Raw genomic sequence first — 45,037 nt, 5'->3', positions numbered from 1 at the left:
CACGCTGGCGGTGCGACGATCGAACCGCACCGGCAGCAGCGGCACGATCTTCTCATATTCCGGGTAGATGCCTTGCAATTCCAGCGTGTCGATCTGCCGCTCGCTACGCCCCGCGACGAAGACCCCGTCGCACATGAACACCGCCTTATACCCCGCCGCGATGGCGCGGGCATAGGTGCCGCGATCGGTCTGCCGCACCGATTCGGGTGACTGCGCGACGGCCGTCGCGGGTATCGTCAGTAGCAACAGTGACAGGAACAGGTGGAGGCGGTCAGTCGTCGGTCGGTGAGGCATGGCGGCGTTCATCCCACCATGCGAGCCGTTCGGCAACGCGCTTCTCATATCCACGATCGGTCGGGGCGTAGAAGCGCTGTGGCGGCAGGTCGTCAGGCCAGTAATTTGCGTCGGAAAAGCCGTCCCGCGCGTCATGGTCATATTGATAATCGGCGCCATAGCCGATCTGCTTCATCAATTTGGTCGGCGCGTTGAGGATGTTGGCGGGCGGCATCAGCGACCCCGTCTCCCGCGCGCTGCGCCATGCCTTCTTCTGCGCCATATACGCGGCGTTCGATTTGGGCGCGGTCGCCAGATACAGACACGCCTGGACGATCGCCAATTCTCCTTCGGGCGAACCCAGGAAGTCGTAAGTGTCCTTCGCGGCGACGCACTGGACCAGCGCCTGCGGATCGGCGAGGCCGATATCCTCCACCGCCGCGCGCGTCAGGCGGCGGAGCACGTATAGCGGCTCCTCTCCGGCGGTCAGCATCCGGGCGAGATAATAGAGCGCCGCCTGCGGGTCGGACCCGCGGATCGATTTGTGCAGCGCGCTGATCAGATTGTAATGCCCCTCGCGATCCTTGTCATAGACCGCGACGCGGCGCTGCAGGAACGACGACAGGCCAGAGGGGTCGAGCGGTTCGGGCAGATCGACGGGATAGAGCGTTTCGACCTGATTGAGCAGGAAGCGCCCGTCGCCATCGGCAAAAGCGACCAGCGCGTCACGCGCCGCATCGGTCAACGGCAAGGGCCGGTCCAGCTCCCGCTCGGCGCGGGCGATCAACTTTTCCAGCGCGACCCGATCGAGCCGATGGAGGATCAGCACCTGTGCACGGCTGAGCAGCGCGGCGTTCAGTTCGAACGACGGATTTTCGGTGGTGGCGCCTACCAGGGTGACGGTGCCATCCTCGACATAGGGCAGGAAACCGTCCTGCTGCGCGCGATTGAAGCGATGGATTTCGTCGACGAACAATAGCGTGCGTTGCCCCAGCCGCGCGTGATCACGCGCCTCGGCGAACACTTTCTTCAGGTCGGCGACGCCCGAGAAGACCGCCGAGATCGGCGCGAAGCGCAACCCGACCGCCGCCGCCAACAGCCGCGCGATAGTGGTCTTGCCGGTGCCCGGCGGGCCCCAGAGGATCATCGACGACAGCCGCCCCACCGCGACCATCCGCCCGATCGCACCGTCCGGCCCGGTGACATGTTCCTGACCGACGACGTCGGCAAGGGTCGTCGGGCGCAAGCGATCCGCGAGCGGCGCGTCGGCGGGCGGGGATGCGGGGGCTGCGGGTTCGAACCCGGCGAACAGATCGGCCATGCAGCCACCATAAAGGCCCCCTGCGCACCCGTCATGTCATCACCGGGAAAATTATCTAGACTGCTCTAGATATATCTTGACTCATCGGCGCTAAGATATATCTAGAGCGCATCATGAGACAGGAAAAAGAGAGTGTGATGTTTCGATTTTCACACGGTGAGAGCGGTCGGCACGGCCACGGGCGCCACTTCGGTGGCTATGGCGGCAAGCGTCACGGCCCGGAAATGGACGTCGAGCGCTTCTTCCATTGGATCGAGCGGTTGAGCGACGGCGAGGCCCGCCGCGGCGGCGGTCGCAGCCGGCGGATGTTCGATGGCAGCGAGCTACGGCTCGTGCTGCTACAACTGATCGCGGACGAGCCGCGCCACGGCTATGAACTGATCAAGGCGATCGAGGATCTGACCGCCGGCAGCTACGCCCCCAGCCCGGGCGTGGTCTATCCCGCACTGGCGATGCTGGCCGAAATGGGCCTGATCGAGGAACAGGCCAGCGACGGCGCGCGCAAGCGCTTCGCGGCAACCGAGGACGGGCGCACGCATCTGGCCGAGCAGGCCGAATTGGTCGCGACGCTGATCGCGCGGCTGGAGGGGCTGGGGGCGCATCGCGCGCGCCACGATGCGGGGCCGCTGCGGCGTTCGATGGGCAATCTGCGACACGCGGTGCAGAACCGGATGGCGCGCGGCGGTGTTTCCGACGATCTGCTGCACGATATCGCCGCGCTGATCGACGAAGTCGCGCAAAAGGTGGAGCGGATGAAGTGAGCACCTCGATCGCCCGCGTGCCGACGCTTTCGGCCAGCCGCTACCTCCAGCAACTCGCCAAGCACTGGAGCCACAAGATGGAGGTCAGCTTTTCGCCGGAGGAGGGGCGCATCGCCTTTCCCAACGGATCGGTACTGACGATGCGTGCCGACAGCGCGACGCTGGATGTGATGCTGGTCGTGCCGGAGAGCGAGGATATGGGGCGGATGCGGGAGGTGGTTGCCAGCCACCTGGACCGTTTCGCCTTTCGCGAAGCACCGTTGACGTTCGACTGGCAGGAGCAGGCGGGGGCGTGATGTCGGGCGGAGCGGGGGTTCCATGTGAACCGCCGCCGGTCCCGCTCGGCGTCAGGCTGGCGAAACGACCTTTCGCCCTAGCCCCGCCGTGCCGCCAGCACCTCACGATACGTCGTCAATACCGCCTCGTTCGCGCTGTCCCAGCGGAATGCCTGTGCGTGCTCGTGCGCGGCCTGGCCCATCCGCAGGCGCAGCGCGGGATCGTCGATCAGTCGCGCGATGGCGGCGGCATATTCGGGAACGCTCTGTGGGGGGATCAGGAAGCCGGTGCGGCCTTCTTCCAGCAGATCGACCGCGCCGGTCGCGCGCGCGGCGACGACCGGTACGCCCGCCGCCATCGCCTCCGATGTCACCTGGCCCCAGGTTTCGGTGACGCTCGGGTTGAACAGCATGTCCATCGAGGCGACCGCGCGGCCCAGCTCGTCGCCGGTCTGGAACCCGGCGAAAGCGGCATTCGGCACACGCTCCGCGAACCATTCCTGCGCGGGGCCTTTCCCGACGATCAGCGCGCGGTGGCGCACGCCGCGCCGCTGTAACTCGCCCAGCACGTCGGCGAAGACGCCAAGCCCTTTCTCCAGCACCAGCCGGCCAAGGAAGCCGATCGCGACCTCGTCATCGGCAATGCCCAGCGAGCGCCGCCATTCAAGGCTTCGCGCGCCGGGATGAAAACGCCGGTGATTGACGCCGCGTCCCCATAAGGAAATCGGCGTCTTCACGCCCAAACCCCGGATCACCTCGGCCATCGACGGCGTCGGCACCAGCACGCGATCGGCGCGATTGTAGAAGCGCCGCAGGATCGCCTTGATCGCGGGTTGCACCATCGCCAGCCCGTAATATTCGAAATAGGTTTCGAAGCGGGTATGCACCGTCGCCACCACCGGCACCTTGTGCCGTCGCGCCCAGGTGACCGCCGCGTGGCCGAGGAACTCCGGCGCGGAGACGTGAACGACGTCGGGCGCGAATGCGGCCAGATCGCGACGCGGCCTGCGCGGCAATCCGCGCCCCAGATGATATTCGCCACGCCCCGGGAACGGGATCGCAGGCACGTCCACCACCGTGCCGCGCGCCTCGAACGCCGGAGTGGCGGTGGTCGGCGAATAGACCCGTACCGTCACGCCGCGATCGAGCAGATGGCCGACCAGCAGGTTCTGCGCCTGATTGGCGCCGTCGCGGACGTAATTGTAATTGCCGCTGAAGAAGGCGACACGAAGCGGGTCGGTGTGGTTCATGTCTCCGGCGCTACGACGGATATGGGGCAAAATCGCGACGGTCAGCCAGCGACTTCGTCCTGGCGTCGGATACGGCGGATGCGTGGTTCGCGGTTGAGCATCGCCTCCCGTCGGATCGTTTCGCGCAGCTCGTCGCGCTTATCGTGGATAGAGGCGATCACCGGCCCCATCGCCACCCCCAGATCGACCAGCACCGCCTCGGAGAGTTGCAGGGAGCTTTCGAGCGTTTCGGGCACCGCATCGGTGACGCCGGCCTTGTAGAGTTCGGCGGCATGCACCGCGTCGCGTGCGCGCGCGATGATCGGCAGATCGGGAAAGGCGGCACGCAGCCGCTTCGCCAGCCGGACAGTCAGAACCGGATCGTCCATCGTCAGGATCAGTGCGCTGGCCTGCGCCAGGTCCAGCCGGTCGATCAGTTCGGCGCGTGCGACATCACCGAAGATCACCGGATGGCCGGCGGCGCGCGCGACGGCAACCGCGTCGATATCCGCCTCGACCGCGACATAGGGTTGCTGGTGACGCGCCAGCATATCCGCCACCAACCGCCCGACGCGGCCGAAGCCGAACACGATCGCGCGTCTGCCCTCGGCGGGGTCGGGGGCGTCGGGCACGGGCGCCCGTCGCTCGATCCGGCGAGAGGCGGCGCTTCCCAGCTTCGCCAGCAGCGGCGTGATCGTCAGCCCGATCGCGGTGACGGTCTGCCAGAAGGCGGTGGTCGTCGGCTGGATCAGTTGCGCCTGTGCCGCGGTGGCGAGCACGATCAGCGTCGTTTCCGACGGACTGCCCATCAGCAACCCGGTCTCCGCCGCGACACCGGGGCGGGCGTGCGCGACGCGCAGCAGCAGATAGGTGACGATCGCCTTCACCGCGACCACCCCCAGCACCGCCGCGAGCAGCGACGGCCAATTGGCAAGGATCGAGGCGAGATCGACACTCATCCCGACGGTGATCAGGAACACGCCCAGTGCGAGGCCCTTGAAGGGCGCGGTCATCACCTCGACCTCGCTGTGATACTCGGTCTCCGCGATCAGCAACCCGGCGAGCAGCGCGCCGACGATCGGCGACAGCCCCGCCGCTGTGGTGGCGACGCTGGCGACGATGACGACCAGCAGTGACGCGGCGAGGAACAGTTCCGGGCTCTTGGTTCGGGCCGCCTGGGCGAACAGACGTGGCAGCACCAGCCGCCCGCCGACATACATCGCCAGCACGGTCAGCGCGCCGCGCAGCGCGACTCCCGCGATCCCGACCCACCCGTCGCCCGACGCGGTCGGCGCCATCGCACCCAGCGCGAAGATGATCGGGACGAGCGCAAGATCCTCGAACAGCAGCATCGCGAAAGCGCCTCGCCCCACCGGGCTGGCGGTGCCGACGAGCGGCAGCACCAGCGCGGTGGAGGACAATGCCAGCGCCAGCCCCAACCCCGCCGATCCGCTCCAACTCTGCCCGAGCCAGTGGAGTGCGATACCGATCAGCAGCGCCGATCCGAGCAATTCCGCCGCGCCGGTGCCGAATACCAGTCGCCGCAGCGACCACAGTCGCTTGAACGACAGTTCCAGTCCGATCGAGAACAGCAGCATGACGATGCCGAATTCGGCGAAGGGGGCGATCGCCTCGGGGTCGGAGATGGTGACGTAATAGAGCCAGGGTGCCTGGGGGACGAGCGATCCCAGGCCGGCAGGGCCGACGAGCGCGCCGACCAGGATGAAACCGATCACCGGGCTGATCCGGAAACGGGCGAAAGCGGGGATCACCAGCCCCGCCGCGCCCAGGATCACCAGCGCGTCCGAGAAGCCTTCATTGTCCAGTCCGATCGCCATGGCGCAACTGTAGCCACCGACGGCGGCGAGTCGACCCTTCGTCAGTCGCTTCGCACTCGCGTTTGCGTGGAGATGGGGTGGAGAGGCGTCCTATCCCGTCGCCAGCCATGTCGACAGCGCGGCACGGGCGCGATCGGTATACATCTTCTTGCGATCGGGCTTCTTCGTCCGGCCGGGGATCGGCGGGAACAAGCCGAAGTTGACGTTCATCGGCTGATAGGTGGCCGCCTCGGCCGCGCCGGTGATATGCGTCAGCAGCGCGCCCAGCGCGGTTTCCACCGGCGGCGGCGCCAGCGCCTCGCCGCGCCATTCGGCCGCGGCGAAACGCCCCGCGATCAATCCGATCGCGGCGCTTTCGATATAGCCCTCGCAGCCGGTGATCTGGCCGGCGAACCGGATATTCGGCCGCGAACGGAGCCGGAGCGTCGGGTCCAGCAACTCCGGCGAGCGCAGGAAGGTGTTGCGATGCAATCCGCCCAGCCGCGCGAATTCGGCCTTTTCCAGCCCGGGGATGGTGCGGAACAGGCGTACCTGCTCGGCATGCTTCAGCTTGGTCTGAAAGCCGACGATGTTCCACAACGTGCCATGGGCGTTGTCCTGCCGGAGCTGCACCGCGGCATAGGGCCAGCGACCGGTGCGCGGATCGTCGAGCCCGACGCCTTTCATCGGGCCGAAACGCAGCGTCTCGGGACCACGCTCCGCCATCACCTCGATCGGCATACAGCCTTCGAAATAGGGGACATTCTCCCACTCGCGAAATTCCGTCTTCTCACCGGCGACCAGCCCGGCGACGAAGGCGTGATATTGCTCCTTGTCGAGCGGGCAGTTGATATAATCCGTTCCCATCTCGGGTGAGGACAGCGCCTGGTTGTCTTCGGCCTGCCCGGTGGTCGGACGGCTCGATGTCCCCTTGTTCCAGCGTGACTGGAACCACGCGATATCCATGTCGATCGTGTCGCGATGCACGATCGGCGCGATCGCGTCGAAGAAGGCGAGGGCGTCCTTGCCCGTTTCCTGCGCGATACTCTCCGATAGTGACGGCGCGGTCAGCGGCCCCGTGGCGATGATCGCGGGTGTATCGGGCAGCGAATCGATGCGTTCGCGCACCACCGAGATGTTCGGATGCGTCGTGATCGCCGCGTCGACGCCAGCGGAGAAGCCCTCGCGATCGACCGCCAGCGCGGAACCGGCGGGGACGCGGTGACGGTCCCCCTCGCGCAGGATCAGCGAACCCAGCGCGCGCATTTCCTGATGCAGCAGCCCGACCGCGTTATTCTCCGCATCGTCGGAGCGGAAGCTGTTGGAGCAGACCAGCTCAGCGAGATGGTCGGTATGATGCGCGGGGGTGTTGTCTCCGCTGCCGCGCATCTCGGACAGGCGGACGCGCAGGCCCGCCTCGGCCAGCTGCCACGCCGCCTCGGACCCGGCCAAACCGCCGCCGATCACATGAATGTCATAAACCATGCGCTGCGCGATAGCGGCTACCGGCGCCGTTGTCAGGGTTGTCATGCGGCAGGGGCGGTCGCACCTTGGCGTAATGACGATCTATACCATCGGTTACGAAGCCACGACGATGGCGGAGTTTCTCGCCGCACTGACCAAGGCGGGGGTGCGTCGCGTGATCGACGTCCGCGCGCTGCCGCTGTCGCGGCGGCCGGGCTTCTCCAAATCCTCGCTGGCGGCGTCGTTGCGCGAGGCGGGGATCGATTACGTCCATCTGAAGGCGCTGGGCACGCCCAAGCGCGGCCGGGATGCGGCCAAGAAGGGTGACGTTGCGACCCTGACCGAGGTCTATGACGCGCAACTTGCGTTGCCCGAGGCACAGGCGCAGGCGGCCCGGATGCTGTCGCTGGCGGAGGAGATGCCGAGCGCGCTGCTGTGTTTCGAGCGTGATCCCTGCCACTGCCATCGCACGTTGCTGCTGCGCGCGGTGGGGGAGGGGCGCGCGGTGGTGGATCTGTATGCCTGAGGTGCGCGACCGCCTCTTCTAGACGCGGTCAGCCCGATACCGGGAGCTTCACCGTGCCATCGGCATCGCGCCGGAGGGGGCCGAACGCCACCGCGGTTTCCAGCAGCATCGGCGCGTAGAGATGGGGGAACGACTGGCCGCCGCGCGATTCCTCCCATCTCACCGCGTCGCCGTGCGCGGCGAGGTCGACCGCCACGACATGAAGATCGTCCTGCCCCGCAAAATGCTTGTCGACCGTCTCGGTCAACTGCGCGGCGGTCGACAGATGGATATAGCCATCCGCCAGATCCACCGGCGCCCCGTCGAACCGACCGTCCCGTTCCAGCGCGGCGAATTGCCCCCCGGTCAGCACCTTATAGGCGGTCAGCGGCTTCTCGGTCATTCGCCATCCTCCGGTCCGGCGGCGGCGTCGTCGCCGATCGTCGCGCCGGTATCGGGATCAAGCGCCACGCCGGCGGCAAGTTCCTCGGCGATCATCGCCTCGGCGGCGTCTTCGGCCTCGGGCTCCTCATCGATGCGCGCGGCCGACACGACATGTTCGTCCTGCGCGACGTTGAACAGCCGCACCCCCGCCGAGCCGCGCCCGATCACGCGCAGCGACGCGAGCGGCATGCGGATCATCTTCGCCTGATCGGTCACCAGCATCAATTGCTCCGCCTTGCTGGCGGGGAAGCTGGCGACGACGGGGCCGTTGCGCGCGATATTGTCGATATTGGTGATGCCCTGTCCGCCGCGCCCGGTGCGGCGATATTCATAGGCCGACGACAATTTGCCATAGCCGTTGGCGCAGACGGTCAGCACGAATTGCTCGCGGGCGCGCAACTCCTCGAAACGAAGCTGATCCATGATGCGCGGCGAGCGATCGATATCCTCCGCCTTCCACGGCGCGTGGCGCAGGTAATCGTCGCGCTCCTCCTGATCGGTGATGCCGGCGCGGTGCAGCACCGACAGCGAGATCACTTCGTCGTCGCCCTTCAAGGCGATACCGCGCACGCCGGTCGAGTTGCGACTTTGAAACTCGCGGACCTCGTCCCCGGCGAAGCGGATCGCCTTGCCGCTACGCGTCGCGAGCAGCACGTCATCGCCCTCGTCCAGCAGCGCGACCCCGATCAGCCGGTCATCCGCGTCATCGCCCTCGAACTTCATCGCGATCTTGCCGTTCGACGGCACGTTGGTGAACGCATCCATGCTGTTGCGCCGCACCGATCCCCGCGCGGTGGCGAACATCACGTGCAGCTTGCCCCATTCCGTTTCGTCCTCGGGCAGCGGCAGGACGGTGGAGATCGTCTCGCCCTGTTCGAGCGGCAACAGATTGATCATCGGGCGCCCGCGCGTCGCCGGGCCGCCCTCGGGCAGGCGCCACACCTTCATGCGATAGACGCGGCCCAGCGTGGAGAAGAACAGCACCGGCGTATGCGTCGAGGTGACGAACAGCTTGGTGACGACATCCTCATCCTTGGTCGCCATCGCGCTGCGCCCCTTGCCGCCGCGCGCCTGTGCGCGGAAGGCGTCGAGCGGTGTCCGCTTGATATAGCCGGCCATGGTGACGGTAACGACCATCTCCTCGCGTTCGATCAGGTCCTCGTCGTCGATACCGTCGGCGGCAGCGGCGATCTCGGTGCGGCGCGGGGTAGCGAATTGCTCGCGCGCGTCGCGAAACTCCTGGCGCATTTCCGCATACAGTTTCACGCGGTCGGACAGGATCGCGAGCAGTTCGGCGATCGAATCCGCCAGCGTCTTCAGCTCGTCGCCGATCTCGTCGCGGCCCAGCGCCGTAAGGCGGTGAAGCCGCAGGTCGAGGATCGCGCGCACCTGCGTCTCGCTCAGGCGATAGGTGTCGCCGGCGTGATCGGTCTCCAGCGCCTCGACCAGCCGGAGGTAGGGTGCGATTTCAGCGACCGGCCATTCGCGCGCCAGCAGCTTCGCGCGCGCCTCCGCCGGGCTGGCGGACCCGCGGATGATGCGGACCACCTCGTCGAGGTTCGTCACCGCGATGACGAGGCCGAGCAGAATATGGGCGCGTTCGCGCGCCTTGTTCAGCTCGAACTTCGATCGCCGCGTGATCACCTGCTCGCGGAAGGTGACGAACGCGCTGATGATGTCGCGCAGGTTCAGCAACTCCGGGCGGCCGCCACGGATCGCCAGCATATTGGCGGGGAAGCTGCCCTGCGCCGGCGTGTGCCGCCACAATTGGTTCAGCACCACCTCCGGCGTCGCGTCGCGCTTCAGCTCGATGACGATGCGCACGCCTTCGCGGTTCGATTCGTCGCGGATGTCGCTGACGCCCTCGATCCGCTTGTCCTTCGCCGCCTCGGCGATCTTTTCCACCAGCGCGTTCTTGCCCTGCTGGAACGGAATTTCCGTCAGCACGATCGAGGTGCGGTCGCCGCGCCCGGTTTCGACCTTGTGACGCGAGCGCACGATGATCGAACCACGCCCGGTCTCATAGGCCGAGCGCGCCCCCGCGCGGCCGAGGATGATCGCGCCGGTCGGGAAATCCGGCCCGGGCACGATCTCCATCAGTTCTTCGGTGGTGATCGCGCCATTGTCGAGATAGGCGAGACAGGCATCGATCACCTCGCCCAGATTGTGCGGCGGGATGTTGGTGGCCATGCCGACCGCGATGCCGCCCGCGCCATTGACCAGCAGGTTCGGGAAACGGGCCGGCAGCACCTGCGGCTCGCGCTCGGATCCGTCGTAATTCGGCTGGAAATCGACCGTATCCTTGTCGAGATCCTCCAGCAGGAAATTCGCCGCCTTGGCCAGCCGCGCCTCGGTATAGCGCATCGCGGCGGGCGGGTCGGGGTCCATCGAGCCGAAATTGCCCTGGCCGTCGATCAGCGGCACCCGCATCGACCAGTCCTGCGTCATACGCGCCAGCGCGTCGTAGATCGCGGTATCGCCGTGGGGGTGATATTTACCGATCACGTCACCGACGATGCGTGCGGACTTGCGATAGGGCCGGTTGTAAAGGAAGCCGCTCTCGTTCGCGGAGAACAGGATGCGCCGGTGCACCGGCTTCAGGCCGTCGCGCACATCGGGGAGGGCGCGCGCCACGATCACGCTCATCGCGTAATCGAGGTAGCTGGTCTTCATCTCCTCGACGATGGAGATCGGGGCGATATCGGAAGGGTCCGCCAGGGCGGTTTCGTCGCTCAACGCTTCGCTTTCATGTGTGTGGTTGACCATGCACTAGCGGCTCGACACGCCGCTTACTACCCCCGCGCGCAGGCGTGCGCGAGGGCGGGGCGCCGGCGCATGCCGCTTGGCGCGCCCCGGATCGGGCCGTGGGGGAGAGGGGGGATGTTACGCGGGCACCTCCGCGCCGTCCCAGGCGAAATGCCGGCCGCTGTCGGTCGGCTTCAATCCGTCGAGCACGTCGAGCAATTGTACCGCGGCGCGATCGGGCTGGAACAGGTCGCGACCTGACTGACGAAACGGCGCGGACAGCCGCGTTGCCACGGTGCCGGGGTGCAATGCGACGACGAGCCCACGGTCGTTGCGGCGCTTGTCCTCGATCGCCAGCGTCCTGATCAGCTGATTGAGCGCGGCCTTCGACGCGCGATAGCCGTACCAGCCCCCGAGCCGGTTGTCGCCGATGCTGCCGACCCGCGCCGACAGCACCGCGAACACCGACCGTCCGGTACGCGGCATGATCGGCAGGAAGTGCTTGGCGACCAGCGCGGGGCCGATCGCATTGATCGCGTAATTGCGCGCCAGCCACGCCGCATCCAGCTCGCGCAGCGACTTTTCCGGCCCATATTCGCCCTCATGCAGCACGCCGGTGGCGACGATGACCAGCTCCGGCGAGCCCGCGCGCGTGGCGGCGGCGGCAATGGTCGCCTCCTCGGTCACGTCCAGTTCGGGGCGCGACAGGCGAAGCACCTCGGTGCCTTCCTCCTCCAGCGCGTCGGCCAGCGCCTTGCCGATCCCGCCGGAAGCGCCAATCACCGCAGCGCGCGTCATGCCGCCCTCCGGAAGGTCCAGCGATCGTCCCCGCTGGCATCGGCGTCGAAGCCATAGCCGTCGCTGTCGAACGCACGCATGTCATCGGTGGCGGCCACATGATGCTCCACCAGCCAGCGTGCCATCATGCCGCGCGCCTTCTTGGCGTGAAAGCTGATGAAGCGCCCGTCGGCCTCACGGAAATCGACCGCCACGACGCGCACCGACGCGGGCAGCCGCCCCTCGACCGCGTCCCAATATTCCTGGCTGGCGAGGTTCAGCACGGTGCCGGAGCCTTCCTTCGCAAGATCCTCCGCCAGCGCGTCGGCGATCCGGTCCCCCCACCAGTCGGTCAGCCGCGTGCGGCGCGGCGCCCAGCGTGTGCCCATCTCCAGGCGATAGGGGCGCATGCCATCGAGCGGGCGCAGCAGCCCGTACAGCCCCGATAACAGCCGCAGGTGATCCTGCGCGAACCGAACCGCCGCGTCGTCCAGCGTGGCCGCGTCCAGCCCGGTATAGACGTCGCCGTCGAACGTGTAGAGCGCCGGGCGTTCCGCCGCCGTGGCGAAATCGCGGAAGCGATCGGCGTTCAGTTTCGCCAGCGCGGGGGAGATCTTCATCAGTTCCGACAGGCGCTTCTGCGTCAGGTGTGAGGCCGCCTTGGCCAGCGTCGCGGCCTCGTCGGCGAAGCGTGCGGGTGTGGGCGGATGGGGCGGTGGCGTGGTGAGGTCCAGCGTCTTCGCGGGCGAAAGTACGGCGATCATGCGCGCCCCGTATCGTTGCGGCGGGGCGGGTTCAATCCGCGCGTTCAAACGACATTCAGGCCGGCGACGTCATTCGTTCCGCCAGCTTCCTTGAACCGCTGGTCGCGCGGCACTAGAGCAACGCCCAAGCGTTACGCCTGACGATTTTTCTGGAGAGACGTGTCGATGAAGAGCTTTTCCCATGCCCTGATGGCCGTGCTGCTGGCCGGCAGCGCCGGTGCGATGATCGCGCAGCCCGCCGCCGCCGCGAAGAAGGATGAGAAGGCGCAGGCCGGCCCGGCGCTGAAGCTCAGCAACGAGGTGCGTGGTCCCGCCGCGCAGGCGCAGACCGCGCTGCAGGCGAAGGATGTCGCCACCGCGACGCCGCTGGTCGCCGCGGTCGAAGCCGCCGCCAAGACCGATGACGAGCGCTATATCGCCGCCGCGCTGCGCCTTAACCTGGAGGCGATCCGCCTCGATAGCGGTGGTTCGTCCGATTCGCTGGTCGCGCCGCTCGACGCGCTGATCGCGAACCCGAAGACGCCGCAGGCCGACAAGGCGCGTTACGTCTATCAGCGTGGCGTGATCGCGGCGAACAAGAAGGACAATGCCGGCGCGGCGACCTATTTCGAGCAGGCGCGCTCGCTGGGCTATAACGATCCCAATCTGCCGCTGCAGATCGTCAAGCTGAAGATGGACGGCGGCGACGTTGCGGGCGGTTCGGCCGAGCTGGCCAAGATGGTCGATGCGCAGACCGCCGCCGGCCAGAAGCCTAGCGAGGACATCTATCGCTACGCGATCGCCAAGACCAACCAGAAGAAGATGGGCGCCGAAACGGTGGCGTGGATCCGCCGCTACCTCGCCGCTTATCCGACGATGAAGAACTGGCGCGACATGGTCGTGTTCTGGGGCATCCAGCCGCAGTCGGTGGCTACGCTCGACAAGGCGCAGAAGGTCGACATGTATCGACTGCTGCGCACCGGCAAGGCGCTGGCCGACCAGTATGATTACGAAATCTACGCGCAATGGGCCTTCGACATGGGCCTGCCGTGGGAGACCAAGACGCTCGTCAACGAGGGCAAGGCGGCGGGCAAGATCCCCGCGGGCAGCGCCAATGCGACAGGCCTGCTGACCGCCGCCAACACCTCGATCAATAACGAGGGATCGCTAGCGACGCTGGAAACCCGCTCCAAGGCCGCGGCGAACGGCAAGCTGGCGGCGAGCACCGGCGATGCGTATCTCGGCTCCGATCAATATGCGAAGGCGATCGATCTGTATCGTGTCGCGCTGCAAAAGGGCGGTGTCGACGCCGATGCGGTCAACACCCGCCTCGGGATCGCGCTGGCCCGTTCAGGCGACAAGGAAGGCGCGCGTACCGCGTTCCAGCAGGTCAAGGGGCAGCCGCGCGCGGATATCGCCGCGTGGTGGATCGATTTCCTCGATCACCCGCCGGTCGCATAACGCGACGCCAGGCATGGCAACACGAAAGGGCGGTCCCACGGGGCCGCCCTTTTTCGTTGGATTTGCGAAGGGTTCAGACGATCGGCACGCCCGGCTGTGCCTTCGACGTTCGCACCGTGAAGGACGATTTCACGCTTGCGACGTTCGGTGCCGGGGTCAGCTTGGTGGTCAGGATTCGCTGAAAACTTTCCAGGTCGGCGGCGACGATCTTCAGCACGAAGTCGATCTCGCCATTCAGCATATGGCATTCCCGCACTTCGGGTATCGCGGCGACATGCTGTTCGAAGGCTTCCAGGTCATGCTCCGCCTGGCTGCGCAGGCTCACCATCGCAAAGACGGTAATCGGAAATCCCAGTTGCGCTGCATCGCATTGTGCGTGATAGCCGCGAATGACGCCGGCCTGCTCCAGCGCGCGGACGCGACGCAGGCAGGGCGGGGCGGTAAGGCCGACGCGGTCCGCCAGCTCGACGTTCGTCATACGACCGTCCTGCTGCAACAGCGACAGGATTTCCCGGTCGATCCGGTCCAATGTCATCACGCCTCACTCTTTAGTCGTCACGCATTTTCGCAATAGCTTTATATCACGCCACTACAAGAAAATTGCGCTGAAACGCAATTGTGCCAAGCTGTGACATGAGGTCGTTAATACCCGTTAACTGCTTGTCGTACTTTTCCCGGCTCGTGCGTATGACACCCGTAGCAGCGCGGCTCGCCGTGCGCCGCCTTAGCAAAGGGAAGTCATTTCGTGCGGTTCGACGACAGCCTGAAGACCGTGTTGGCCGCCGACGTCACGACGACGTTCGGCGCGCGGGCGGCCTTTCGTCAGCTGGTCGACCTGATCGGCCGCGGCCGCGCGCCGGCCGATCCGGCCCTGCTCGACCGCGTCCGCTCGTTGGCGAAGGCCGTGCCGGTCGAGATGCGCGCGGGGACCGCGCGGGGCCTTGCGCTCGCCGATCCCCCTCTTGAGCTGGTGGCGCTGTTCGCGTCCGATGCGCCAGACGTGGCGTCGGCGATGCTGCGCGCCGCGCGACTCGATCCGGAAGATTGGGAAGCGCTGCTGCCACGGCTGACCCCGCATGGGCGCAGCGTGCTACGCCAGCGGCGCGATCTGCCGCCGACGGTGAGTCGCGCGCTGGAGACGTTCGGCAGCGCCGATTTCGCCCTGTCGCACGATACGCCCGATCAGGTCGCACCGCCGCAGGCGTTCGTCGCGGCGGAATCGGATCCCGTTATCACCGTCGCGGAGCGGCCGGTCGTTCGGGCGCCCGCCGCCGCGGCATCGAACGACGACGGCAGCGAACGGTTCGAGATCGCCGATCTGGTGCATCGGATCGAGGCTTTTCAGCGCGAGCGTGCCAGTAACGGTGCGCGTGTCGAGGACCCGGCGCCCGTCCACGCCTTTCGCTTCGAAACCGATATGGCGGGCACGATCCGCTGGGTCGATACCGCGCCGCGTGGCGCGATCATCGGCCTGTCGCTGAGCCACGAAGCGAGCGGCGGGGTGGCATTGCACGTCGACGGTGTGGCGGCGGGGGCATTCCGCAAGCGCGCGACCTTCGCGGATGCCCGGTTGATCGTGCCGGGTGAGTCCATGGTCGGCGGCGACTGGCGGATCTCCGGCACCCCGGTGTTCGATAGCGCGACGGGCAGCTTCATCGGTTTTCGCGGCCGCGCCCGCCGACCGCGCGTGGAGGAGATGGCGGTGCGCACCGCGCCGCCCGTCGCGCGGCGTGGTGCCGGCGCCGAAGGCATGCGGCGGTTGGTGCATGAATTGCGGACGCCGACGAATGCAATCGCGGGCTTCTCCGAACTGATCGAGCAGGAATTGCTCGGCCCGGTCGCGCCGGTCTATCGTGACCGTGCGGCGTCGATCCGGCGGCACGTCACTGGTCTGATCGGCGCGATCGAGGATATCGACCTTGCCGCGCGGATCGAGGGTGACGCGCTCGACCTGCGGCCCGACACGGTCGCGGTATCACCGTTGCTGGCGCGGGTTGCGCATGATCTGGCGCCGCTGGCGGGCATGCGAGGCGGTGGTCTGGCGCTGCCGCCGGCAAGCGAGGCAGCGTGGCGGGTCGATCCGCACGCGGCGGAGCGGCTGGTGGCGCGGCTGTCGGCCACGCTGCTGGCGGCGGTACGGCCGGGCGAAATGCTCGACGTCGCGATCGAGCCGGCGGCGGATCAGTTCGCGCTGTCGATAGCGCGGCCCGCCGCGCTGCTGGGACGTGACGAAGCGGCCTTGTTGACGCTCGACGATGAAGAGGCGAGCGATGACGAAGGATCGCCGCTGCTCGGCGCCGGTTTCGCGTTGCGGTTGGCCCGCAACCTCGCTGCGGAGCTTGGCGGGCGGCTCGTTTTCGGCGCGGAGCGCTTGACACTCTCCTTGCCGGCGGCGTTGAACGAGAAGATGGAGCAGGCCTCGACCTTCGCGCCGTGAACGGACCGGACGCGATCGTCGCGCACCGGCTGCGGTTCGCCACACCGTCCGCCGCGCGTGTCCGCTGGCCCGCGGATTTCGGCCGGCGCTTCCTCGTCACCGTCGATGTCGAGGAGGAATTTGATTGGGCACGTCCGTTCTCCGGTGCGGCGCGTAGTGTCGCGGCGGTCGCCGCATTGCCCGACTGGCATCGCCGGATGCGGGAATGGGGCGTCGCGCCCGTCTATCTGGTCGATCATCCCGTCGCCGCCGATCCCACGGCCGCGGCGCTGCTTCGCCCATTGCTACGCGACGGCAGTGAAGCGGGCGCGCAATTGCATCCCTGGGTCAACCCCCCGCATCTTGAGGTGCCGTCGGAGGCCGCGTCCTTCGCGGGCAACCTGCCGCCGGCGCTGGAGGCGGCAAAGCTCGACCAATTGGTCGCCACCGTCACCGCCGCGTTCGGACAGTCGCCGCGTGTCTATCGTGCGGGGCGTTACGGGATCGGTCCGCGCACGATGGCGCTGCTGGCGGAGCGCGGGTTCCGGATCGATGCGTCGATGCGCGCGCGCTTCGACTATCGCGAGGCAGGCGGTTGCGATTTCGGCGCGGTCGACGGCGACGCCTTCGTGTTGCCCGGGAGCATGATTGAACTGCCGTTGACGACGCTGTTCACTGGCGCGGCGCGGGCGGCTGGCGGCAGGCTCTATCCGATCGCCGCGCGGATCCCGCCTGCCGCGGGCGTGCTGCATCGCACCGGCGTGTTGACGCGCGTGCCGCTGACGCCGGAGGGCACGCCCGCGCCGCTTGCCCGCGCCGCGATCCGGGGTGCCGCGGAGCGTGGCATGCCGCTGCTTCAGCTCAGCTTTCATTCGCCGTCGCTGGTGCCAGGCTACACGCCCTATGTTCGCGATGATGACGATCTGCGGCGCTTCAATGGCTGGTGGGATCACGTGCTGGGGGCGCTGCGGCACGCCGGCTATCAGCCGGTGACGCTCGACGAGGTGATCGCTGCGGCTTGCCAGAGCGCGACGCTTGCCGCTACGAACGGCGGCGCAGCGGGGGGCCTGTAGCTCAATGGTTAGAGCTGGCCGCTCATAACGGCTAGGTTGCGGGTTCGAGTCCTGCCGGGCCCACCGCTGCGGTTTTCCATAACCTCCATATCTTCCCATCGAGCGGCCCTTTCAGCAAGACGGCGCTCGATTTTTCTTACCGTCAGTTATCGCGACGCGGCGCACGTTGGCGCGACGACTGGGGGTATCGCGGGGGGTAGCGGTTCGGAAAGTGGGGGTATCGACCGCCGTCCGATGATCGGAGGCGCGCGCCGTGGCTAATCCGATTCCTAAGGGCTGGCAGCCGATCGAGACTGCGCCGAAGGATGGCAGCTTCGTGCTGCTGTTCTATCCGCGTGCTGAGCCGCCGGTGTCGATCGGCTATTGGGATGACGCATTCGGCATCGCAAAGATTGCAGGTTGGATGATGATGGAGTTCGACTCGGCTTTTTCCGCCGTCACGCCAACCCACTGGATGCCTCTCCCTCCCGCCCCGGAGGTGTCCCATGTCGGGTAACTCTCCCCTCGAACAAGAGGCGCCCCAGGATGCGGGCGCGTGCCTGACGGCACCGGGCTCTCATGCTTCGCACGAAGCCCCCAAGGGTCTTCGCCCTTCGGGTTTCGATCCCTCGCGCTACCACGCCCAGCAGCGCTTGTGGCTGCAAGGCATGCAGCACTACCAGCGCAGCGGCTGGGTTATTGTGCATAAGGTCGGACGCAAATGGGTCAGCTTGCGTTGGGAAGAAGGCAACTATGACGCGGGGCGCGTCGAACTTGGCGCGACTGTGCTTGATGCTGGGGGATACGCATCGAACGAGAAACTTTACGCTAGCCCAGAGGCGTATGAGGCAGAGCGCAACCTTGACCTGTCATGGCGCGCGCTACTTACCGCCATCAACAATAGCTATAGCCGCCCGAAGCACCTAACCGCCGCAAAGATTGCAAAGATCGCTGCCATCTTCCGCGATAGCGATGGAAGCGGCGAAGCCGGCGAGACCGGCACGGGCTCGACCGAAGGCGACAGCGCGGGCCGGCAGGCATCGACCGACCAATCGGGTGCCGCATGACCTCCTCTGATACGAACTCGTCTCCCCAGGAGCATCCCATGACCGACGCAACCCCGCTCGCGTCTGAGCAGATTACGGAGCATCGCCGCTTCATCGCGGCCGCTCGCGATTTCTACGATGCTGGACCGGACAAGTTCAGCCCCGGCTACGAGCAATACGGCGATCTGCTCCACGCGGCAGAAGCCCTATCCGCCACCCCCGCACATAGCGATCAGGACGCATCGCAGGCGCAGGGGGAGGTACATCCTTCGAAGGCGATGGCGCCGTTGCAAGGCGACAACCTGCGTATGGCTGCCGCCCTCAAAGCTGTTCGTGGCGCAATGCTCAACGGTGGCGACGGTGCGACTGGCGACTTCGGCTGGAACATCACAGCGCTGAACAAGGCCCGCAAGCTGGTCAGGGATGCCCTCGAAAGTAAAGAGCCATATTTCGCCCCCGGTGCGAGGGCGCAGGATGGGGTCGATCATTTGCCTGACGCCGGGAAGATGATGCCGACGCCGACTATCCCGGCGGGCATGGTGGCTGTGCCTCGGGTGGCGACGCCAGAAATGCGTGCAGCGGGTGCCGAATACGCATGGCAGTCCGAAAATGATGTCGCGGAATGCTACCGTATCATGATCGCCGCCGCACCCAAGCAAGCAGAACAGCAGGGGGCGGGAAAGTGGGAGGGGCCGCCATACGAATACGGCATCACATGGGGACCTGACGGCGGTCAGGACGGTGCAGCATGAGGTGCGGGGCTTACGAGCGCGCATCCATGCGCAATCTCCTAGAAGATAAATGCCGTGCTCTCGCGCTGGACGCCGAACACCTTGCCGAATTGCGTGAAGCAGCGGGGCTGATAGCTAAACCCGCCGCCCTGAACGCCCCCACAGGTGCGGTCGAGAAGGAGTGCGGGGCATGAGCGGCAACCCGATCCGAGTGGCTACGGCTGCGATCAGCAGGCGCATCTTTGCCGGTCGGCCGACGAAAGATGGCCTCGGTTTCAAGGAGCCGCGCTACGACGTGACGAGCGATGTGTATCGCGCGATCCGAGATTCCATCGGTGTCGGCCATGAAATCGAAGTCGGGTTGCCGGGGGCAGCGGCTGAGTTTCGCATTGCGGTCCTGCCACCGTCCACCACCCCCTCGCAGGGGCTGGACGCGGCTACGGTCGAGCGGTGCGCGATCCGGGATTATCTTACGGCGTGCGCGGCTGCGGCTGACACGCAAGCGGAGCGGTTTGCAGGACATGACGCCAGCATTGTCGCAGCATGTCGCGCCGAAGCAAAAGCCTATCGCAACGCGGCGCGCATGATTGAGGCGCAGGATCACGCATCCCGTCGCGAGCAGATCACCGCCGCCCTCGCCACCGATCCGCACCAGCACGGCGCGGGCAACGGGGAGACGGCATCGTGATCTGGATCATCATCTGCATGACGTTGGTCATGCTGCCCCCGCGCTTCGACCCCGCGATCCGCATCAAAGAACGGCAGATCAAGCAGGGCTGGCATCCAGAATGCATCCGTGCGGGCAACGGGGAGAAGCATGGTGGATAAGCTGCAATCTCGCGAGCAGATGCTTGCGGGGCTCGGCACCCGCGCGACTGGCGAACCGGTGGAAAGGCCTGCGTGGCAGGAAGCCTTAGACGCGCAGGAGGCTGAGTGTCGCCAGTTGCGTGCCGCTCTTATTGCGATAGGGCGCATGATCCACGGCGTGCGGTTGGCGGATGACGTGTCATCCGGCTTCCTAGCCGCGCTGCCTGATGAGATGGCGCACTATCACCTGTCCACCCCCACAGAAGAGGCGCGGGAGCGGATCAAGGTTCTCGAAGAGGCGCGACCGTTCAGCGAATGGCACGAGGATCTCGGTGACGTGCTGTGGTGGAAGCTGCCACTCGCCGGAGCGCCGTATTGCGGATCGCCGCTTGATCTGGGGCGCGGCATGAAGGTGACGGTGCAGATCGGCTTCGAGGAACACGAGATGCCGATCGCCCACACTGGTGGCTGGCCGTTTACCGAGGAAGATGAGCCCGACCTGTGGTGGACGCCGCTGCCCTCGCCGACGTTCTCCCACACCGCCCTCGGCAACAAGGAGACGGATCGTCATGGGTGAGAGCATCGCGGAGGTGGCGGCGATCCCCGGCGTCCTCACCAAGTCCCAGCATTCCGCGTGGATCTGGACCGTCCTTGCCGTTGCTGCGACCGGCCCTCAACGCAACGCCTTCCTACAGGGCTACAACCGTCAAGCCATCCCGCCGCACGCATCTGCTCGGATGCGCGAATACTACGCCAGGGGCATCGCGGTTTCGGTTCACCTTATCTCGCAAGGAGCAGACTATGACCGCTGAGACGTTCGCAACGCTCTGGTATTATGCCGGGAGCGAGGATGCAGAAAGCTGGTACGGACGCAAGGCCACTCGTGAAGAAGCTATCGAAGCCGGTGCAGCCGAGTATCCGGACGAGCCGTTCTGGGTTTCCGCCGGCACGCCAATGAAGCACGACCTGCACGTGTTTGAAGACGATCTCGATAGCGTCATCTCCACGTTTCAGAACCGCAACGAGGAACTGTTCGGCGAGGATGGGCAGGGCGATCCAGAAACGGAATGGACGGATACTCAGTGCCGCGATCTTGCTGCCCGGCTCAACGCCACGTTCGCAGAGTGGGCGCGCGAGAACCGTTTCGACCGGGCCTACATGCTGGACCTGAAGCATGGCGAGCGCATCGAACCGGCCAAGGCCACCGACCATGACCGCTGACGCTGGGGAGATCGTGCGCTTGGCTGAGCTTTGCGAAGCCGGGCAGGTGCCGAGCCGTGACCTCGATGCGCTGATCGCGCCGTTGCAGGGCTTGCAGGTCGTTGATGAGGGGCACCCGCTCGGACGGGTATGCTACGATCAGAACAGGCAGAGCATCATGCTGCCCCGCTACACCGCCTCTATCGACGCCGCCATGACGCTGGTGCCGGAGGGAATGTGGGCGGAGGGGGCGCTAGGATCGCATGCCGACCAGTGGTCGTCGCTGGAGATACATGCCCCCTGCACCTACGACCCGATCGGGCAAGCAACGGCGGCCACTCCCGCGCTTGCTCTCACCGCCGCCGCTCTCCGCGCCCGCGCTCAACACGATCATGAGGTGGGGTGATGGCTGGAACCTACGCACGCAGCACCGACGTCAGCAGCGGCCGTTCGCGAGATGAGATCGAGCGGACGCTTGAGCGATACGGCGCGGACCAGTTCCTATACGGCTGGCAGGAAGACGCCGCGGTCGTCGGCTTTCGGATAGGCGGGCGTCATATCCGTTTAATCCTCCCGTTGCCGGCGAAGACCGAGCGCCGCTTCACGCACCATAGCCGCGGTGCCCGCGCGCCTGACGCGGCCCAGAAGGAATGGGAGCAGGCGGTGCGCCAGAAATGGCGGGCGCTGGCGCTGGTCATCAAGGCCAAGCTGGAGGCGGTTGAGAGCGGCATCGCAGTGTTCGAGGACGAGTTCATGGCGTACATCGTGCTCCCCGGCGGCGAGGAAACGGTCGGCGACTTCATGCGCCCGCAGATCGCCGAGGCTTACCGGATAGGTGCGGCACCGAACATGCTCCCGATGCTGCCAGCGCCGAACCGCCCCGCATGACCCCTTCTCCTACTTCTCCACCCCATCGCCACCTTCCATCGAGAGAAGAGCAATGACTCACACCGGCTCGGTTACACCATGCCCGAAGCGGCTGGAACGGCAGGAGGATTACGTTTGACCTATGCCAGTGCGAAGATATCGCAGGCTTCGGCCTAGCTCGTAAAATCGAGCCGCATCAACTGCGAGGGAAACGGCACCGCCAGCGCCAGCGCGTCCGGCTCGTCCGCAGTCAGCCAGCGTTCCTCGTCGCCCTGGTGCAGTAACACCGGCATTGCCTTCGGATGGATCGGCGCGACGAGCGGGTTGGGTTCGGTCGTGAGGAAGGCGAATACCGGCCCGGTATCGGTCGGTCGCCACACGCCCGCGAAGCTGGTGATCGGCTGGCTGGGCACGTCGAACCAGTGGAGCGGCAGCTTGCCATCCTCGCCGCGCGTCTGCGCGTATTCGCTGAACGCGGTGAACGGCACCAGGCACCGGCGGGACGGCTGCCGGAGCGCCGAGCGCCAGAACGGCGACGTATAGTTGCGGACATTGGTGATCCGCTTCTCCAGCAACACTGGGCGGCCGGTCGCCTTGTCGATGCGCTTGCCCGGCACCTGATGCGGGAAGCCCCAGCGCATCGTGTCGAGGACCCTCGCGCCGCTATCATCATGGCGGACGACGAATGCCGAGCGATCCGGGAACAACTCCGGCGGGGGCGCCTCCTGATCTGGCGCGAAGGGCATCGCGACGCCATAGCGCTGCGCCAGTTCCGCCTGCGCGGCGGTCATGCGGAAACGGTTGCACATACCCAGATTGAGCCACAGGCGAACGGCGAGGGCAATGCCGATCGGTGATCCTACTGTGCCACCTGCGCGCGCACCGGCACCGATCATATTACGGAACATTAACGGAACAAAAGGACTCGCAACTGGGCGTTAATTCCGTCAGATCAGGGGCATGGACGCCCGTCAGACCATCGCCCGAGTCGCGCAAGAGAAGGGGGAGAGCCTTTCCGCCCTGTCGCGCAAGATCGGCCGCAACGTGGCTTATCTCCAGCAGTTCATCGAACGCGGAACGCCGCGACGCCTGCCGGAGGAGGATCGCCGCAACCTCGCGATCGCGCTCAACATCGATGAGCGTCAGCTGGGCGCGCGCGATCCGTGGAGCCCGCCGGCATGAGGCAGGTCAATCGTGACGAGCTGATTTACATGATCGCAAGCGCGATACGCCGGTGGCCGTCGTCGCTGCTGCGCGACCTCAAGGATCAGCGTCAGGAGGTGAAGGATCGCGCCCGGGTGACCGCCGCGGCCTCGATCGTCGACCGATCGCTCAACCGCTTCGAGGTGCTGTGCGAAACGCCGTTGCCGCCCGACATGGGCGAGGCGACATTCACGAGGCCGGTTCAGCGGATGATGGGGGACCAGGTCGGGAGTGACATCACGTATGAGACGAGGGACAGCGTATAATGGAGCAGCGGCACCAGTGGGTTGGGTCGCCGTACAAGCCTAAGGACGACGAGGCTGCCTAAGCGCCCATTTTGTCCAAGTAGGCCCTCGCCTCCTCTCGTGCCTCATCGTAGTGCCCCGCATCCAGCATAGGGAGGATGCGCTCAAGCAGGCGCCTTTGCAGTTCTAGAGCTGTTACGGGTGGCATGCTGTCGTCTAGTTGCACCGCAGGCGTACCAAACCGCTTCTGAGCGGTGAGCAACGCCGCTTTCATCCCCGGAATGGCCCTCTCCGCCGCCTGATCGGTGCCGCGTAAAACCGCGATGCGCGCATCATCCCTCGCCTTGTAGAGCGCCGAGATCGCCTTCTGGGTCTCCCCGGCTTCATCAATGGCCTGCCGCTTCTCATGCGTAATCACGGGAGCAGGAGGGCCTGCCACCTGGGCAGCCGCAGGAGCTGAAACTCGTTCTGCTAACTTCCCGCGAAGCCGGGCAGATTCGGCCTGCTCACTCGTGATGTCCTGGAGAAGGCGAGCCAGCCGCGCGGCGTACATTTGGTTAACAAACCACCAGATGAACGCACCAACCGCGATTATGAGCGTGAGGAACGGGACGGGCGCATTCCACGCCGTCACGAACTGTTCGTGGATAGATGCAGCGATTGGCCCCCATGACATGCCCGTTTGATACGGCGTCGCCGGCGTAGTTTGCAAACCACATGATAATGCCGGCACCAACCGTTGGTTCGGCCGCCGCCGCTGATCATCCCAGCATCGACACGAGCACCACCTCTTCCAGCACCTGCCCGGTCGACGTGCTTGCATAAGCGTCGACGCGCTGGACCGGGTCGGCGTCTGCGGTGCCGCCGCTGAGGGTGAACAGCACCTTCGTGCCCTCGATGCGCTGGGCCGCCACCGTCATGTCGCCGCGCACCGACACCGTCGGCGCGTCGACCAGCTGTTCACCGGCGGCGAGCGCGGGCGAGAAGTCGATCGAGGCGTGGCGGACCTCGTGCGGGTATTTGCCGGGGAATGTCAGCATCTGCGTTCGTCCGTTGCTGGAAAGGTGAAAGTCGCGGCGTTCGGCGGTGACGTTAAATGGGCGGGCCTCGGTGACGCCCGCCCAGCCCGGGCCGGGGATGCGATCCGCATCATCGCCGACGATTGTCGCAGTCGCGGTGACCGTGATCGCTCGAACCGCCGCCACCGCGCTTGCGGCGATCGCTACCCGGACTTCGGCATAGGCCGAGGGAATCGGCGCCAAGGCCGCGCCAGCCGCGCCGATCGGGACGGCAATATCACCGCCGGCGGAGGCGCGCGCCATTGCCGCGCCGCTCGCGGCGCCGGTCGCCATCGCGACGGCGTCCGCGTAGGGTAGGGGCACCCTCACGGTCGCGCTGGCGCCGGTGGGGATCGACACCACCGATGCATCCCCGCTGCCGGTGACCATGGGTGCTGTCGCCGCCCCGCCGACGGCCACAACCGCGCCGCCGGTGCTGGTCGCCGATGGCCCCGGCACCGCGCTGCTCCCCGTTGCCTGGGTGGCCGTGCCCGCCGTGCCAATCCCCAAAGTGATCGGGGCACCGGCATTGGCGTCCGCCCGCGCGGGTGCCGTGCTCGATCCGTTGGCGCTGGGGTTGGGCACCTGCACCGCCGCCGACGCATTCGCGGGCGTCTGCATCGCGCCGGCAGATCCGTTGGCCTGCACGATCGGCGCTGTCGCGCTGCCCGATGCCGCGCCACCGGCCTTGCTGGTGCCGGCGCCGGCCGCTTTCGCCGTGGTGGTGATCGCCGTCGCGCCAGAGGCAGCTTTCGCGGCAGAGGAGGCGGTGGGCAATGCCACTCTGCCGGCGTTCGCCGAGCCGGCCGCGCTGACCTTCGTCACCGCCGCGCCCGTCCCGCGCACCAAAGGGGTGGTGACGGCCGCGACGGCAGCAAGCGCCATGATCGCGGCGGTGGTGACCATGACCGACGGCGCCACCACGCTGGCATTCGCGGTCAATTCGGCCGGCGCCGATCCGTCGTCTACCATCGGCAGGCCTTGGCCGCCGTTCGCGGTGGGCCGATAGGGATTGTCGGATGGCGGGCTGCGCTTCGTCTTGTATTGGGCGACCCATGCTTCGAGGAGTTGCCGCTCGTCCTGTGTCGGCGGGCGCTTGCCGATCACGACGTAGAAGGTATGGCCGATGACGCCGTAGAAATCTTCCTGCGCGCCCGCGATGCCGAAGCGATCCAGCGTGGTGGCCAGCGTGACGGGATAGGTCCCTGCGGCGACGCCATCGACGAACAGCGACGACGCCGAGGAGGCGTGCTGCACCTCGATATAATGTGCGGTGCTGTTGTCGGTTGCGACCTGGCTGGTGACGCGCGCATTGTCATAATAGAAGCGCACGCCCGGATCATAGGGGCTGTCGAGGCAGTAGATATTCGCGGTGCCGTCGCCGCGATAGCCGCCGATCAAGCCGTCCTGCGGCACGACGGCGAATCCCAGATAGCGATCCGCGTTGCCGCTGGGAAAGCCGGTCAGGTCATCGACGATGATGCCGTTCTTGTCGAACCCCGAGGAATAGGCGCTCTGCACCCCGTTGAAGCTGCCGACGGTGCGGCGCCCGCCGGCATTGGCGGTCGTCGCTGCGCGGCCCTGCCAATTGTCGAGGATCTGCGCGATGCCGCCATTGCCATCGAGCGTGATCCGCTCGTTGCGCGCGAAATCGTACTCGAGGAATTTGAAGTCCGCCGGCAGGTCGGACGGGTTCCACTCGCGCAAGGCCATCGCCGACGCTCTAGGCGTTCAGGGTGTAGGCGTTGATGGTGACGACCTGGCTGATGGCCACGTTGCTGTTGTCGATCGTCATCTCGACCGGGCCGACATACGCCCAGGTGACGGTGCCGTCGGTAATGCCGGTGCCGGTGCCGGTCGGGCCGCCCGACGATGCCGACGTCCCCGCCGCCGTCGCGCGATAGACGTTCCCGCCATTGTGCACCTGCTGGGCGACGACATAGGCCTTCGATGCCGCCCATGGTTCGGAAACCGGCCCCTGCGCGTGGCAGGTGGCGCCGTCGTTGGAGAGGATGCGGTAATGGCCGATATAGCCGCCGGCGACACCGGTCGCGCTCCAGGTGCCGGCCTTCGCGACGGACGCCGCGGACGGCGTGCCGAACGGGCTCGACGGCAATGTGCCGGTGGCCAGCTGCGTGCCGGAAGCGGCATTGGCGGGGTCGGCGGGCGCCAGGCCGCTGCGCATCTCGATCTTCGGGGAGGCGCCGATCGCGGCGATGATGCCGGACAGGACGCCGTTGCGGGCCGCGATGGAATATTGGGTCATGAGGTGCTGCTCCGTTCAGGATATGACGATAGAGAAGATCACCGCCCAGGCGAGGGCGGAGAGAAGGAGGGCGTAGGCGCAGCCGCGCGGCCCGGAGCGGGGGTCAACAGGGTCGCTCACGCCCGTCCCGCCGGATAGGTGAAGTGATCCACCTCACCGTTGATCCACGCCAGATACGCATAGGCGTTCATCATGTCCGCGAACGTCGGGGATAGCCGCTTCTGCTTCGCCCGCGCCGCGCCGTCGCCCATGTCGACCCGCACCGACCATTTGTCGCCGTGCAGATCGTCCTGAGCGACATAGGCCTCACCCCCCTCGGGAACCTTGGGGGGCTTGCTGCCGAACAGGCTCATTTCGACAGCAGTTTTTCGGCTTCGGCCAGCACCAGCTTCTGTGCCTGGTTGAAAGCCGCCTGCGCCAGCGCCGTTGCAAGGCTGGTGCTGATCGTCGTGCCCTTGGCCGCGATCCACAGATCCTTGGCGTGGTCGGCGAGCGTGAACAGGCTGGCGCGCTCGCTCGCGAGGCTTGCGCTGAACTGCGCCAGCTCGTCCCCGAACTCAGGCAGGTACTTGGCGACGAACGCCTGTGCCGCGTCGAGGTTCTTGGCCGTGAACAGCTTCTTGAAGAAGCGGCCGATGGTGGTGAAAATGCTCATGCGTTTGATCCCTTGATGACGGACACGCTGTCAGGCGCGGCGCTGGCGACGGTGACGAGCACCTTCTTTTGCTGGTCCGAGCGGTAGGAGGCGTAGGCGGCGGGTCCGACGATCACCGCCGCGTTGACGAGGACTTCCAGCAGGTCGCCGCTGATCCAGCCCTTGGCGACGAGATAGCCGCCGATCGCGGTCAGCGCGTAGCGGATGGCGACACCCAGTTGCGCGGCAGTCTGGTCGGGGTTGACGACAATCGGCGTGGTATCGGGGTCGGTCATGCTTTTGCTCCCTGGAGGCAAAGGTCGCGCTCGGCAGTTCGGCGTCGGGTCAGTCCGGCGACAGGGCGGCCACCGGCGCGGTTCCACATCAGGAAGGCGTCGCACGCACCTTTCCGGTCGCCGGCATCGAAGCGGCGATCGACGGTGGATTTGCAGTAGGCGGGGACGCCGATGTTATAGGCGAGGCTGGTTGCCGCTGCCCATTCCCGATCGCACCCCTTGAGCGAGGGCGTGCATTTGGCAACCCCCTGCGCGAACCCCGCCAATCGCTTGTCGAGCTTGAGATTGCACCCCTCTGGCGTCTCCTTCGGGCTGGCGGCCGTCACGCCCAGCGTCTCGCCATGGCATTGGGTCCAAACACCCACAATGTCGCGATAGGGGGTGAGATACTGCTTGCTCCCGCTCTCCCAATTGATCACGAACGGGGTGAGGATCGCGGCAGCGGCGGTGCCGATGACGGCGGCGAGCGCGCCAACGGGCTTGTTGCGCTGCGGGGTGGGCGCAGCTGATCGTTTATCGGTCATTCTGCTGGTCCTGTCTGTTGGATCGCCGCCGCGTGGATCGTGGCTTTCTCGATCGCCTCGGACTGCATCTGGCGTTCGCGCATCTCCTTGACGGCTGCGATCGCCTGAGCGGCCTTCTCGGGACTGGTTTCGAACATCAGGAACAGGGCATTGAAGCACTGGTCCATGTTGTTGAGCCGGTGCCGGTCCAAAGCGCGTTCCGCTTCATGGCGGGTACGCTCGCGCTCCAGCCGGGCCTCCAGCGCCTCTACTCTGGCGCGCATGGCTTCCATTTCTTCGGCTCGCTCGTTGAGAAGGTTCGCTTCGCGTTCGTTCTTGAGCCGGACCATCAGCGGTTTCAGGCGGAAGTATCCGGCGATGAGCATCGCGAAGACGCCCCAGCCCCAGGGCGCGCGCTCGAAGCTGCTGGTCAGCGCCTTGACGAGGGCGTCAAACACGCGGGCCTCGCCCATAGGCGCGCGCCAGTGAGATGGCGTAGCAGCCGATTCCCGCCGCCAGGACGCAGAGCCCCTGCCAGATCAGGACAATCACGCTTTGGCCTCCAGCGCGGCGAGGCGTGTCGCCAAGTCTGAAACCAGGCCGCGCAGCTCCACGACCTGTGCATGGCTCTCTTGGAGCGCCTTGATCGTCGGGGCGATGAGCTCAGCGTATCCTATCGAGAGAACATCATCTCCGCCGGTAACGGAATGATCCTGATACCCGCCGAAATCGATACCGGTGCGAGCGATAACGTCGCGCACCTCCTGAGCGATAAGACCGTGGTGAAACCGCTTCCGCTTCTTCTTCCCCGTGGGCTTGCCGTCATCATAATCGACCCGGAAGTCGAGGCGATAGTCGACCGGCCGTAGCGCGTTGATGAAGTCCAGCCCGAGAACCGTGTCACGGATGTCAGCCTTGTCGCGCGCGTCGGAGCGCTGCTGCACCGACACCCACGCATACGGCACCGCGTTCGGGTTGCCGAACTGGATCTGATCGTTATTCGTGACCTGCGCACCCGCGCCTACGCCCGTGCAGTTGTTGTAGGTGGTCAGTTCGCTGAGAGCCGCGGCTCCCAGAGCGGTGTTGCCGATCCCAGACAACATGTTGACCAATGCGTTGCGGCCAAGCGCGCTGTTGTTTGTCCCGCTATTGGCCGAACCAATCGCGAACGCTCCGATCGCCGCGTTACCATCACCGGATTTCAGGTTCTTGAGCACCTCCTGCCCAAGGCCGCTGTTCTCGATGCTGTTCGTTGCAGACATCAATCCGAGCGGGGCGACAATGACGTTCGACGTCCCGGTCTTACTGCCATTCATCGCGGCATGACCGATGGCGATGTTGGATCCCGAGGTTGCTCCCTCGAGCGCCGCCCAGCCAAGCGCGATGTTATTGTTTCCGGCGTTGACGGTCAGGGTGTAGGCGCCGACGCCGATGTTGAAGTTGCCGGAAGCCGATTCTTGGCTGTGCGCACCAATCGCGACATTCCAGCGGGAGGCGGGGTGCTGGCGAAGCGCATAGAGGCCGAGAGCGGCGTTTTCGACACCGCCGCGGCTCATCTGCAACGCGCTATCGCCAACAGCGATCGAGCCGTCACCGTCGGAGCTATAGCTACCAATTTCCGTAGGCGAGACCATCGATCGAGCGCCGGTGGGGTCGCCGATCTCGTTTGATAGGGCGCGTGCGCCGATCGCGATATTATAGCGAGTATGCTCCGCCGCTGCGAGCGCGTCGGGGCCCCAGGCAATGTTGTTGTGGCCGCCGACGATCTTCGTCAAAGCTCGAAGTCCGGCCGCTTCGTTCCCCGATGGTGAGTAGCCGGACGGCGCAACGGCAAGTGGCGTGAGATCCCGATTTTTCTGTGTGACTGACCCCGATCCAGTGAAGGCGGCGCCGAGGCCTGACACCACACGCTCGGGGAGGATGACCGTGTTCGATCCGTTGTCGATCAGGGCCCCGGGGCAGAATTCGAAAGTGATATTTCGAAAGCTTGACCAGTCGACGTTTGCGCCGATCGTCCAGGCGCCACGGGGGAAGATCAGCCGAGCTGGCGTTGATGGGTCAAGCGCGGCTACCGCGCGGATCGTGGCGGCGATGGCGTCGGTACTGCCATAGGCATAGTCGGCGACCGAGACGACTTCCTGCAGCTTTTCTTCAACCGGTCGCGAGCCCGTTGCGCTTTTGGCGGTGAATCCCAGCAGCGCGGAACCTCCGCCGGCTGCAAGGTCTGTACGAAGCGCGGCATCAGCGCCCGTGCCCGATGCGCGCACGGGACGATTGTAGGCGTCAAGGGCGAGGAACGGGCCGCCGCTCGCCGGTATAACGCCGCCACCGACTCCGGGAGCGAAGCGAACCGTGTTTGCCAGTTGGGCCTCGGCGACCTCCACGCCGACGACCCGGGCGATCCGCACGTCGTCAACGACATCGAGGATGTGAAGCGTCATTGCGTGGCTCCGGCGCGGATGGTGAAGCTGCCCGCGATCCAGCGTCGCTTGCCAACGGAGGAAAGGGTGACGTGAAGATCCCAGGCGAGAACGATGTCACCGCCAGCCGGCGAACTCTTGGCGATCGCCCGGAGCGTTGCCTCGGCGATCATCATGCGGATCGTCGATGTCGCCACCATCGTCGCGGGGTCAGTCGCGATCTCGATCGCCAGCCCTTGGGTGCCGGCCGGCGCGTTCTGCAGATCGATGAGGGGGGGGCCGGGGGCGTCACGATACACCCGTACCTGAGCGCGACACGTGGCGCCGGTGAGGTCAATGCCGGGCGGGAACTGGAACCCGTCGCTGAACGGCGTCCAGCGGTCCGCGATAAGATCGACAGTCCACGGGGTCATGCGCCGTCATTAGGGCCGCCGCCCCCTCAGGATTACGGCGGATACTATTGCAGATTCGCCTTCGCGTTGTGGCTCAAGACGCCGTTCGAGACGTAGGTATGGGCATCGGTGATCGTGATTTGCGCGACCGGCGCGACGCCATCGAAGGTCCCGAGCGTGTCGAAGCGCATCCATCCGCCGCCAAGCCAGACGCGGTGGCCCGCGGTCGCCCGCATCCGTGTGATGCCAATGTCCGCTTTCAGCACCGGTTCGGCCTTGATCGAAATCGCCGCGACCGGGTAGGCGCCCCATTCCATCGTTACTTCGTGCTGCGTCCAGACCCGATCGCCCACATTGAGATCGCCAGCCATCTTCTGCGTGCCCGGTCCCGTACCATCGGTATTCGCGAGCAGGATCAGCGTGTCCGTTGTCGGGCAATAACCGCCGCCGCTACCGCCCGTGCCCGTTCCGCCTCCGCTACTTCCTCCGCCGGCGGTGATGACGAAACTGTCCTCATTCGAAAAGTTCAGGAGCCGGGGATTATCAGTCCACGTGTCGAACGCGGCGACCCGCACGTAATAGGTGCCCGCCGATAGGCCGTAGATATAGTGGGGGCTTGCCCCGTTATTCGTCGCGAGGAATCCCTCGGTTAGGGGATCGAACCCAGATTTTGACGAATAGGCAACGATGTAGCCGGCGAGGTCCGGCACGCCGCTGAGAAGATCGAAGCTGACGGCGGCGGTCGTCGCGTCATCCGGCGTGGCGACACCAGTCACCGTCGGTGGGGGCGGGTTTGTCAACAGCGCGCTGGTCGCGACCGTTCCGGCGCCCGCTGCATTTACGCCCGCCACATCGATCGTATAGGCCCGGCGGATACCATCGGCCGCCGCCTGGGCTTGAGTATAGGAAACCTGCCGTGTGGTGGTGACAATTGTCCGCACGAGTACCGCCGGTATCGTCAGTCGCAGGTCGCTGCCGTCTGCACGAAATTGCATCTGATCCACTTTTGCGCCGTTCGTCACCCCGGCACCGCCGGGGTAGAACTTGCGCGCGGTGGTGGTTTCCACGGTGCGGAAAGACGCAAAGGTGCCCTCGTTCGTGAGGATGTAATAGGTGACGGTCGTTCCCTTGTAACCAATCGCGAAGACCTGGTTATTGCGGTTGGGAATACCGTTGATTGAGGTGAATTCGGCCTGGACTGACCCGCCTTCCCAGATCCTCCACTGGGTGTCGTTCTTCTGGATGGAGAAATCGAGGAACGTGTAATCGCTCGGGCCTCCGACATATTCCCGTCCATCGGATAGCCCCACGAAGATGCCGCCGGTGACCATACGGAAGATAAACAGGCATTCGCCGACGATCCCGCTGGATCCGTAGAAGTTCCCGGTCCAGCCATCACTCGAGGCGACCCGCGTCGCGTTTCCAGCGTCAAACGTGTAGCTGGCCGCCGGCCCCGCTTGGTAGAGCGCTGGCTGGTATGTGTATTGAGCGAACACGCGCCAGCGATAGGAACTGGCCCGCGCGACGCGATCCGTCGCGAGAGTGAGCGTGTCGGACCAGCTAATCACGGCCACGTTCGCTGCCGCGTCCGGCGGGGTCGCGTCGGTGCGGGTCACCACGGACTGCGCCACACTGTATGGCGATACCCGACCGTCACCTGTTTGGTACGCGACCTGAACTTCCACGGTCGCGCCGGTTGGCACAAAACCCGTCTGGATCGTTACCGAGGCTGAGCTGTCGATATCGCTATACCGCGCCTCGTTCCAAGTGACAGCGCCGAGCACCCGCCACCGGGCAAACCACGTGACGTCATCCCGATCTAACCCGGATGCCACGATGACAACCCGCACGCCGGTTCCATCATCTGAGACCGCGGTGAAATCCGGGGTGGCGCTAACGATCACCGGCGGTGACAGCGGAGACGCAGCAACGCTGTTACCGACCGGCGCGGGGGTGCCCTCCTCGGTCGCCGGGTTCCAGGCGTCGACATTCGGGTCGGCTTCGACCCATTCGATCGTAACACCGCCGGTCGTCAGGTTGCGGGTCAGCTTGATCACCTCGACCGCGCCGGCGAAGAACGTCGTTCCCGCATCGGTCAGGTCGATATGAATGTAACGATGCCCGCGAATGCGCCGGCCGGCAGCGTTCGTCGTCAATTGCCCTCGACGCCGCGCCATCGCCCGAGCCATCTTCCGCTTTGCGAGGCGTCGGTTCTGCGAGAAGCTGGGCGACTGGATTTCAAGCGTATCGCTAAGCGTCTTGCCACGCCGCGCGATGTCGTCGGCATCCTCCCATGCGTCGGTGTCGACCGCGTTGAAGTCGTGGTTCGCGGAGATGTACGTGACCGCGATCTGGTTGACCGCATTTTCCTCATCAACGCCGTCCTGCAACGAGTAGGAGATGATCTCGTCCGGCCCAAGTGATTCAGTTGGCGGATAATATCGGCCTGAGTAGACGACGAGCGCGCCATCCGCGCGCGGCGCCATCCAGCCGTCAAAGCACGACAGGAGGTTGGAGATGACGTCTTTGTGCGCGTCGGTGTGCTTGTGCACCACGCAGCCCCGGTAACGAGCCTCTGATGCGCCATTCCCTTCCCATGTCACCGATGAGCCGGCAGGGTGATTGTTGGCGACAGGGGACGAGAGCGCGAGCGTGAAGGAGCCGCCATTGTCGGTGATGCCCGAGACGGTCCGCGTCTCCGACAGGTCGGTATTGCCGGTCGCCGAGATTGCTACCTGAATGCCGGCCGCCAGTCCGTTCGCTGTCGTCACCGTGATAGAGCTAGAGCCCGCGGTCACGTCTGCCGCCAGCACCGCCTGGACCCCGCGCAATGGCATCGGGCTATCGCAGTCGTTTGCCGCGGCGGTCCAATAGTCGAGCGTAGGGGCGAAATGCGTCGCCCAATCCTTATTGTCGCGGACGAGCAGATAATGCGCGAGGTGGAGCAGCGCATTCTCCGACCACTTCCATGTCAACGGATCGCTGACGCTCTGCGCGGGGTCGCGCCAATCGAATACGGGCTGCAGTCGCATCGTGAGGCTCAGCGGTGAGGCGTTAGGGCCCCCGTTGGGGTAGACCATCTGGAACCCTTCGGCCTTCACCGGCTTCGAGATCACGTAACCGGTGACGACGCCGTCGCCGCGATGATCCGTCGTCCAATGATCCGGCACCGCCGCGATGACCTTGGCGAAGGCGATGTTGGTCGCCGGGCCCAGCGTGGTGCCGACCTGCACGATGTCACTGAACTCGCCATATTCGTTGTCCGGCCCTCGCTGGACGAAGCCGTTCGGCAGCACCGTTATCTTCTTGTCGGCGAGATAGTGCTGCTCGATCGCGTCGACGCGGCCGTCGTGGAATGCTCCGACATCAACCGCAGAGCCGTCCGAGGCGGTGACGTAGAGGGAATACGTGGTATGTAGTCGCTGTCGGCCATAGCCGCTTACACGCGGCGGTGTAGGCGATTTGATCGCCGTCTCGGTCTGCTCGGGCTTGGGAGCGCCCGGACTGCCGCCTGCAAGGTATGTAAGGCCCGCAAGCGACAGGCCCACCAGCAGGCTGCTGGAAATGCCGATCGCCCCCGCCACGCCCGAAATGCCCGCGCCGATCGTAAAGCCGCCCGCAACGGCAACACCGACGCCGGCAGTTGTCACGACCAGAGCTGCGACGGCCGCGATCGTCAGTACCGTGGAGATCGCTTTCACGGCCGCCAGGCCTTCTGGATGGTAACCCAGTCCTCGGCCAGGAAATGGACACCGCGTGTCGCGCGCACCGCGATCCGCTCGCCAGTCCAGATGCCGCCGGCGATCAGCGGGCCCATCTCGAAGACAAGGATGTCGCCGCGTTCGAGGAAAAGATCGATGGATGGCAGGGCGTTGCCGATACCCTCATCCCAAAGGCGAAGGAGCCCGCCGGGTCCGTCCTGGGCTTTCATGCAGTCATCAGGCTCGATGGTATCCCGCCAGGCGGCGGCGAAGTCGCGATGGCCCAGCGCGATGCACCAGTCCGCCGGCATGGTGGAGCAGTTCCACGGCGCGGCGTTCGCGCATTCGCGTTGGAGGAATTCGGCTAGCGCCCTCATCCGTTCGGCCCGAACCGGCGCGACGTGCCGCGCGAGATACCGGCGATATGGTCGAAGAACCTGTCGGTCGGCGAGCGCCGCCGCTGATCCGCGTCGGTCCAGAATGCTATTGGAGCGCGTGAGCGATCGGTGTCGGCGGTCCCGATCGACAGCGTGATCGTGCGGGTCCGGCCGTCCTCAGTCTGATCGCTGCTGGTCGTCACGCTATCGGCCCGCAGGACGCATTCGTATTCGACGTTCACCAGCTGCCATTCGTCGTCGAAATCGAAGCGCACGAGGTGGACCTTGGCACCCTTGACGCTTTCGGCATCCTCCAGCGCCAGCCGCTGCGATTCTGCGCTGACGCCCGACACCGTAATCGACAGGCGATCCGCCGTGCCGTTGACGAGCTGCTGAAAGTCGGGCGCTGACAGGAGCTCGCCGCCGCCCAGGTACGTCGCCGGCTCCGCTTCGACGATGTCAGCAGGAATGTGGAGGTTGCCGACGCCGTTCCAGACGCGCGCTGGCGGATCGCAATCAATCCGAATGCCGTAGCTCTCCCTCATGCTGGCTGCCGCATGTCCTCGACGAGGACAAGGGAGCAGGAGGTAAACCGCCCGATGTTCGTCGGCGCGCTCGGGGCAGCCCCCGGCGGCACGTGCATGCGGCAGCGCGGACTATAGAATTCAATCGGAGTGGCCGCGGCGACTGCCTCCCGGATCGGCGGACGGAATTTTGCCGTCACGCCATCCCACGCAATGATCCGGTACGCGCGCCAACCCCACGTTGGATGGTTGATCGCGAACGTCTGACCGGCCTGCACCTGGCTGGGATCAGTCGTGATGATGGCGATGCTGGTTGCACGAAGCGATGCCGCTCCGCTGGTGAACCGATCTGCGGACGTCGGGAGGGCGTCTGGGGCCGTATCATCACGATGATGGGGGCGCTGCCAATTGGTCGGCTGGAAGAAGGTGTCGCAGATCGCGACATCAATCGCGACTGCGCCGCCATCCATTCCCTCGATCAGCGCACGCCAAGCGAGCCCGTCGGCCACAGAGCGCGTGCTGCCATTGGTGAAATCGCCTCGCCAGTAGCCGCCGCCGTCTGACTCGATCGTCGCGCTGATGCCGGACAGCGCCGTGCCGCCATCGGTAACCTGACCGACACGGCGGAAGTCGACGTCGCGAAAGTTGAAGCGGCAAAGGTGGACGAGGTCCGGCACGGGCGAGGGTGTAGGCCGGCGGGGGTGGGGGCATTACGGCGGATGGATTGACGAGCGGAGCGGCGCGGACGTACCCCGGCCGGGCGCCTCGTCGTTCAAGGGAGTTGCTCAATGCTAAGTTTGTTTATGGCGATAGCCGCCGCAGATGAGCCCCAATGGCGGCCTTCCGATCAGGTCATCCAGTCCTCGTTCGAGCCCGATGCTATGGTGGCCTGCATTCAGGGGCGGATGCGGAAATACGGAAAGCTGAAGCTCGATCGTAAGGGCCCGGAAGCGAGTGAGCTCGTCTTTACACTTGCCCCTTTGGGGTTGCCCACGCTTGCGAAAGGACGAATTTTGTTCTCCGTTGCCGCATCGGAAGGAGGTAGCCGAACTACGCTAAGCTATACGCATCCAATGGACGCGAAGAGCGTCACGAAGCAGGCCGCGTGGCTGTCCAAGAGCTGCACCTCCGCGGCAGTCATCTAACTGCCCAGGGTCTGCACTCGCGAAACTCGCTGGGGTGACGCTTCCACTGCCGACCGCCCCGCCGTCGCCGCCGCACGGTTCGCGTGCGCATTCGCCGCCTGCAGGATCTGCTCTGCAAAGCCGGCCGGCGTGACCGAATTGCGACCGTCCACGGAAATATACTGTGTCACCTGCGCGCTTCCGCCGCTGGCCAGGGCGGGGATAGCGCCGGTGGGATAGACGCGCCCCGACGCCGATGGGGCGAAGATCGGGGGACGCCGATTGCGGCGCGATCTGCAGCGCGTTGCGCCACCGCCGAGAGGCGAGCGGCGCGCTGTGCCTCCGCAATCTCCGCGTCTGCCTTTTCCTTTGCCGCAGCTCTCGCCGCTCGCACCTCCCGTTCGTCCTGCGCGATCGCGGCATCCGCTCGCGCCCTCCGGGTCCTCGTTACGCGCGCTGTAGTCTGTTCCTCCGCCTGCGCGACATCGTCCGCCGACTTGCGGTGCCGGTTAGCATATTGCTCTACCTGTTGCGGCGAGAATTGCCCGACGCGATCGGGGCGGGTGCGCGTGAAGCGTTCGTGCGCGTCAGACGCCAGATTGAAATCACGAACGTAGTTGCCGAGCCGGGCCTCCAGCTGCGCGACGATCGAATCGACAACCTCGGCCATCAGTGCACTGTCCTTACCAGCCCGCGCGCTGCGAGCCGCTGTTGCCGCCGAGCGACCATGTCGGCATCAGGAGCCTCGACCGGGCGGCCGGCGCCCTCTGGGTCATGCCGCTCCGACCACACGGCGACGAGTGCCTGATATTCCCACCATGACAGCCGTTTGAACTCGCTTGGCGGGATACCCATCATCGCCGCGTTCGTCAGGGCTCCGGCGTAGTCGAATCGCTGGTCGGGATTGCCGGCTCGCCCGCCGGCTCGACGTTTGGGTCGGGGTCGTATCCTTCGACCAGTGCGTAGAGAATGCCCGCTGCGAGTGCCCAGAGCGCGCGCAAAGCGACGCGGTCGGTGCGGCTCAACACATACCGTTCGACGAGCTCATTGGCACGGATGGACGATATCGCGACGTCGGCGCCATCAACGACGCCCTGAGCCCCGCCGATCAACGCCTGGCGGACGATCTCGCGCAATTCGGCAAACCGATACTCTGCCTGTTCGGGAAGGACATCCGCCTCACCCAGCCCATATCGTCCCGCCAGCACGCGCCCATAGATGCGGCCGATCCCGGCATCGCACTTTTTCTCGAGCTCGGCGATCTGCGCCGGCCCGAGGAAGAAGCGGTATTCGCCATCGGCGAATTTGAGATCGACCCACGTCTGCATGGGCTTACGATGCCTTCACATTGAGTCCGAACTTCGTCGTCTTGGGGCTGTTCGGCGCTGTGGCCAGCGTCTCGACGATGGTGATCGTCTTGTTGCCCGCCGCCGAGAAGGTGCCGGTGATCGTGTTGTTGGTGACGGTGAGAGCCGTGCTGTCGCTGCTGGTCGCGGTGAGCGTCGAGCCCGCCGTCTTGCCCGCGACCGTGCCGCTCCACGATGCGCCCTGCGTGGCGGTGGTCGGCGTGACGGACAGCGGATCGAGCACGATCTGGGGTGCCGCCGGATACCACAGCACCTGGCCGTCGGAGACAAAAGTCAGCTGGATCGTGACGTTCGAGCCATCAGCCGCCCCGTACTGGGTGTTGGAGCAAACGAAGTTGCCCTCGTAATAGCCGCCGTCGACCGCATCCTCGGCGTCCTCGCCCATGATGAAGCGATACTTCTTGCTCTTCCCGCCCAGGTTGCGCAGCAGGTCTGCCTGATCTCGATTGAAGAGGCCGGTGCCGCTGATATCGAACTGCTCGCCGGTGACGTTCACGACGCGGAACGGCACGCCGCTCGGATCCTGGCAATCGCGCAGGAATTCATCGTTCGTATTGAACTGATGCGTCAGATTGCGGGTCGTCAGGCCGCAGAGGATCGTAGGGACGGTATCGCCGGAACCGACGAAGACGGCGACATCGAAATACTGACCCTTTACGGTCTTCGGCACGGACATGGGGCGCACTCCTCCGGGGCGTTTCGGAGGGGATTACCGGGCGCAACAGCGGTGGATTACGGCGGATGGATCAGCCGGTGACGTCGGCGGAGAAGCTGGTGACCGCATGCCAGACGTCAGCCTCGGCGGGGTCCTGCAGCTGGTTCGTCCCAGTCCAGACAATCGAGGCGGTATAGCCGTCCAGGCGCAACACCCGATCGTCCAGCGCGCTGGCGATCGCGGCCGCGATGATGTGGGACTGATCCTCCGCGGGCCTGAGGACGCGCCCACTGGCGTCGTTCAGCGGCTTCGTGAAGCTGTGGATCGTGAAGCGGATCGTGGCGCTGTCGAGCCCCGACGCGCGGAGCGGCACCGCGATTGGCGCCCCGTACCGCGTGAAGGGGAAGGTGCGCCCGACCGGCACGGTCCCGCGATATTGCGACGATGCCGGCACCAGGACGGTCACGGCGGGGGAAGCGGCAAGCGTGCGCATCACCGCGTCACGTACCGGCATCGTGAAGTCCTGTGCCATCAACGCAGCGCCTTGCGAAAGCGATCGACAAGCCGGTGGAACACCGCCGCGCGCTGTCGCTCCACCGCGGGGCGCATGAAGGGGCGTTCGGCGATCCGCGTCGTCCCGAGCTCCATGTAGAGCGCGTGTTCGCTATCGGCGATCACCGACGTCTCGATCTTGCCCGGGGTCTCGATCAGCTCGCCGACATGAATGCTCTGATCGAGATCGTGCGTGTCGGCGTTGGGCGGCTGACCGGGCAGCGACGGGACGTGGCCCGCGCCGCTGATCGCCCCGTCGCGGATGGAGAAGGCGGCGTCCTCCGCGATATCCTTCGCACCATCCTCGAGCGCCGACCCCAGCGCCAGGATCAGCAGGTCAGGGTGCATCTTCGCCAAGCGCCTGGCGTGGTCGTCATGGACCTTGATCATGCCGGTCGCGCCTTCACGCGCCAGCCGATCGCGGCAGGATCGCGCGTGACGGATGCCACCATCCATGCGCCGGCGCGGGGGCCGCCTGTGATCTCGACCGTCGTGTCGGTGTTGACGGTCGCTGTGGTGTCAATGACCAGCAGAGAGACGTCGCCGTCGGTATAGCCCTCGTTCGACCGCATGAAGTCGGTCGCGTCATTGACCTGCACCTTGCACGCGATCCGCGTCGGCGCGCCACCGGGCTGGAACATGCCATCGGAATCATAGCCGCCGCCAGCGCCGGGCACGACCACGAAGCCGGCATAATAGGGCGCGCCGAAGGCCGCCGACACGCGCGCCGCGATCGAGGCGAAGCCCGCCGCGAGCATCAGCAGCCGAACAGGCGCGCGGGGTAGGGCATGGGACCTGCGAATCCGTTGAAACCGTCGCAAAGGCAGGCGGTCCCGGGTGCGGTGACGCGCACGCCGCCCTTGTTACGGCTTAGCAACGCGAGATATTCCTGTCCCGGCTTTGTCGAGGCGAAGCCGCCAGCCGCGACGGTCGCGATGACCTCGGCGGCGAACGAAACCGAGAAGCGGTCGGACTTGAAGTCGGTGACGCCCGCCGCGAGCAGCGCGGCGATGTCGGCATCGCCGGCCCCCGATGAGCCGGCGCCGATCAGGTGATGCGCGGCGACGGCGCATTTCGCGGGATCCCGGTCCGCCTCGATCGGCCAACTTTCGTCGACGAAGCGGTCGGCATCATTCAGCCAATAGGTGACCGTGCCATCCGGCACCGCGATAAAGGCGGGATAGCGCCGCCGAAACGTCGTCAGATCGACCATGCCGGCGGTCCTATGCCCGCCCTTTCGCCGGCATTACGGCGGATGATCAGGGTCATGGCTTCTCAACGAAAAGGGCCGCCGCCCGAAAGCAGCGGCCCCGCAATGTCACGCGCGCACGGTTCAGGCCGCGGCGCGCTTCTTCTCGATCGCGTCGACGATCTGGCCATTGGTGGCGCCGTCCTCGACGGTGACCCCTTCGGCGGCCGCGATCGCCAGCAGGTCGGCCTTGTTCTTGCCAGTCAGCGAGGGAGGCTCGGCGGGATTGCTACCACCGGGGTTGCCGTCGCCGTCCTGGTCGAGCTTGGCCAGACGCGCGCGGAGGTCCGCGATCTCGGCTTCCAGCGCGGCATTGCGGGCATGGATGTCCGTGTCGTCGGTGCCCCCTTCCGATGCGCGCTCTGCGGCGTGATCGCCGAAGCCGAAGTATCCGGCCTTCTTCGCCGACGCCTGATCGCTGTCGGAAAGCTCGCCTTCCCACGTCTCGCCGCGCTCCAGCATGATGAGCGCGTCACCGTTGTAGAAGCCGCGCGGCCCCTGCGAGGTGTTGGTGATCTTCATCGTCGCCTCCTCAGATGCCGTCGCGGTAGGTGATTGCCTTGGGCAGGCGGATCTCGGTGCCGCCGACGTTCATGATGCCGCCAACCTCGTAGGTCATAGACGATTTCTGGAACGCGGGCAGGAACTCATGATCGCCGGGCAGGTGGAAGCGCACGACCTCCTGCGATGCGTCATAGGCCACCATTCGGTCGGTACCCGACGCGCCCGCGCCCGCGAGTTCGCGGATCGGGCGGAACTCGATGTTCTCGCCGCCATCGCGGTTGCCGCGAATGTAGGCGAGGATCGTCGACCCCGTGTCCGACATGCGGGTCTGCTCGATGTAACGCAGCTTCGCGGTGGGCAGCGCCACGACGGTTGCGGTCTGCGTTTCCTTCGTTTGCGTCTCCACTGCGTTCACCGCCGACCAGATGTCGGCGCTGATCTGGTCGGGCGTCTTGGTCGACCAGGTGGTGGTGGAGCCGCTGCCCGTCGCGGCGACGTTCGCGGTCGGCACGTTGGGATCGTTGACGAAGCCGGTCCAGTTCTTCTCCGAAGTTGTCGCACCGGGCGTGCGGCCCGTCATGGCGATGGACCGCTTGAAGAACTGCGCCGCCTTGCGCGCCGCATCCGCCTTGTCCGCCGATAGCGAGCGTCCCAGCTTCGCGGCGCGCTGCAGCTCCTGCGTCGACCACTCGTAGCCGATGCCGGCAAGGTGGAACCCGCGGCTGTTCTGCTCCATCAACGTGGAGGCGTAGGGCATGTCGAACCCCTTGCCGGACAGGAACTCGGCCCGACCGGCCTGATCCATGCTGTAGAAGACGGTGCCCACGTCCCAATGATCGCCCTCGGTAATGACCGGGAGCAGACCGGTGAGGTCCGCCTGGGGATACTTGCGCATGTAGACCTGCGTCTCGATGCGAAAGAGCTGCGGCGTCAGGAAGGCGCGGCCGACCTGCGCGTCGACGTAGAACTCCGCAGCGCGATCCCCGAACGTCGCCGCGATCGCGGCGTCGTATGCGGCCCAGCGCTGGAACGCGAGATCGCGCTGGTGCGCATCGGCGGCCATAAACGACGCGACGTCATGGAACATCCCGCCAGTGGCATCGGTGAAGCTGATGAACATGATGATGATGCCCCTTAACGCTTGGCGATCTTGACGAGCCCGCCGCTCGCCGCCGTGGTGTCGAAGACCCAGCCCGCCAGGAGCGTGTTGTTCGACGACGAGTTGGTGAAGGCACCCGCGCTCGTGACGTAGACCAGGTCGCGCTTGGTGACGCTTGCCGCCGCCAGCACCCAAATCACACCGAGCGTCATGATCGGTACGTTGGCGTTCTGCGGAAACACGTCCGGGGTGCCCCCGACGATCGGCGCCAGCGCCTCATGGGCGATGGAGATGCCGAGGAATGCAGCCGCGTTGCCGGTGGCCGAGCAGCTATGCTCGTCCGTGCCCTCGAACACCGCTTTGCCGAAGCCGATACCGCCGGCGTCCTTGATCGTGCGGCTGATGCGGTTGCTCGTCTCGCCATTGGCGACCATGCCGGGATAGCCGACGGGCAGCGTGTCGAGGTAAGTGTCCTGGTAGATCGCCATGGCGCCGTTCTCCCGTTAGGCCGACATGCGCGCGGCATCGCGCACGGCAGCGATCGAGACGGCACCGGCCGGGCCGCTCATGATGGCGTCGCGCAGGGTGTCGCGCGGCGCGGCGTCGGTCTTCGCGTCCTTGGCGACGACCGCAAACGCGGCGCTGACCTGCTCGGCGGTGAAATCCTTGGCGGCATCGCCGACCTTTGCGTCGACCACCGCTTTCATAATCGCGGGTTCGTCCATCGCATCCGTAACGGTAATGCCAAGCGCCTTCGCCTTTGCCACCGTGCGGGCATAGCCCGCCGCGGCGTCGCGCAGCTGCTGAGGGGTGAGGGCGGTGTCGATTACCTTCTTCTCGAGCGCAACCTTCTCCGCGGTCAGCGTGGCGACCTTGCCCTCGGCGTCGGCCAGCTTGTTGCGGGTCTCGTTGCGCTCGCCTTCCAGCTTGCGGATGGTGCTCTCGGCCGTCTCGGCGTCTGCGATGTCGACGGTGAGCCCGTCGAGCAGGATCTTCTTCACGGGCTTCTCCTTGAGTGAATCGAGGATGGGGGTGGGCGCGACGTCGCAGCGCGCGGCGTCGGTCAGGATGCGACAGTCCGAGCCCGCGCGACCGCGATCGACGAGGGCGACGTGATTGCCGCGGATGTCCGTCTGGCGGACAGGGCAGATCTCGCCGTTGGGTCCGCGGAAGTCGCCGAACTCGAGCCGAGCGGAATAGCCGTTGCTCAACTCAACCTTGCCGCTGTCGATCTTGCGGATCGTGGCGGCGTCGAGGAACGCCAGATCGAAGCCGACATATTCGCCGTCCTGCACCGCGCCCATAATCACGCCACGGCTGTGATCGCGCCAGTTGGCGGCGGTCACGTCGACGGTGGGGTGATCGTCAGTGATCGGCTTGGCGATGAAGCTGGCGAGCGAGGCGCGATCGAACACGCTTTCGGCGTCGCGCAGGACATTCACGACCGGCTGGTCGCGAAGGCTGTGGGCGTTGCTAGGGTCCACCTCCCGCCCGGAATACTGGTACACGCCGGTCCGCGCCGATCGCGCGCGCACCTTCAGGTAGCCCTCGTTTCGGCTACGGGTCGATGCGTCGAGCGTGAGGCGGTCCTGGAACAGCACAGGCTGCTGATACGCTGCGTGCGGGCGACGGATTACGGCGGATGATCCCCAACACGGCGCGGTTGACCCCGTGCCGGCCAGAGAGGACGATTGTGTCCCCGGCTATGCCTATACAGGGAGCGAACCGTGACTAGGTCGTGAACCCATAACGCGATTCCCGTAACGGGAGGGACGCGGGGTTTAGAAGCTTTTGTAGCGGACCTTAATGCCGGCAGTTTGCGCCCATTGGGCAATGCATCCGATTGGCTTCTGTGGCCGACGGCGATCGCTGCTCAGGATAAGGCCGGAGAAATCCTCTTCGATCAACACGCCGTCGCCTGCGGGACCGGAACCGTCGACATTGAATACGAGCCCGCACCGCTTGTAGGCTTGCTGGAAATCGGCCCACCACGCGGGGTGAGGAGAAGCAGCGAGGGCGGCTAATAGTAGCAGCATCGTTCCATCTTCGCGGCAACGTGGACCGCCCGCAAGTAGGCGAACGCTGATCGGCAGCTTCCATATCGTGCCGAACTCTGATTCAGCGTTGCCATGAGCCGATATGATCTGACTGACTTCGAGTGGCGCGTGATCGAGCCGCTCCTGCCCAACAAACCGCGAGGTGTGCCCCGGGTAGATGACCGCCGGGTGCTGAACGGCATCTTCTGGGTGCTTCGTTCCGGTGCACCGTGGCGCGACCTGCCCGAGCGTTACGGCCCGCGCACCACCTGCTACAACCGCTTCGTGCGATGGCGGAAAGCGGGCGTTTGGGACCGGCTGATGGACGCCATCACCGCTGCGCACGACGGCGCTATCCAGATAATCGACAGCACCTCCGTTCGTGCCCACCAGCAGGCCGAGACGGCAAAAAAGGGGGTGCAGATCACTGTCTTGGTCGATCACGCGGCGGGCTCACGACCAAGATCCACGTCGTCGTCGACGCGCAGGGTCTCCCGATCCGGCTCGGTCTGACCGCCGGGCAGACGCACGACGGCCAGATCGCTGACGCGCTACTCAACCGCCTCGGCCCACACACCATCGTGCTGGCCGACAAGGCTTACGACGCCGATCGCATCCGCGAGCTGATCCAGGACCAGGGCGCCACGCCCAACATCCCGCCCAAGAGCAACCGGCGCTGGAAACCCTGCTTCAGCAAGCGCCTATATCGCGAACGCAACCTAATCGAGCGGTTCTTCTCCAAGCTGAAGCACTTCCGTCGCGTCGCCACCCGCTACGACAAGCTCGCCGCCAACTTCCTCGCCATGATCCAACTCGCCTCAATGCGGCTGTGGCTGCGCGCTTATGAGTCATCGTGTAATTTGTGGCTGCTTCCCCGGGCCGGCTGAGTGGCGCACCT

56 protein-coding genes, 1 tRNA gene and 1 pseudogene are annotated in these 45,037 nt (G+C 65.8%); 20 read left to right on the top strand and 38 right to left on the bottom strand.

Going from position 1 to position 45,037, the window contains the following annotated elements:
- Both ACFDSW_RS00730 and ACFDSW_RS00725 read right to left on the bottom strand, forming a co-directional pair.
- Positions 1-294 (bottom strand): annotated as a pseudogene (locus tag ACFDSW_RS00730) (hypothetical protein); the annotation flags it as partial.
- A complete protein-coding gene (locus ACFDSW_RS00725) occupies positions 272-1,594 on the bottom strand; it encodes a replication-associated recombination protein A (RefSeq protein ID WP_375248352.1) in 1,323 nt (440 codons plus the stop codon). The pseudogene ACFDSW_RS00730 and the gene ACFDSW_RS00725, both read right to left, overlap by 23 nt.
- Positions 1,595-1,731: 137 nt before the next feature.
- On the opposite strand from ACFDSW_RS00725, the gene ACFDSW_RS00720 reads away from it, so the two are divergent.
- Together ACFDSW_RS00720 and ACFDSW_RS00715 are read left to right on the top strand one after the other, a co-directional pair.
- Positions 1,732-2,355 carry a PadR family transcriptional regulator gene (locus ACFDSW_RS00720; RefSeq protein ID WP_375248351.1) on the top strand — a complete coding sequence of 208 codons (624 nt, stop codon included), beginning with the start codon at positions 1,732-1,734 and terminating at the stop codon, positions 2,353-2,355.
- Positions 2,352-2,651, top strand: a complete 300-nt coding sequence (locus ACFDSW_RS00715) for a DUF2218 domain-containing protein (RefSeq protein WP_375248350.1) — start codon at positions 2,352-2,354, stop codon at positions 2,649-2,651. Before ACFDSW_RS00720 ends, ACFDSW_RS00715 begins: the two co-directional genes overlap by 4 nt.
- 77 nt (positions 2,652-2,728) lie before the next feature.
- Here ACFDSW_RS00715 and ACFDSW_RS00710 read toward each other — a convergent pair whose 3' ends face one another.
- The 3 genes from ACFDSW_RS00710 to trmFO all read right to left on the bottom strand — a co-directional run bounded on the left by ACFDSW_RS00710 (position 2,729) and on the right by trmFO (position 7,161).
- Positions 2,729-3,880: a glycosyltransferase family 4 protein gene (locus ACFDSW_RS00710; RefSeq protein ID WP_375248349.1), complete on the bottom strand. Its 1,152-nt coding sequence runs from the start codon at positions 3,878-3,880 to the stop codon at positions 2,729-2,731.
- A gap of 41 nt (positions 3,881-3,921) precedes the next feature.
- Positions 3,922-5,697, bottom strand: coding sequence for a cation:proton antiporter (locus ACFDSW_RS00705; protein WP_375248348.1), 1,776 nt, complete (start codon positions 5,695-5,697; stop codon positions 3,922-3,924).
- A 90-nt stretch (positions 5,698-5,787) separates the two neighbouring features.
- The gene (gene trmFO, locus ACFDSW_RS00700; RefSeq protein ID WP_375248347.1) at positions 5,788-7,161 is read right to left on the bottom strand and encodes a methylenetetrahydrofolate--tRNA-(uracil(54)-C(5))-methyltransferase (FADH(2)-oxidizing) TrmFO; all 1,374 of its coding nucleotides are present in this window, start codon (positions 7,159-7,161) and stop codon (positions 5,788-5,790) included.
- Positions 7,162-7,234: 73 nt separating this feature from the next.
- On the opposite strand from trmFO, the gene ACFDSW_RS00695 reads away from it, so the two are divergent.
- Positions 7,235-7,666, top strand: coding sequence for a DUF488 family protein (locus ACFDSW_RS00695; RefSeq protein ID WP_375248346.1), 432 nt, complete (start codon positions 7,235-7,237; stop codon positions 7,664-7,666).
- 28 nt (positions 7,667-7,694) lie between these two features.
- Here the strand turns inward: ACFDSW_RS00695 and ACFDSW_RS00690 are convergent, their stop codons facing one another.
- The 4 genes from ACFDSW_RS00690 to yaaA form a co-directional block, all read right to left on the bottom strand.
- Positions 7,695-8,048, bottom strand: a complete 354-nt coding sequence (locus ACFDSW_RS00690) for a DUF952 domain-containing protein (protein ID WP_375248345.1) — start codon at positions 8,046-8,048, stop codon at positions 7,695-7,697.
- A complete protein-coding gene (gyrA, locus tag ACFDSW_RS00685; protein ID WP_375248344.1) occupies positions 8,045-10,825 on the bottom strand; it encodes a DNA gyrase subunit A in 2,781 nt (926 codons plus the stop codon). Before gyrA ends, ACFDSW_RS00690 begins: the two co-directional genes overlap by 4 nt.
- A gap of 147 nt (positions 10,826-10,972) precedes the next feature.
- Positions 10,973-11,632 (bottom strand): SDR family NAD(P)-dependent oxidoreductase, encoded by a 660-nt coding sequence (locus tag ACFDSW_RS00680; protein WP_375248343.1) that lies wholly within the window; start codon positions 11,630-11,632, stop codon positions 10,973-10,975.
- Positions 11,629-12,375 (bottom strand): peroxide stress protein YaaA, encoded by a 747-nt coding sequence (yaaA, locus tag ACFDSW_RS00675; RefSeq protein WP_375248342.1) that lies wholly within the window; start codon positions 12,373-12,375, stop codon positions 11,629-11,631. Before yaaA ends, ACFDSW_RS00680 begins: the two co-directional genes overlap by 4 nt.
- 165 nt (positions 12,376-12,540) lie before the next feature.
- Here yaaA and ACFDSW_RS00670 point away from each other — a divergent pair, with 165 nt between their 5' ends.
- On the top strand, positions 12,541-13,815 hold the full coding sequence (locus ACFDSW_RS00670) for a tol-pal system YbgF family protein (protein ID WP_375248341.1): 1,275 nt from the start codon (positions 12,541-12,543) through the stop codon (positions 13,813-13,815).
- A 73-nt stretch (positions 13,816-13,888) separates the two neighbouring features.
- Here ACFDSW_RS00670 and ACFDSW_RS00665 read toward each other — a convergent pair whose 3' ends face one another.
- Entirely contained in the window at positions 13,889-14,350 is a 462-nt protein-coding gene (locus tag ACFDSW_RS00665) for an Lrp/AsnC family transcriptional regulator (RefSeq protein ID WP_375248359.1), read from the bottom strand.
- A gap of 210 nt (positions 14,351-14,560) precedes the next feature.
- Between ACFDSW_RS00665 and ACFDSW_RS00660 the strand changes: the two genes are divergently transcribed.
- The 13 genes from ACFDSW_RS00660 (at position 14,561) to ACFDSW_RS00600 (ending at position 21,955) form a co-directional block, all read left to right on the top strand.
- On the top strand, positions 14,561-16,252 hold the full coding sequence (locus tag ACFDSW_RS00660) for a sensor histidine kinase (protein WP_375248340.1): 1,692 nt from the start codon (positions 14,561-14,563) through the stop codon (positions 16,250-16,252).
- Positions 16,249-17,304, top strand: a complete 1,056-nt coding sequence (locus ACFDSW_RS00655) for a WalW protein (RefSeq protein ID WP_375248339.1) — start codon at positions 16,249-16,251, stop codon at positions 17,302-17,304. Before ACFDSW_RS00660 ends, ACFDSW_RS00655 begins: the two co-directional genes overlap by 4 nt.
- A tRNA-Ile gene (locus ACFDSW_RS00650) sits at positions 17,295-17,367 on the top strand. Before ACFDSW_RS00655 ends, ACFDSW_RS00650 begins: the two co-directional genes overlap by 10 nt.
- 190 nt (positions 17,368-17,557) lie before the next feature.
- Positions 17,558-17,800, top strand: coding sequence for a DUF551 domain-containing protein (locus ACFDSW_RS00645; protein WP_375248338.1), 243 nt, complete (start codon positions 17,558-17,560; stop codon positions 17,798-17,800).
- Positions 17,790-18,350, top strand: coding sequence for a hypothetical protein (locus tag ACFDSW_RS00640; protein ID WP_375248337.1), 561 nt, complete (start codon positions 17,790-17,792; stop codon positions 18,348-18,350). The genes ACFDSW_RS00645 and ACFDSW_RS00640 overlap by 11 nt, the downstream gene beginning before the upstream one ends.
- Positions 18,351-18,388: 38 nt before the next feature.
- Positions 18,389-19,081, top strand: coding sequence for a hypothetical protein (locus tag ACFDSW_RS00635; RefSeq protein ID WP_375248336.1), 693 nt, complete (start codon positions 18,389-18,391; stop codon positions 19,079-19,081).
- A 169-nt stretch (positions 19,082-19,250) separates the two neighbouring features.
- Complete coding sequence (locus tag ACFDSW_RS00630; RefSeq protein ID WP_375248335.1) at positions 19,251-19,748, top strand: hypothetical protein; 498 nt, start codon at positions 19,251-19,253, stop codon at positions 19,746-19,748.
- Complete coding sequence (locus tag ACFDSW_RS00625) at positions 19,745-19,888, top strand: hypothetical protein (protein ID WP_375248334.1); 144 nt, start codon at positions 19,745-19,747, stop codon at positions 19,886-19,888. The genes ACFDSW_RS00630 and ACFDSW_RS00625 overlap by 4 nt, the downstream gene beginning before the upstream one ends.
- Entirely contained in the window at positions 19,878-20,444 is a 567-nt protein-coding gene (locus ACFDSW_RS00620; RefSeq protein WP_375248333.1) for a hypothetical protein, read from the top strand. The genes ACFDSW_RS00625 and ACFDSW_RS00620 overlap by 11 nt, the downstream gene beginning before the upstream one ends.
- The gene (locus ACFDSW_RS00615; protein WP_375248332.1) at positions 20,437-20,679 is read left to right on the top strand and encodes a hypothetical protein; all 243 of its coding nucleotides are present in this window, start codon (positions 20,437-20,439) and stop codon (positions 20,677-20,679) included. Before ACFDSW_RS00620 ends, ACFDSW_RS00615 begins: the two co-directional genes overlap by 8 nt.
- Positions 20,669-21,088, top strand: coding sequence for a hypothetical protein (locus tag ACFDSW_RS00610; RefSeq protein ID WP_375248331.1), 420 nt, complete (start codon positions 20,669-20,671; stop codon positions 21,086-21,088). Before ACFDSW_RS00615 ends, ACFDSW_RS00610 begins: the two co-directional genes overlap by 11 nt.
- On the top strand, positions 21,078-21,473 hold the full coding sequence (locus ACFDSW_RS00605) for a hypothetical protein (protein WP_375248330.1): 396 nt from the start codon (positions 21,078-21,080) through the stop codon (positions 21,471-21,473). The genes ACFDSW_RS00610 and ACFDSW_RS00605 overlap by 11 nt, the downstream gene beginning before the upstream one ends.
- Positions 21,473-21,955: a hypothetical protein gene (locus ACFDSW_RS00600; RefSeq protein ID WP_375248329.1), complete on the top strand. Its 483-nt coding sequence runs from the start codon at positions 21,473-21,475 to the stop codon at positions 21,953-21,955. The genes ACFDSW_RS00605 and ACFDSW_RS00600 overlap by 1 nt, the downstream gene beginning before the upstream one ends.
- A 152-nt stretch (positions 21,956-22,107) precedes the next feature.
- Here ACFDSW_RS00600 and ACFDSW_RS00595 read toward each other — a convergent pair whose 3' ends face one another.
- The gene (locus tag ACFDSW_RS00595; protein ID WP_375248358.1) at positions 22,108-22,743 is read right to left on the bottom strand and encodes an SOS response-associated peptidase; all 636 of its coding nucleotides are present in this window, start codon (positions 22,741-22,743) and stop codon (positions 22,108-22,110) included.
- Positions 22,744-22,894: 151 nt separating this feature from the next.
- On the opposite strand from ACFDSW_RS00595, the gene ACFDSW_RS00590 reads away from it, so the two are divergent.
- Positions 22,895-23,116, top strand: a complete 222-nt coding sequence (locus ACFDSW_RS00590; RefSeq protein WP_375248328.1) for a hypothetical protein — start codon at positions 22,895-22,897, stop codon at positions 23,114-23,116.
- Positions 23,113-23,403 carry a hypothetical protein gene (locus ACFDSW_RS00585; protein ID WP_375248327.1) on the top strand — a complete coding sequence of 97 codons (291 nt, stop codon included), beginning with the start codon at positions 23,113-23,115 and terminating at the stop codon, positions 23,401-23,403. Before ACFDSW_RS00590 ends, ACFDSW_RS00585 begins: the two co-directional genes overlap by 4 nt.
- A gap of 58 nt (positions 23,404-23,461) precedes the next feature.
- Here the strand turns inward: ACFDSW_RS00585 and ACFDSW_RS00580 are convergent, their stop codons facing one another.
- The 27 genes from ACFDSW_RS00580 to ACFDSW_RS00450 all read right to left on the bottom strand — a co-directional run bounded on the left by ACFDSW_RS00580 (position 23,462) and on the right by ACFDSW_RS00450 (position 44,139).
- Positions 23,462-24,058, bottom strand: coding sequence for a hypothetical protein (locus ACFDSW_RS00580; protein WP_375248326.1), 597 nt, complete (start codon positions 24,056-24,058; stop codon positions 23,462-23,464).
- Positions 24,059-24,143: 85 nt separating this feature from the next.
- A complete protein-coding gene (locus ACFDSW_RS00575) occupies positions 24,144-26,153 on the bottom strand; it encodes a hypothetical protein (protein WP_375248325.1) in 2,010 nt (669 codons plus the stop codon).
- Between the two features lie 10 nt (positions 26,154-26,163).
- Positions 26,164-26,706, bottom strand: a complete 543-nt coding sequence (locus ACFDSW_RS00570) for a hypothetical protein (protein WP_375248324.1) — start codon at positions 26,704-26,706, stop codon at positions 26,164-26,166.
- A gap of 116 nt (positions 26,707-26,822) precedes the next feature.
- On the bottom strand, positions 26,823-27,059 hold the full coding sequence (locus ACFDSW_RS00565; RefSeq protein ID WP_375248323.1) for a hypothetical protein: 237 nt from the start codon (positions 27,057-27,059) through the stop codon (positions 26,823-26,825).
- Entirely contained in the window at positions 27,056-27,361 is a 306-nt protein-coding gene (locus tag ACFDSW_RS00560; RefSeq protein WP_375248322.1) for a hypothetical protein, read from the bottom strand. The genes ACFDSW_RS00565 and ACFDSW_RS00560 overlap by 4 nt, the downstream gene beginning before the upstream one ends.
- On the bottom strand, positions 27,358-27,636 hold the full coding sequence (locus tag ACFDSW_RS00555) for a hypothetical protein (RefSeq protein ID WP_375248321.1): 279 nt from the start codon (positions 27,634-27,636) through the stop codon (positions 27,358-27,360). Before ACFDSW_RS00555 ends, ACFDSW_RS00560 begins: the two co-directional genes overlap by 4 nt.
- Positions 27,633-28,160, bottom strand: a complete 528-nt coding sequence (locus tag ACFDSW_RS00550) for a lysozyme (RefSeq protein WP_375248320.1) — start codon at positions 28,158-28,160, stop codon at positions 27,633-27,635. Before ACFDSW_RS00550 ends, ACFDSW_RS00555 begins: the two co-directional genes overlap by 4 nt.
- Positions 28,157-28,597, bottom strand: coding sequence for a hypothetical protein (locus ACFDSW_RS00545; protein ID WP_375248319.1), 441 nt, complete (start codon positions 28,595-28,597; stop codon positions 28,157-28,159). Before ACFDSW_RS00545 ends, ACFDSW_RS00550 begins: the two co-directional genes overlap by 4 nt.
- Positions 28,598-28,687: 90 nt before the next feature.
- Entirely contained in the window at positions 28,688-30,580 is a 1,893-nt protein-coding gene (locus ACFDSW_RS00540; RefSeq protein ID WP_375248318.1) for a tail fiber domain-containing protein, read from the bottom strand.
- On the bottom strand, positions 30,577-30,972 hold the full coding sequence (locus ACFDSW_RS00535; RefSeq protein WP_375248317.1) for a hypothetical protein: 396 nt from the start codon (positions 30,970-30,972) through the stop codon (positions 30,577-30,579). The genes ACFDSW_RS00540 and ACFDSW_RS00535 overlap by 4 nt, the downstream gene beginning before the upstream one ends.
- Positions 30,973-31,016: 44 nt before the next feature.
- Complete coding sequence (locus ACFDSW_RS00530; RefSeq protein WP_375248316.1) at positions 31,017-34,652, bottom strand: hypothetical protein; 3,636 nt, start codon at positions 34,650-34,652, stop codon at positions 31,017-31,019.
- Entirely contained in the window at positions 34,649-35,029 is a 381-nt protein-coding gene (locus ACFDSW_RS00525; protein WP_375248315.1) for a hypothetical protein, read from the bottom strand. The genes ACFDSW_RS00530 and ACFDSW_RS00525 overlap by 4 nt, the downstream gene beginning before the upstream one ends.
- Positions 35,026-35,574, bottom strand: a complete 549-nt coding sequence (locus ACFDSW_RS00520) for a hypothetical protein (protein ID WP_375248314.1) — start codon at positions 35,572-35,574, stop codon at positions 35,026-35,028. Before ACFDSW_RS00520 ends, ACFDSW_RS00525 begins: the two co-directional genes overlap by 4 nt.
- On the bottom strand, positions 35,571-36,230 hold the full coding sequence (locus tag ACFDSW_RS00515; protein WP_375248313.1) for a hypothetical protein: 660 nt from the start codon (positions 36,228-36,230) through the stop codon (positions 35,571-35,573). The genes ACFDSW_RS00520 and ACFDSW_RS00515 overlap by 4 nt, the downstream gene beginning before the upstream one ends.
- 634 nt (positions 36,231-36,864) lie before the next feature.
- Positions 36,865-37,347: a hypothetical protein gene (locus ACFDSW_RS00510; protein WP_375248312.1), complete on the bottom strand. Its 483-nt coding sequence runs from the start codon at positions 37,345-37,347 to the stop codon at positions 36,865-36,867.
- A complete protein-coding gene (locus tag ACFDSW_RS00505; protein ID WP_375248311.1) occupies positions 37,347-37,535 on the bottom strand; it encodes a hypothetical protein in 189 nt (62 codons plus the stop codon). Before ACFDSW_RS00505 ends, ACFDSW_RS00510 begins: the two co-directional genes overlap by 1 nt.
- Positions 37,536-37,546: 11 nt before the next feature.
- Positions 37,547-38,005: a gene transfer agent family protein gene (locus ACFDSW_RS00500; RefSeq protein ID WP_375248310.1), complete on the bottom strand. Its 459-nt coding sequence runs from the start codon at positions 38,003-38,005 to the stop codon at positions 37,547-37,549.
- A gap of 4 nt (positions 38,006-38,009) precedes the next feature.
- Positions 38,010-38,720, bottom strand: coding sequence for a phage tail tube protein (locus ACFDSW_RS00495; RefSeq protein WP_375248309.1), 711 nt, complete (start codon positions 38,718-38,720; stop codon positions 38,010-38,012).
- A 70-nt stretch (positions 38,721-38,790) separates the two neighbouring features.
- Positions 38,791-39,231, bottom strand: coding sequence for a DUF3168 domain-containing protein (locus ACFDSW_RS00490; protein ID WP_375248308.1), 441 nt, complete (start codon positions 39,229-39,231; stop codon positions 38,791-38,793).
- Positions 39,231-39,641, bottom strand: a complete 411-nt coding sequence (locus ACFDSW_RS00485; RefSeq protein WP_375248307.1) for an HK97 gp10 family phage protein — start codon at positions 39,639-39,641, stop codon at positions 39,231-39,233. The genes ACFDSW_RS00490 and ACFDSW_RS00485 overlap by 1 nt, the downstream gene beginning before the upstream one ends.
- Positions 39,638-40,009, bottom strand: a complete 372-nt coding sequence (locus tag ACFDSW_RS00480; protein ID WP_375248306.1) for a hypothetical protein — start codon at positions 40,007-40,009, stop codon at positions 39,638-39,640. The genes ACFDSW_RS00485 and ACFDSW_RS00480 overlap by 4 nt, the downstream gene beginning before the upstream one ends.
- Positions 40,009-40,464, bottom strand: a complete 456-nt coding sequence (locus ACFDSW_RS00475; RefSeq protein WP_375248305.1) for a DUF4054 domain-containing protein — start codon at positions 40,462-40,464, stop codon at positions 40,009-40,011. Before ACFDSW_RS00475 ends, ACFDSW_RS00480 begins: the two co-directional genes overlap by 1 nt.
- Before the next feature lie 120 nt (positions 40,465-40,584).
- A complete protein-coding gene (locus tag ACFDSW_RS00470) occupies positions 40,585-41,022 on the bottom strand; it encodes a hypothetical protein (protein ID WP_375248304.1) in 438 nt (145 codons plus the stop codon).
- A 10-nt stretch (positions 41,023-41,032) separates the two neighbouring features.
- A complete protein-coding gene (locus ACFDSW_RS00465) occupies positions 41,033-42,124 on the bottom strand; it encodes a DUF2184 domain-containing protein (protein ID WP_375248303.1) in 1,092 nt (363 codons plus the stop codon).
- Between the two features lie 14 nt (positions 42,125-42,138).
- Positions 42,139-42,591 (bottom strand): hypothetical protein, encoded by a 453-nt coding sequence (locus ACFDSW_RS00460; protein WP_375248302.1) that lies wholly within the window; start codon positions 42,589-42,591, stop codon positions 42,139-42,141.
- 15 nt (positions 42,592-42,606) lie between these two features.
- Positions 42,607-43,704: a DUF2213 domain-containing protein gene (locus tag ACFDSW_RS00455; RefSeq protein WP_375248301.1), complete on the bottom strand. Its 1,098-nt coding sequence runs from the start codon at positions 43,702-43,704 to the stop codon at positions 42,607-42,609.
- A 180-nt stretch (positions 43,705-43,884) separates the two neighbouring features.
- Positions 43,885-44,139: a hypothetical protein gene (locus tag ACFDSW_RS00450; RefSeq protein WP_375248300.1), complete on the bottom strand. Its 255-nt coding sequence runs from the start codon at positions 44,137-44,139 to the stop codon at positions 43,885-43,887.
- A 93-nt stretch (positions 44,140-44,232) separates the two neighbouring features.
- On the opposite strand from ACFDSW_RS00450, the gene ACFDSW_RS00445 reads away from it, so the two are divergent.
- Positions 44,233-45,026, top strand: a protein-coding gene (locus ACFDSW_RS00445) for an IS5 family transposase (protein ID WP_375248299.1) whose coding sequence is annotated in 2 segments (ribosomal slippage) — positions 44,233-44,557 and positions 44,557-45,026 — 795 coding nt in all. Because the reading frame shifts where the segments join, the coding sequence is not laid out codon by codon here.
- Positions 45,027-45,037: the final 11 nt, after the last annotated feature.

Source organism: Sphingomonas sp. (assembly GCF_042091075.1).
In the GTDB taxonomy this organism is placed as follows: Bacteria; Pseudomonadota; Alphaproteobacteria; order Sphingomonadales; family Sphingomonadaceae; genus Sphingomonas.
The sequence above is the reverse complement of the archived record's forward strand: the minus strand, read 5'-3'. Positions and strand labels throughout refer to the sequence as shown.

Excerpts from the sequence above, each read along its gene's own strand:
- ACFDSW_RS00505 (WP_375248311.1), bottom strand. The coding sequence starts at position 37,535 with ATGATGGGTATCCCGCCAAGCGAGTTCAAACGGCTGTCATGGTGGGAA.
- ACFDSW_RS00640 (WP_375248337.1), top strand. The coding sequence starts at position 17,790 with ATGTCGGGTAACTCTCCCCTCGAACAAGAGGCGCCCCAGGATGCGGGC.
- ACFDSW_RS00525 (WP_375248315.1), bottom strand. The coding sequence starts at position 35,029 with ATGAGGGCGCTAGCCGAATTCCTCCAACGCGAATGCGCGAACGCCGCG.
- ACFDSW_RS00495 (WP_375248309.1), bottom strand. The coding sequence starts at position 38,720 with ATGTCCGTGCCGAAGACCGTAAAGGGTCAGTATTTCGATGTCGCCGTC.
- ACFDSW_RS00500 (WP_375248310.1), bottom strand. The coding sequence starts at position 38,005 with ATGCAGACGTGGGTCGATCTCAAATTCGCCGATGGCGAATACCGCTTC.
- ACFDSW_RS00470 (WP_375248304.1), bottom strand. The coding sequence starts at position 41,022 with ATGAAGATCACCAACACCTCGCAGGGGCCGCGCGGCTTCTACAACGGT.
- ACFDSW_RS00555 (WP_375248321.1), bottom strand. The coding sequence starts at position 27,636 with ATGACCGACCCCGATACCACGCCGATTGTCGTCAACCCCGACCAGACT.
- ACFDSW_RS00575 (WP_375248325.1), bottom strand. The coding sequence starts at position 26,153 with ATGGCCTTGCGCGAGTGGAACCCGTCCGACCTGCCGGCGGACTTCAAA.
- ACFDSW_RS00605 (WP_375248330.1), top strand. The coding sequence starts at position 21,078 with ATGACCGCTGACGCTGGGGAGATCGTGCGCTTGGCTGAGCTTTGCGAA.
- ACFDSW_RS00550 (WP_375248320.1), bottom strand. The coding sequence starts at position 28,160 with ATGACCGATAAACGATCAGCTGCGCCCACCCCGCAGCGCAACAAGCCC.
- ACFDSW_RS00450 (WP_375248300.1), bottom strand. The coding sequence starts at position 44,139 with ATGCTGCTACTATTAGCCGCCCTCGCTGCTTCTCCTCACCCCGCGTGG.
- ACFDSW_RS00480 (WP_375248306.1), bottom strand. The coding sequence starts at position 40,009 with ATGCTCGCGGCGGGCTTCGCCTCGATCGCGGCGCGCGTGTCGGCGGCC.
- ACFDSW_RS00720 (WP_375248351.1), top strand. The coding sequence starts at position 1,732 with ATGTTTCGATTTTCACACGGTGAGAGCGGTCGGCACGGCCACGGGCGC.
- ACFDSW_RS00560 (WP_375248322.1), bottom strand. The coding sequence starts at position 27,361 with ATGAGCATTTTCACCACCATCGGCCGCTTCTTCAAGAAGCTGTTCACG.
- ACFDSW_RS00620 (WP_375248333.1), top strand. The coding sequence starts at position 19,878 with ATGGTGGATAAGCTGCAATCTCGCGAGCAGATGCTTGCGGGGCTCGGC.
- ACFDSW_RS00705 (WP_375248348.1), bottom strand. The coding sequence starts at position 5,697 with ATGGCGATCGGACTGGACAATGAAGGCTTCTCGGACGCGCTGGTGATC.
- ACFDSW_RS00695 (WP_375248346.1), top strand. The coding sequence starts at position 7,235 with ATGACGATCTATACCATCGGTTACGAAGCCACGACGATGGCGGAGTTT.
- ACFDSW_RS00680 (WP_375248343.1), bottom strand. The coding sequence starts at position 11,632 with ATGACGCGCGCTGCGGTGATTGGCGCTTCCGGCGGGATCGGCAAGGCG.
- ACFDSW_RS00460 (WP_375248302.1), bottom strand. The coding sequence starts at position 42,591 with ATGGCGATCTACCAGGACACTTACCTCGACACGCTGCCCGTCGGCTAT.
- ACFDSW_RS00485 (WP_375248307.1), bottom strand. The coding sequence starts at position 39,641 with ATGATCAAGGTCCATGACGACCACGCCAGGCGCTTGGCGAAGATGCAC.
- ACFDSW_RS00670 (WP_375248341.1), top strand. The coding sequence starts at position 12,541 with ATGAAGAGCTTTTCCCATGCCCTGATGGCCGTGCTGCTGGCCGGCAGC.
- ACFDSW_RS00725 (WP_375248352.1), bottom strand. The coding sequence starts at position 1,594 with ATGGCCGATCTGTTCGCCGGGTTCGAACCCGCAGCCCCCGCATCCCCG.
- ACFDSW_RS00590 (WP_375248328.1), top strand. The coding sequence starts at position 22,895 with ATGGACGCCCGTCAGACCATCGCCCGAGTCGCGCAAGAGAAGGGGGAG.
- ACFDSW_RS00585 (WP_375248327.1), top strand. The coding sequence starts at position 23,113 with ATGAGGCAGGTCAATCGTGACGAGCTGATTTACATGATCGCAAGCGCG.
- ACFDSW_RS00580 (WP_375248326.1), bottom strand. The coding sequence starts at position 24,058 with ATGTCATGGGGGCCAATCGCTGCATCTATCCACGAACAGTTCGTGACG.
- ACFDSW_RS00565 (WP_375248323.1), bottom strand. The coding sequence starts at position 27,059 with ATGAGCCTGTTCGGCAGCAAGCCCCCCAAGGTTCCCGAGGGGGGTGAG.
- trmFO (WP_375248347.1), bottom strand. The coding sequence starts at position 7,161 with ATGGTTTATGACATTCATGTGATCGGCGGCGGTTTGGCCGGGTCCGAG.
- ACFDSW_RS00465 (WP_375248303.1), bottom strand. The coding sequence starts at position 42,124 with ATGTTCATCAGCTTCACCGATGCCACTGGCGGGATGTTCCATGACGTC.
- ACFDSW_RS00490 (WP_375248308.1), bottom strand. The coding sequence starts at position 39,231 with ATGGCACAGGACTTCACGATGCCGGTACGTGACGCGGTGATGCGCACG.
- ACFDSW_RS00665 (WP_375248359.1), bottom strand. The coding sequence starts at position 14,350 with ATGACATTGGACCGGATCGACCGGGAAATCCTGTCGCTGTTGCAGCAG.
- ACFDSW_RS00540 (WP_375248318.1), bottom strand. The coding sequence starts at position 30,580 with ATGACGCTTCACATCCTCGATGTCGTTGACGACGTGCGGATCGCCCGG.
- ACFDSW_RS00630 (WP_375248335.1), top strand. The coding sequence starts at position 19,251 with ATGAGCGGCAACCCGATCCGAGTGGCTACGGCTGCGATCAGCAGGCGC.
- ACFDSW_RS00595 (WP_375248358.1), bottom strand. The coding sequence starts at position 22,743 with ATGTGCAACCGTTTCCGCATGACCGCCGCGCAGGCGGAACTGGCGCAG.
- ACFDSW_RS00690 (WP_375248345.1), bottom strand. The coding sequence starts at position 8,048 with ATGACCGAGAAGCCGCTGACCGCCTATAAGGTGCTGACCGGGGGGCAA.
- ACFDSW_RS00615 (WP_375248332.1), top strand. The coding sequence starts at position 20,437 with ATGGGTGAGAGCATCGCGGAGGTGGCGGCGATCCCCGGCGTCCTCACC.
- ACFDSW_RS00570 (WP_375248324.1), bottom strand. The coding sequence starts at position 26,706 with ATGACCCAATATTCCATCGCGGCCCGCAACGGCGTCCTGTCCGGCATC.
- ACFDSW_RS00535 (WP_375248317.1), bottom strand. The coding sequence starts at position 30,972 with ATGACCCCGTGGACTGTCGATCTTATCGCGGACCGCTGGACGCCGTTC.
- ACFDSW_RS00635 (WP_375248336.1), top strand. The coding sequence starts at position 18,389 with ATGACCGACGCAACCCCGCTCGCGTCTGAGCAGATTACGGAGCATCGC.
- yaaA (WP_375248342.1), bottom strand. The coding sequence starts at position 12,375 with ATGATCGCCGTACTTTCGCCCGCGAAGACGCTGGACCTCACCACGCCA.
- ACFDSW_RS00710 (WP_375248349.1), bottom strand. The coding sequence starts at position 3,880 with ATGAACCACACCGACCCGCTTCGTGTCGCCTTCTTCAGCGGCAATTAC.
- ACFDSW_RS00520 (WP_375248314.1), bottom strand. The coding sequence starts at position 35,574 with ATGAGGGAGAGCTACGGCATTCGGATTGATTGCGATCCGCCAGCGCGC.
- ACFDSW_RS00475 (WP_375248305.1), bottom strand. The coding sequence starts at position 40,464 with ATGGTCGATCTGACGACGTTTCGGCGGCGCTATCCCGCCTTTATCGCG.
- ACFDSW_RS00510 (WP_375248312.1), bottom strand. The coding sequence starts at position 37,347 with ATGGCCGAGGTTGTCGATTCGATCGTCGCGCAGCTGGAGGCCCGGCTC.
- ACFDSW_RS00610 (WP_375248331.1), top strand. The coding sequence starts at position 20,669 with ATGACCGCTGAGACGTTCGCAACGCTCTGGTATTATGCCGGGAGCGAG.
- ACFDSW_RS00600 (WP_375248329.1), top strand. The coding sequence starts at position 21,473 with ATGGCTGGAACCTACGCACGCAGCACCGACGTCAGCAGCGGCCGTTCG.